Origin of the sequence: Sodalis sp. (in: enterobacteria), assembly GCF_036327475.1 — a bacterium.
Taxonomy (GTDB): domain Bacteria; phylum Pseudomonadota; class Gammaproteobacteria; order Enterobacterales; family Enterobacteriaceae.
Genome location: NZ_CP132913.1, coordinates 1,211,101 through 1,268,362 on the forward strand (window position 1 = coordinate 1,211,101; position 57,262 = coordinate 1,268,362).

Below are 57,262 nucleotides of genomic sequence, written 5' to 3' on the forward strand. Positions count from 1 at the left end.
CGTTTGCCGAATAGTCCATGGCGGATGCTGCCGTAGCAAGTCTCTTCAGCAGCGAGCGTGCCGATGCTCAGCCACTGCTGCGGTGGATTACCCTGTCCAGCAGGCTGCTGCGTAGCATTATATTAATAAGCGTCTCCAGGCTTCGCCTAGGCGCGCTCGGTGCGCAAATCGCGATCGCCTTGCTGGTGCATGCCGTGAAAGCGGATCAACTGAAATTATATCCATCGTCGAAGAATTTGGCTTTCGGTTATTGTTCGCTCATCAATAGACATCCCGCTGATAACAGCGCTCAATGCGCAACTCACTTAAAATTCGTTCACTTGCTCAACATCCCATGCCGCCGTGTTTGGCCACTAGCGCCTGCTCAACATCACGGGCCATAATACGGTGCTGGATCCAGTGCTACACTTCGGCGTCATTTCTCGCACGCTCTATCCTGCACGTACTGCACGTAGATTTTTCGCCTGATCCTGCAACTAAGCAAGACTGATTTTGGTCAGCAGCCCTTCTTTGGCATAGCATTGCCATTCCAGCGGGTGAAGAAAGTCATCGATGAAATGGGGATTGCCGAAGAACAGCCAACTTTACCACGGCGCGCCCGTCGGCCTCGCGCTGCCGCAAACGCCCGGAACAGCGCATCTCGGCGCCTGGACCTATCATAATCACCGGCGTGTTAGGATCGCTCGGCAGATGGAAACTATTGTTGTGCGCGATAAATACTCACAGCTCATCGTCTTTCACCAGTCTGTCAGCCAAAAGCCGCTGGCGCGGCCGGCCACCGATTTTATAGCGCACCACGCCCATGGTAATATGTACTTCTTCGCCACCTCCGCCTGCAACGACGCGGTAGAATACAGACGCGGCTTCAGCGAGCGAAGCAACCCAAAAACTGGCTTGGCACTCATTCAATGGGCGCGCGGCGTACCATATCGACGATAAACGTCGCAAGCGAAAATTGTTGCAACAGCGCCTCCGCCACAACCGCCAACAGCGCCTCATCCCGTATCAAAACTGCATAGCTCTCTACAATGGCCTGCGTGTTTTGTGTTAGATCGTAATGTTTTTACAGCACCTCGCCAAGGGACAGCGTCTGCCCAACCACCTCGACCCGATTGTCGCCATTAAGTCACAGCAGCGCCAACAATTCGCCAACCAGCGCCGGACTTTCATACCTATCCCAAGCGCATCGTCGCGGTGCGTCTTTGGTGTGGGGCTGGAGTCTACTTCGTTGACATTGCCGCTGACCGCCAATTACTGCTGCGCCGGACCTGACGATCGCCATCCGCGCCTTCGGCCGTTCCACCATCGCGGCACGCCAGGCTTTGGCCTGCAACTGATAGGTCACAGCGTCCATCCGATCCCGTCGCCTTTTTAGAAAAAAGATATTTATACAGCGAGATCACTTCTTCAGGCGGATCCCCTTGCCTCGAGTGAAGGTCACTACTACACTACTAGCATTTTTCCTGCGCGATCTGTTTGAATTTATAGTCGGTCGCGTTAATTAGTACCACATCAGCTGCGCAGCGATCAAATGATCACTCAGTGTTCCGCCAGCCGCCGCGCGTTTAAATAGCCCCAGAATTTCCTGACATTTACGCGGGCGGTGGGGGTTACACCGTTAGCCGCGCGGGCAGCGCACCAAACCACCTTACCGTTGGGAAGATTTCCGGAGGCGCGATCCATGGAATCATAGTGCGCTAACCGTTATGTGATCAATGTGGTAGAAGAGAAGCGACAGTGATTACCACGTTACATAAAATTTTAGAATCTGCCGCGCCTACCCTATGTCGTCGCGGGACATAAGCGCGGGACCGCCTGAAGCATCCTACCAGCGAAATGTTGGCGCAGTGGTCTGGCAGCGGCTCAAACAGCTATTATCGCTGTTAAGGCGCCGTGACCACCAAAGAAACCTGTACTGCGGACTGCGTCTGCCGCGAAAGGACCCGCTCTGTCCGTCAAGACAAAGTCCCATTACACTCACTGGGTTTGAAAATCACAACTTTCCTCGACCAATTTATGTCAATTTTTAGGGGGAAAGCGCTCCCTTGCGTGTATCCGTCAGGAAAACCTAAAGTAACCGGCCTACCGCATTTATCGCTCCAATAGTGACTTTATCCTACAGAAATGAAAACATCAATACGGTGGCGGCGGTCCACCTCTGAGCGATGTTGAGGTACTTGTGAGTTTGCATCGATAACCGCCAGTCACGGGCGATGCATGTCGCAAGCGGGCGGACGCCTCCTTATATCGCGCTGACGTGCCATCGGATACTTGATTCATCGCTGCGTCCCAGCGCCTGCGCCAGCCCCGCAAGGCCACCGCGCGATTGATTTTCGGTGACACCGTCACCTAAGTTTGTGGCGTGCAGTGAACGTCCTGGGCACTGCTGGTCTCAATCTTGCAGCTGAAACCCCACTGTTCCAGGGCATGGGGCACGAGGCAAATCATACGAACAGGGCTCGCCGCCGGTTACCGCAACGTACTGGAGGTTCAGCCCTGCTGGGCAATCATCGAGACACCTCTTCTGCTGTGAAGCTGACTAAACGGCGGCTGTCGACAGTCTTCAGCGATATTTCCAAACCAGCACTCGTCCTGTTGCCAAGTACGTTTGGTAGGCACGCCGGTAAAATGGCCTTCGTCTTTGAGGGGCTGGAAAATTTCGTTAAGCAGGTACTGCATACATTTTTCGTGATGACGGTTGCGGATAAGACTGATAAGACTGAGTATTGCACCTGTCTGATGTCACTAGTGGGGCCACAGCTCTGAATAAAACTCCGGGACGTTTTGACCCAGAGTGGAGTCGACAACCAGCCTTACGCTTGGCCTTTCACTTCACGCAGACCGTTGAACGGCGCGCGGTCACCTAGGGTATCTTCGATACGAATCAGCTGGTTGTATTTTGCCACGCGGTCGGAACGGCTCATCGAGCCAGTTTTAATCTGGCCAGCCGCGGTTCCTACCGCCAGGTCGGCAATGGTCGCGTCTTCGGTTTCGCCGGAACGGTGAGAAATGATGGTGGTATAACCGGCATCCTTAGCCATCTTGATCGCTGCCAGCGTTTCAGTCAGCGAACCAATCTGGTTGAATTTGATAAGGATGGAATTGGCGATACCTTTGTCGATACCTTCTTTCAGGATTTTTGTATTGGTCACGAACAGATCGTCGCCCACAAGCTGGATCTTGTCACCCAGCACTTTAGTCTGGTAAGCAAAACCCTCCCAATCGGACTCGTTCAGGCCATCTTCAATGGAAACGATCGGGTACTGTTTGGTCAGATCTTTTAGATAATGAGTAAACTCCTGAGAGGTAAAGGTTTTGCCTTCGCCTTTCAAGTTGTAGTTACCGCTTGATTCTTCAAAGAACTCAGAGGCCGCGCAGTCCATCGCCAAGGTGATGTCTTTACCCAGTACATAACCGGCTTTCTCAACCGCTTCCTTGATAGCGTCCAGCGCCGCGGCGTTGGATTCCAGGTTCGGCGCATAGCCGCCCTCGTCACCCACGGCGGTACTCATGCCCTTGCCCTTCAGTACATCGGACAGATTGTGGAACACTTCTGAACCCATACGTACCGCTTCTTTGATGGTTTTCGCGCCGACTGGCTGGATCATGAATTCCTGAATATCGACGTTGTTATCGGCGTGTTCACCGCCGTTGATGATGTTCATCATCGGCAGCGGCATCGAAAATTTTCCAGGGGTGCCGTTCAGCTCCGCGATATGCTCATACAAAGGTATGCCTTTAGAGGCAGCGGCGGCTTTGGCAGCGGCGAGCGACACGGCCAGAATAGCGTTGGCGCCAAATTTGGATTTATTTTCGGTGCCGTCCATGTCGATCATGGTTTTATCCAGCGTAGCCTGATCTTTGGCGTCTTTACCGCTCAGGGTCTGAGCAATAGGACCGTTCACCACGTCAACCGCTTTAGTAACGCCTTTGCCTAGAAAACGGGATTTGTCGCCGTCACGCAGCTCTAGCGCCTCGCGCGAACCGGTGGAGGCGCCCGATGGCGAAGCAGCCAGACCAACAAAACCACCCTCCAGGTGTACTTCTGCTTCTACGGTCGGATTTCCGCGGGAGTCGATGATTTCACGGCCAATGACTTTTACAATTTTGGACATTCGTATTTCCTCAAAACATAATTCCTGACTGACTGCCGGCGCCGCTAGCGCTCTGGCCGCCCCTATTTTTATTTATGCGCGTGTTTTGATAGTCGCCCGCCGCTTTGACGAAGCCCGCGAATAACGGATGACCATCACGAGGCGTCGAGGTGAACTCCGGGTGAAACTGGCTGGCGACAAACCACGGATGATCCGGGTATTCGATAATCTCCACCAGCTTATTATCTCCAGACCAGCCGGCGACGCGTAGCCCGGCGGCCTCAATGTGTTTCAACAGTATATTATTAACTTCATAGCGATGGCGGTGGCGTTCCATAATAGTGGCCTCGCCGTATAATGCTCGCGCCAGGCTGCCGTCCGCCAAGTGGCAGGGCTGGCTGCCGAGGCGCATGGTGCCGCCCAAGTCGCTTTGCTCGCTGCGCATTTCCACATTGCCGTCCCCATCGCGCCATTCTGTAATAAGCGCTACCACTGGATACTTACAGTCTGGTACAAATTCGGTAGAGTTGGCATCCCGCATTCCCGCCACATGGCGAGCAAATTCGATTAACGCTACCTGCATACCCAAGCAGATGCCTAGGTAGGGAATCTTTTGCTCACGCGCGTATTGCGCGGTCAGGATTTTCCCCTCCACGCCGCGATAGCCGAAGCCGCCAGGAATGAGGATAGCGTCTAAATCTTTCAATATTTCGACGCCGCGGGTTTCAATATCATGAGAATCAATCAGGCGGATATTTACCGTCAGGCGATTTTTCAGTCCGGCATGTTTCAGAGCCTCAATAACCGATTTATAGGCGTCTGGTAACTCGATATATTTACCGACCACGCCAATGGTCACCTCACCGACCGGATTTGCCTGCTGGTAAATCACACTCTCCCATTCTGACAGATCCGCCTCGGGACAGTTCAAGCTGAATCGTTTACAAATATAATCGTCTAGCCCTTGCGATTTCAATAGCGCCGGGATTTTATAAATCGAATCAACATCTTTAAGCGAAATCACCGCCTTTTCCGGCACATTACAGAATAAAGCAATTTTCGCTCGTTCGTTGTTTGGCACTGACCGATCGGAACGGCATATCAGCACATCAGGCTGGATGCCGATGGACAGCAGATCTTTCACCGAATGCTGGGTCGGTTTGGTTTTCACCTCCCCCGACGCCGCCATATAGGGCACAAGGGTCAAGTGCATGTAGAGGGTGTGCTCGCGTCCGACTTCCGCCGCCATTTGGCGAATGGCTTCCAGAAATGGCAGCGAGTCAATATCCCCAACCGTACCGCCAATCTCCACGAGCACTACATCATGACCTTCGCCGCCTTCGATAATGCGTTCTTTAATAGCGTTAGTGATGTGGGGAATCACTTGAATGGTGGCGCCCAAATAGTCGCCGCGGCGCTCTTTGTACAGCACGTCAGAATAGATGCGGCCGGTGGTGAAGTTGTTGCGGCGCGACATTTTGGTACGGATGAAGCGCTCATAGTGCCCTAGGTCTAAATCTGTTTCGGCACCGTCTTCGGTGACGAATACCTCGCCGTGTTGAATAGGGCTCATGGTGCCTGAATCCACATTGATGTAGGGGTCCAGCTTCATGATGGTAACGTTAAGGCCCCGGGCTTCGAGAATGGCCGCCAGGAAAGCTGCGGCAATGCCTTTACCCAAGGAAGAGACGACTCCGCCAGTCACAAAAATATAGTTTGTTGTCATGCTGAACCTGATAAATTAGGTGTAAAGACGGAATAACGAAGACGGGAAAATAGTATACCTGAAGCCGCATTGCGCCACAAATACCCGCTTGCTCATCCGCCCGAGCTCCATTGCCGGTTGCGCGTCGCACCGCCCAGCGAATGATGACAAACTAATTAAATAACAATCCTATGTGGGCCATATCCCATGTCGCAACGCGTCCACCATCGCGGTGCATCAGCGGCGCCTGGGAGCCTGCCCGTGTCGAAAAGTCGCGAGCTGACTCGGCAGTGAATGCTCACACCTCTTTTCCGCCATTTGCGTTAGGCTTGTCTGCGCAAGCGTTAGCTCCTGTGCATCAATAATGGCTTCTATCTAGCGAAAGCGGCGCTCGAATTTTAGGTTAACCTGTTGTAGAGCTACTTCTGCCGTCTGGCCAAAATGCTACGACAGGTTTACCGTGGCGAACAGCAAATCGCCTACCTCTTTACAAGCTTGGCTGAGTCCACCTCCGGCTTACGCGCCTCATGCATGACTTCATCGTTCTCTTCATGTACTTTCGTCACCACCGGCCCGAAAGTGGACAAGTCAAAACCCACTACCGAGCACGCTGCTAGATTTTCCGCCCACTCCTGCGCCTTCAGCCGCTTCCACTGCACAATGTCCACCGAGACGACCGGTTCTGCGCTGAACAGGTGCAGATGCCGACACTCAGCTTATCGCTGATGACCTCACAGATAACGGTGAAATCGAATCGCCCTGCTTGCGCGCCAGGCCAGCGTAAAACACACCCGGAACAGCAGATCGACCGGCTCGGCGCACAGGTCGCCAAAGTCGCTCCGTGCGATAGCGTCGAGTATTTCATAGATCTCCTCCAGTGTGCATGGCGATGGAATCAAAAGTCTGGCTTTCATCCCGGGATAGCTCCACCTGTGGGTCGCGCAGACAGATCATGATGGCAACAGTCTGTGCAGGCCGTTGCGGCATGCGGTTTTAGATACAGAGCATCCTGTGACGAGTCAGTTACCGCGCAGCCAACGCGCGTCAATGATATCCGGCAGTTGGTTGAGTTTCGACAGTACCCACTCAAGCACCTGCTGGTTATAGATCTCAATATCCATATCAATTGTGGCCAGTTGTTTTTTCACATCGCTGCGGCTAGCAACGCCGAGCACGTTGACCTTCTCGTTGGCTAGAATGGTGGTGATGTCACGCAATAGGCCGCTGCGGCCGCTGGCTGTCACTCTAACCACCAGCGAGTATCCGCTGGAGTAGCTTTCGCCCCACACCGCGTCCACAATGCGTTCCGGCGCATTTATCTGCAGATCAGCCAGCTGCTCGCAATCAGCGCGATGGATGGAAATGCCGCGTCCCTGAGTGATAAAACCGCTGATATCCTCCCCAAGGATCGGCTGGCAGCAGCGGGCAATATGGTGCATCAGATTGCCTACTCCTTCCACCACCACCCCGCCGTTACCGCGGTTGCGCGGCACCGGTAGGGTTTTCTGCGTCAGTTGACGCAGTGACTGCTTGTCTTCCTCTTCGGCGCTGGGTTTGTTCAGCTTGCTTTGCAGGTAATTAGCCATCTGGTTAATGCGTACGTCGCCGCCGCCGATGGATGCCAGCAGTTCATCGAGCGTATTGACGTTGTAGCGCGGCAGAAGCAGTTTTTCCGCCTCGCGCATGCTGATATCCAGATGTTCTAGCTCCTCTTCCAACAGCTGGCGGCCGGCGGCAATGTTTTTATCCCGGTCCTGCTTGCGAAACCAGTGATGGATTTTTGAACGCCCGCGGCTGGTGGTAACATAACCCAAATTGGGATTCAGCCAGTTGCGGCTCGGATTTGGGTGTTTCTGGGTAATGATTTCGACCTGATCGCCCATACGTAACTGATAGGTGAAAGGTACGATACGGCCGCTGATTTTAGCGCCGATACAGCGGTGGCCCACATCGCTATGAATATGGTAGGCGAAATCCAACGGCGTGGAACCAGCCGGCAAATCCATCACGTTTCCTTTAGGCGTAAACACATAGACGCGATCGTTAAACACCTGGCTGCGCACTTCGTCGAGCATCTCGCCGGAGTCCGTCATTTCTTCTTGCCAGGCAAGCAGCTTGCGCAGCCAGGCAATGCGCTGCCCATAGTCGGATCGGCCGCCGGTCAGGGCGGCGCCGCCCTCTTTATACTTCCAATGCGCGGCCACCCCCAGCTCGGCATCCTCATGCATCTGACGTGTACGGATCTGGATTTCCAGCGTTTTGCCGCGCGGGCCCAACACCACGGTATGGATCGATTGATAGCCGTTGGGTTTCGGGTTGGCGACGTAGTCGTCGAACTCATCTGGCAAATGGCGAAAATGGGTATGCACAATGCCGAGGGCGGCATAGCAATCCTGAAGGCGCTCCACCACCACGCGCACCGCGCGCACGTCGAACAGCGCGTCGAATGCCAGCGTCTTTTTCTGCATTTTGCGCCAGATACTATAGATATGTTTCGGCCGGCCGTAGATATCGGCCTTCAGCCCTTCCTCCTGCATGGCCTTGCGCAAGGAGGCGACAAAATCTTCGATATACTGTTCACGGTCGATACGCCGCTCATGCAACAACTTGGCGATGCGTTTGTATTCTTCGGGATGCAGGTAGCGGAAGCAGAAATCTTCCAGCTCCCACTTAAGCTGGCCGATACCGAGACGGTTGGCGAGCGGGGCGTAAATATTGTAGCTCTCTTTCGCTGCCAGCACCCGTTCGTCTTCTGGCGCATCCTTCAGCTCGCGCAAATGGGCGATACGCTCGGCGAGCTTTATCACCACGCAGCGGAAATCTTCGACAATCGCCAGCAACATGCGGCGCACGTTGTCTACCTGCTCCGGCGCCATAGAATCATTGTGGGTTGCCTTCAACTGGCGGATGGCGTCCATATCGCGCACGCCGTGAACCAGTTCGATGATACTTTTGCCGAATTCCGCCCCCAGCACCGTCTCTTCTACCACGCCGGCATCGGCCAGCGGGAACAATAACGCCGCGCACAGGCTGTCGTTGTCCATACTGAGCATGGACAAAATTTCCACCATTTCAATGCCGCGCCACAGCAACAGAGGGGCATCAGGATGGTCCTTGCACTGCTGCTCGCAGTAACGCCATGTGTCGGCCAGCCGTTCACTCGATTGCGGATTGGCGAGGCCAAGACTCGCAACCCAGTCGTCCACGGCAAACTCGTCCGCCTGGTTTAAATGTGCACTTCTTACCGCAACCATACCCACTCCCTATCTTGCAGAGATGCCGGAACGCTTGATAAAAACGCCATCGACTTAAAATGGCCGCCATGTGGAAACATATCCAGCATCACCAAGCGTGCCAAGGTGTAGCCTGCCGCCAAAAAAATTTGCTATTCCGCACAAGGGTTGCCGGATTGCATCGCCTACGCCGCCAGCAGGGCAACACGCCGGCCGCACCCGCTCTGTCCGGGTTAAGTAATATCTTATCAAGTCCACCTATGGCTCTACGGTTGATGCATCACATCTTTCTCAAGATTTTGTGAAAAAGTCACCCTGCTTAGTGAATTACTCTGCGCATTATATTGCCCATTTGCTACCAGCGTCGCAACCCCTCAACGCCGATGACCTGCCCGCTCAAACGTGCCAACGGCAGAGTAACATTGCCATGCTACAAAATAGATCCAGCACCCATTCGCTTGGCGCCAGCGCCCAGCGAATCCAGCGCCTGGGACACCATTTGCCGGTTGACTTTGTCGTTGATCTGGAGAAGTCACGCAGACCGAAACGCAGCGTCAACGCCGCTACCCGATAATGGGGTGGCTCGCCGCTGAGGCATTCAGGCGTTCGCTATCTGGCACGCGCCGAGGCTGGTCTGATAGGCGGCAGCGAAATCCAGCAACCGGCGACGATCCCTCACCAGCGGTTGCAGGCGCCAGCACTATCAACAGACCGTTATCCACCGCCGCCAGTTCCACATGCTCCAACTGCGCCACGGCCAGCAACCCCTGTAGACATGCGCATGAGGGCACGATAAGCCGCTCGAGCTTCGGTCAAAAAATCGGGCAGAATATCGACTAAATCGCTCGACTTTGCCTGCTGATAACCCATGCTAAGTTGGCTGGATTTCGGGCGATAGATCAACCTCAGGCACACGCGATGCCGGTGATCATGGACACTGGATACGATTTGCGCCACCTCGGGCACCGCGTCTGGCTGTTCGCGCGCCAACAGCCTGAGATGAGCATGGCCTTTCTCGGTGGCGCGCTAGCCCCTGGCCGAACGCATCCAGTTGGTCACGCAGAACCGTAACTCCTTCCCGGGTCGCCACGCGACGGTTTGCAGAGTAGAATTGTGCCATAGATTACCGGAAACGCCCTTGCAACATGAGTCTGAGGCCATGCTCCCATATTGACCGCTATGACCAAACACAGCTTGCGCGCGGATGATGATACTGATCCTGACTTCGACTCTTTCACTGGCTTGCTGCTTAGCGTTTTTGTTGTGACGCTTTCAACATCAATTGGCGGACGCTGGCACCAGCATTATCGAGCCGCTGGCGCTGTTCAGCGAATACGGTATGAGGTTTCACAATCGCGAATCGGTACACCATCTGGTTAATCCGCTTCATTGCCACCATTCGTATATCGTGCGGTCCATCTTGCTGTTCAACGTTAACAATACCCTATTCGCACCTCCAATTATCAACAGAATAGGCGCGGTTAAAGCTGCCGGATGGCGCGCCGCTCCCCAAGGGGCCGACGTTGTTGCACTTGTGGTCGTCGCTCATCTATGCGCATGCCCATCGTGCACGAGGAAGTCTGTCGGACGACGAGCGCGCGTACAGTGTGGCCAGCGACGCGATAAAACGCTTAGTTATATCGCTATCGAACTGGATGTGGACGTGGTGCAGCTACAGCGGTACAAAGAGGCGTTTATTTCCACACTGCTGTTGCTGTGTGCCTTTGTTGCGCTTAGCTGTTTGCCTATAGGCTGATGCGCGATGTCACGGACCCTATCCGCATATGGTCAGCGCTGTCGATCGTATCCGCCGCAGCCAGTTGGACAGCCGGGTTGAGGGCTACATGCTCGACGAACTGGATATGTTGAAAAACGGGATGAACGCCATGGCGATGTCACTTAGCGCCTACCATGAAGAGCTGCAGCAGAATATCGATTAGGCGACTTCGGATCTGCGTGAAACCCTCGAGCAAATGAAAATCCAGAGCGTCGAACTGGATGTGACGAAAACGCGCCCAGGAGGTAGTGCGTATCAAGTCGGAATTTCTGGCGTACCCGCCAGGCGCTGAAAACGCCGCTCTCCCCACCCGGCGTGACCATTTGCTTGCAACCAATTGAGCGATCTGGTAATCATCTACTCAGTATTATTAACGACGTGCTGAACTTCTCTAAATTGAAAGCCGGCAAACTGATGCTGCAAACAATTCCCTTCGCACTGCATACCACACACTGGATGAGGTGGTAATCCTGTTGGCCCATACCATCCATGAAAGGGTCTGGAGCTAACTTTACAGGTACAGCGCGAAGTTTCGGAATATGTCATCGGCGATCCGCTGCGGCTCCAGCAGGTGATGACAAACCTTATCGGTAACGCTATTAAATTCACCAAGCAAGGGCATATTATCATTTGCGTCAACCGCCAGAGCCACGAGCGGGAACGGGTGAAGATTAACGCACAGATCCTCGATACTGGTATCGGCATCGTCGAACGCCAGAAATAACAGCTATTCCAGGCTTTCCGCCAGGCCGATGCCAACATTAACCCGTCGTCACGGCGGTACCGGTCTTGGGCTGGTGATTACGCAAAATTGGTGCGCAGCCACATCGGCCTGAGCTCAACCTTTTAGTTCCATATTCCGCCTCAGATCAACTGCCACGCCTGAGCGGATCCGCATCGCCACAATGCCATGATGCATCAGCGTCTTGTGTTGATCGAGACCAGCAGCGCGTCGGCGCAAGCCACCTTCGAGCTTTTGCTGACACGCTGCTAGAGGTCAGTCACTATCCCGATATGGATGCGCTGGGCGATGCGCAGGTGAATATTGTACCCATCGGTAACCCGGTGACCGCAACATTGTCGCTGACTGAAATGTGCTACGAGCTGCTGCGGGCCAGCGGCTATGCCTGCTGTATCATTCTGGCGCCGCCAGGCGCATGAACGGTGGAAGTGGAGCTACCAAAACAAATGGGCACGGACGCTTGTCTAACCAAGTCGGTGTCCAGCCAGTGTCTACTGCCGCTGCTGCAATCGCCGCCGGCCCTGCGATCGGGTGACGAGCTCAAAGTCGTCGCACCCTGCCTGCCGCTAATCGTGATGGCGGTAGATGATAATTCCGTCAATCCTGATCGGCGCCCTGTTACAAGAACAGAGAGCACACCATTTTGTAACAGTGCCGCTATCCGTCTGCGTCAGCAAAAGCCGCTGGATATTATTCTAATGGGTATTCAGATGCCGAAATCGATGGTCTTCGCGCCGCGGAACTGATTCGCCAACTGCCGCTTTACGCTAATACGCCGATCGTGGCGGTCACTGCCTACACCATTTTCGATCTTAGGCGCTAATCGCCTTTCTGCCAGATCCAGTGGGTGTCAATAGCGGTGGGTTTGCCAGGAGTAGCCGCACCAACATTGGTAAACATCGCCAGCGAAATACCGAAATGTTATTGAAGCAGGACCCAAGTTAGGCCCCAATCGTCACACAATTGCGCGACCCGCACCGCGCCGTGCATTTCATTGTCCAGAAATGCAGGTCAGCAAGCGGAATATCCACCGCCTGCAACATGACCGCATAGTCATTTCCTCCAGTTAGTGGCAATCATGTGTCGCTATCAGTAAGCCTGTTGTACGGCAGAATTGGCCATTAGCCATCGCCGTTTGACCGTGATACGGGCATCGGGGAAATGATTCGCCAGCGCCATTATCGCATTCAATCATAAGATCAATATCCGCCTGAACATTAATTCTTAATGCTGCTGCTGAATCGCTATTTAGATTAAAAATGTTCACTCCTATTTCCCTACTGTTCAGAACACCACTACGAAGCTATTCAGCCAATGGATCGTTATGTGCACCGTCCGTTGCGGACGCCGGGTTTTGACTCGCCGCGCGACACCCCCTGCGGGCTCACTACCGGGAGGCCGCTCTACCATGAATAACACGATGATGGGCACAAGCGCGCATAAAACACGCTCGCATTTTTGGATCCTGGTGGTGTTATTCATCATCAGCACCGTCAGCTATGCCGACCGGTCTACACTGTCCATCGTCGGCCCGCATGTGCGCGGGATTTGGGTTTAGATCCGCTGTAGAATGAGCTGTATCTTCATCGCCCTTCGACTGGGTGTATACCCTCACTCAGCTGCCGGGCGGCTGGTTACTGAACCAGTGCGGATCTAAAAGTCTATCGTTGCGCCATCTTGATCTGGTCGGTATTTGCCTTTTGCAGGGCTTTATCCATTTCTTCGCCAATGCCGACATGATGCTGTTTGCACTTCATGTGTGGGTTTTACCGAAACGCCAGTCATGCCGGCCAACAGCCGTATCGTTTCCACGTTGGTTTTCGGTGCGGGAACACGGCACCGCCTAGCAATATGCTATGCTTGTGGTGTTCAACCCGCGGATCACCCATGGGTGTGGTGGGGATTGTGCTGTCGGCGGTGTGAGTGAAAACCATGTACAGTCCACTGACCATCCGCTGGTGAGCCAAAGCGAACGGGAGTATCTGCGCGCCGCAGTTAGGCTATATCAAACAGTGGCTGTCCAGCCGTATGCTGTTGGATATTTATCTGGCCCATTATTGTGTTAATACGATTACCTGGTTCTTCTTGTCCGGTTTTCCCATTTACTTGGTTAAAGGACGCGGCATGTCGATTCTGGAGGCGGGTTTTGTCGCGGCACTGTCGGCGGTTTGCGGCTGTATCAGCGGCGTGCCGGGCGGTGTGTTTCCCGCCTATCTGCTCAACCTCGCTTATTCGCTGTCGGTGGTGCGCAAAACGTCCATCATCGTCGGCATGCCGGTCGGCACGCTGTTAGTATGATTACCTACAATTACACAACCTCCGATGTAGCGGTGGTGGCGGCCATGAGCCTGACGTTCTTCGGCAAGAGCATCGTCGCACTCGGCTGAACGGTGAACGACGACACCGCACCTACAAATTGTCAGCCTCAGCGGCGGAGTTTTAATTTAGTGACACAAACCGGTGCCATCACCACGCCCATAGCGATTAGCTACATTCTACAGCGCACCGACTCCTTTGACGGCGCGCTAACTTATGTCGCCGCGAACCGCTTGATGGTTATCGTTATCTATTTGTTTATCATCGGCGAAATCCAGTGCCTGGAGCTAAAACCTCTTGCGGCCTGGGCGCCTCCCAGCCCGCGTGACTGTATACCCGTACGTTTAGTCTATACCCACTGCATTTACCTTGACGCCGGTATCCGCCCGCGCTTCTGCCTCTTAATACTTGATATGAAACCTGCGCTGGCCTTTACCGTTGTTCGTCTTACTATTTATCTGCCTTGGTATCTGTGATTACATCATTATCAGCATTGGCATCGCACAAATATCCGCATCTCAGACATTATTATCCAGCTGTAGCGTTACATACAACAGCAGCCGATCGTTAAAGTTGACTAGATCAGGTCGAAAATGCGGTTCAAATGGTATTTCACGAGGTTGGCGTCGGCTGAACGTTATAGCGAAACCAGGCGATAAAGATTCGCCGCAATAAACCGTTGCCTATATGGCTTTTGTTGCCCAACGGCCGCACAAGCTCATTGGCCTGACGGCGGTGCGCCTGAAGCAGACGAGCCCACGGTTCGGTGAAAAGTTACCCAGCGCGCGATACGCGCCCATAGGCGGCTGGCTTTTGGTCATGCGGGAATAGGCTATCCACGCGGCGTCAGCATTCTGGCGCCCGTAGCTGTTCAGCGCCAGATTCAAAACCACCATTTCGGTCTGGGCGATAGTGATAAGGTTATCCCGCTCAGGGGTAATCAACAGGGTTTGTGACTGTTGCATGCAGTTCGGGCATGGAGTTATCGACGTCGAACTGCCCGCTGTCCACTTCCACCGCCGCCGCTACACGCAGCTGAAATATCGATCCACAGGCGCTGCGCCAATTCGGACAGCGCCGGCGTCACTTCTTCGGCGCGGATAAGTTCATCACCAATTCTTCGCGCAGCCGGCCGTCCTCTGCCAGCATATGCCAGCATATATAGCAACTGTGCCTGCTCCAGCGCCATCTCGGCAATCTGCACACCAATTCGCCATATTGGCGCAGCTGGCCAGGGTTACCGGTTAACCCGATGACGCCGACGATATTATCGTCGATTTTCAGAAGCAGATTAATCCCAGGACGCACGCCATGTAAATGCTTGTCCCGTCGTCGATATTCACCACCTGTGTTTGAGACAGCACTAGCAGCGCGCTTTCATGCAGCTCACCGACGCTCCATCGCCACTGCCGATTATCCGGCCACGGGCGTCCATCACGTTACTGTTGCTGTCAATTATCCGCATGGTTCTTGCCACGATTTTTGCGCTAGCTTGCTATCAAGATGATAAGTCGTCATCGCTGTCCTCAGCGCTGATTGCTCAATCTTTGCAGCATTCTCACAGCAGCATCCCTGGCATTGTGCAAACACACAAAGTCAGAGACTACTGGTGAGTGTAATCAGTTATTGCGCCAGTAGATATAGCGAAGTATCACCGCGGCGAATATTCAGCGCTAGCACATTGGGTCTAGTGTCGAGAATTTTGCGCAGCTCGCCGATATTTGCCACCGGCTGCTGATTCACATCGAGAATAACATCGCCCTTTTTCAGCCCGACCCGCTCGGCGGTACTACCGACTTTGACGTTATCTACCCGCACTCCTTTCTGGCCGTCAAACTCGGTATTACTGAGCTCCGCGCCTTCGATGCCGGTAAAGACCATCCCGGAATCCACTTGGGATTGCGTACTTTGCTCCAGGGTAACGGTGACCGTGACCAGTTTACCGTCGCGCAACAGGCCGAGGGTCATTTTAGTACCCACCAGCTGCGAGCTGATATTGGCCCGGAACGAGGCGAAGCTGTTCAGCGCCTTGCCGTTCATAGTGACGATCACATCCCCCGCTTTTACGCCGGCTTTCTCCGCGGCGGATTTCGGCATTACCTGGCTGACGAATACGCCGCGCTGGGCATCGATCTTCATGGCTTTCGCTAGTTCCGGCGTTAACTCGCTGCCGAGGATGCCAATTTTTCCGCGTTTTACCTGACCGAATTCAACAATTTGCTTGGTCAGGTTTTTAACCATATTGCTCGGTATGGCAAAACCGATGCCGATATTACCGCCATCCGGCGCCAAGATGGCGGTATTAATACCGATAAGCTCGCCGTTCAGATTCACCAGCGCGCCGCCGGAATTACCGCGGTTGATGGCCGCGTCGGTCTGGATAAAGTTCTCATAATTTTCGATATTTAACCCGCTGCGTTCGAGCGCCGAGATAATACCCAAGGTCGCCGTTTCCCCCAACCCGTAGGGATTGCCGATAGCCACGGTATAATCCCCGACCCGCAATTGATCGGAGTTGGCCATTTTGATGGCGGTCAGGTTTTTGAAGTCAATTAGCTGCACCAGCGCAATATCGGATCGCGGATCCTTACCGATAAGCTTGGCGTCGAATTTACGTCCGTCGTTAAGCTGTACCTGTATTTTAGACGCATCATTCACTACATGATTGTTGGTCACTACATAGCCCTTATCGGCATCGATAATGACCCCGGCTCCCAGTGCCTGAAATTTTTCCTGGGCCGGTGCGCCATCTTGGTCGCCACCGTCATCGCTCCACTCATCGTCGCCCTGACATAACGGTGACGCTTGGAAAGGCGAGCCGTCCTGGCACAGTGGCGACTTTTGACCGAAAAATTGCTTTAGTTGATCTGGTATTTGCAGTGACGTAACCGGTTTACTGCCCTCGACATTGATACTCACTACTGAGGGAACAACTTTTTCCAGCATCGGCGCCAGGCTGGGCAACTGCTGATGGATCGCGGCGGTTTCTGCCGCAAAGACAGAGACGGAAATGAGCACCATGTCCAGACTGAGAGCAAGCGCCATCAGGACCAATGTGGATTTTTTCATCTATGATTATCTCGACTTAATAGCAAAGGGAGCACTATACAGAACGTACCGCGTTTCTCCATAAGAGTTATGACCCGTAGTTCAGCACAAAGAAAGCAGCAAAGGTAATATATTGATTTTCTTTACAAATGTATCCATCAGCCGATGATATTCATCCCAAGCATAAAAATCGGTCATACCGCTCATATAATCCTGGATTAAACGCGCGCGATAATGAATTCCATCATGGGTTGTTGGCCGGCGGGATAGCGGTTGACCGTTTCCATCGCTTCGCCATAGACCAGACGATGTTTGGCGGACAGTTCATGATATAGGCGGCTGGCGATAGGATGAGTGGGATATAATCCCCTCTGCCGCCAGCCGTTGAGAATCCTGCTGCGACATGTCAAGCAAGGGGTTATAAATTTCCAGCAACCCACTTATCATCCGATAGCCAGCAGTTCCAACTGCTCGACTTCAGGATGATTAAACATATGCTTGAAAGCAACACTTTTAAATATCTTTAACAGCCGAAACGCCGGACTAGAGTCCTCCGGCAGCGCCTGATTGAAACTGCCGTCGTAAATGGGCGACAGATTATCCAGAAAACGCTGCGCCACATTATCCAGAAAACGCTGCGCCACATAATACGATACTAACCGCGCCACGGTATTGACTGTCACTTTATCGAACAGATCGCCTTTAACGACGCTGCCCACTCTTTTGCAGGAAAAGACACGGTTGTTTCACGTTAAAGATTTTTTCCACCGCATCTTCTTCGGTTGGCAATGCAATCAGAAATGTCGTCGACGGCTTCCATAATATACGTCAGCGAAAACGGTGAAATTCCCCAATTCGCGCCGCAGCGTTTGGACATACTTTTCTTCCGCGAGATAAGGCCCTGGTTTCTGCATGAGATGGCTGAACGCCGCCGGCGCTGGCTCCTGCCAGTAGGCCGAGCGGGTGTACTCAAGAATACAGCCGATACGCACAGGTCAACTTAAGCTTCGGAAGACTACAAATGCGGCCGCTCAGCGCATTGTTGTCTTCGTCGCCGGCGCGCAGGAGCAGGCTGGCCCCTGGCACTGATCGTTACCGATGATATTCTGCTCCGGGCTAACGATATCCAGCTGGCGACGAAAGCAGTCGTTGAACGATATAGCGGCCCGCCTGTTATACCTCCAGCGAGCGGGTCAGGCGCGAGCGTACCGCCGCATTGCGCTCAAGGGGAAACCTGGGTTTGCTGTAGCCGGCGTATTGCAGCGAAATTGATGATGCGACCGCGGTCACTCTCAAATCGATGGATAGTAGCATAATCACCTTCAGAACTTATCGCCAGACTAAAAGGACGTTGGAAACTGATTTTATGACTGAAGTTGATGTCAGACATGTTTCCACGCGTGAGACCCGCACTCTATTGTAACACTAATGCCCGCCGGCAAACGCACCCTACCGGCCGTTATTTCCCCTCAGCAGGCGTGCTAGAATGCGCACTATAAACAACCCGCTATCATTTAAAACTCGCTATTTTCTTAATAGGAGTGCTTTGTATGAAAATTGGTATTATCGGTGCAATGGAACAGGAAGTCGCTCTGCTGCGCGACAGCTTGAATCACTCTATCCTTCATCAGAAGGCGGGATGTGAAATTTATACCGGTCAGCTACACGGCGTTGAGGTAGTGCTGGTGAAATCCGGTATCGGGAAGGTTTCCGCCACGCTTGGGACCACGCTGCTGTTGGATCATTTCAAGCCTGAGCTGGTCATCAATACCGGTTCCGCCGGCAGTCTGGAGCCATCACTGAAAGTCGGCGATATCGTGATATCTCATGAAGTACGCTATCACGATGTCAACGTCACTGCCTTCGGTTATGAGCCAGGACAGATGGCACAGTGTCCGGCGTCGTTTAATGCCGACCCGTCGCTAGTGGCGCTGGCGGAGAAAATCATCGATCGCCTCGGCATGCACGCGGTACGTGGTCTGGTGGTTAGCGGCGACGCTTTTATCAATGACGCGGAAGGGCTAGCCCGTATCCGCCAGACCTTCCCGCAGGCAATCGCCGTAGAAATGGAGGCTACCGCCATCGCCCATGTGTGTCACCAATTTGCCGTACCTTTCGTAGTAGTGCGCGCCATCTCTGATGTCGTAGATCAAGAGTCTCATCTGAGCTTTGAAGAATTCCTCACTGTGGCGTCGCAAAGCGCCTCCCGCCTGGTCGAGGAAATGGTGCATGCGCTGGCTGGTCAGCGGTAAATTCGACTACGAACGCGCGACACTGGCCGCCTTACTTTGTCTGCTGCTAGTCTAGCCGGCGCTGGGAGCGCGGTGTGTGATAAGCCTGGCGCCTCACACGATGGAGTTGGCTTGCGCCGCCGGCATGAGCGAAGTGCCGGCGGCCACCGGCAACTGGTCGGATTACCCTCCCTCGGCGCGTCGCCACAAGCGGGTCGACTCGTGGCGGGACGTAAACATCGAGCGAACCTGGCGCTGAAATCGGATCTAGTTCTAGGCTAGCGCGACTGCAATCCGCAGCGCCGCGATACAGACGCTGGCGAGCTTTAACATCCCGGTCATGCAGTTGGTTAGACCAGCAAAACATCGACGAGATAGCGCTGTCACTTGAGGCATTGGCCGCCGGTCGCTGTTTATCGCCACCGAGCAACGCCGCAAAACCAGACTTCGCCCTATGCGGCTGGTGCAACGTCTTCACCGCAAGGCCAGTCCACTGGCCATAGGTAAGCCGCGAGCAGGTGCTGATACAGCATCAAGTCATTGTCGTGCCAGGCGCCGCCACCGTCGCCAGCCAGGTAAGCGATTTTGGCGGCCGCAGTTAACGGTGCCGCTGATTGCCATTGGCGAAGACAGCTTTACCCGTCCGAGACCACGTACCCTATTGGCTACGTGGCAGTTCTGCGCGCAGCTGGTGCAACCCGTCCGTTCCGCCCTTCCGGTTGAGGCACCTTGATGCTCTTTGTCAACGTCAGTGCGCTGTCGCCAGTGGTACCACTGGGTGGGCACGGCTGATCATTTTGCTGTTGACAGCCGTTAGACCGCCAGCGCTACGCTGACCGTCGGGCCGCTGAGCTTTGTTAGACTGATGGCCTCGGCGATTAGCGGCCTGCTGATGATGTTCGCCGACCGGTGTGGCACATTGTAACGTTCCTCAATCAAATTTCCACCGGATTGCTGGGACCTTTATTGGTGCGCCGTATATTGTGGTGCGCCGTATTTTACTGGCTTCTGCGCCGCCAGGGGCGGTAACGGAACGATAACTAGCGCGGTGTCGACAGAGAGAGTCGCGTCGGGAAAGAAGCGCCCCGCGTTTGGGCGGTGTCGCTTCCGGTCACGGCCGCAGAGGAGGGCGGAGGAAAACCGAGCAGGCCTAGTCCGCGCGGCGAACCAATCACAGCCAGATGAAACTCTGTGCGGCGGCCTTCAGAGTGAGGCGAATCTCGGCGTCACCGTGCACCAGTGAGATAAAGCCTGCTTCATACGCTGACGGCACCAGATAAATCCCTGCCGATAGCATGTGGAAGAACCGTTTAAAGCGTTCCACGTCGCATATCTGTACGTCCTGGAAGTCAGTAACGCGTGGCAAATCGGTGAAAATAGACCGAACATGTCGCCAATGCGGTTAACCACCAGCGGCACGCCAGCCGATTCCGCCGCCGACAGAGTAACCCATGCGCCAGACACTCTGTCTGTTGCGTTAACTGTTTTGATGTACGCCTGGCCGGGCGACCTCACGCAGGCAGGTATAACCGACCGCGATAGCGACCAGATTGCCCGGCAGGGCGCCGGCCTGATAGACCGGTCCCGTCGGTGCCAGCGCCACCATCACCTCTCGACAGCCGCCAAAGGCGCCGACCGGCATGCCGCCGCCGATGATTTTGCCCAGACAGGTCAATCTGGTTTTCGTAATAGGCCTGCACCACAGCACCACGAGAAAACCGGTCATCATCTCATGGATAATCAACAGCGCGCCAAGCTCGTTGCGCAGCGCGCGTAGACCCGGACAAAAACACGAGTAGCGGTGGAACACAGTTTATATTCCCGCCACCAGTTCGACGATGATACAGGCGATATTACGGGGGTAAGGCGTGAATGCCTCGTGCACCGACTGCAAATCGTGATAGCTGCAGGTGAGGGTGTATTGGCGAAATCAGCCGATGTGCCGGGAGAACTGGGTTGCCAAACTGATGGCGCTCATAGTGGCTTCCGTGTCGGAATTGGCCATGCGCACGCTCTCGATAAACGGCACAAGCTCGGTCACCAGCTGTGCCATTTTCACTTCGATTCGATAGGCGCGCTGAAATGATAAGGCCGCGCTGTACGGCGTCCAGCACCGACTGGCGGACCGCTGTAGAGTTATAGCTCAGTACCAATAGCTCAGCACCATTGGGTCTCAGCTGACATAGTCGATATAGCTGTTACCGTCGGCGTCGGTGATGCGGGCGTCGTCGGCGCTGGCGATAAACAGCAGCGTACTACCAACGCCTGAATGAAGGCGCCGGTGAATTGACCCCGATGTGGATCAACTGTTGCGCCTCGGCTTACAAACTTGCGGAATAACTCATCAATCAGCTCCTGAATGGCAAAATAAACCTGACCCCTATAGTGTAATCAGCTGGTGGCATTGTTAAGGGGGTACTTAAGCGACGCCGGCGACAGGTCGTTCGTGTAACTCAAACTGACGTGGTAGTAATTTATCTTTATAGCAAAAGCAACTTCTGACTACATATCGGTACCGCAGGAACGGCAGGCGCGCCGGCATAATGTTTCGCAAACTCTTCTATCGCGAGCAAGACGCCGATGCTGATCCTGTTCATGGCCGATTTGGTGGCGTGCCGTCGAGAAAGCGGTCAATAGCGTACAGGCTTTACGTATGCGGCGCTGTCGGAACGGGAGTAGCAGAGCTGGCAACACTGGCAACGCTGGCAACCGGTGCTGGCGGTATTTGTCCCCTCTGCGTTGCTTGTAGTGATGAGATACTTTCTGGTATGCCTCGGAGGCTAGCGGGCGCTCTGGAAGACATGTTGCTGATGCGCTGGTGGTGGGTTATTCTGGTGAAGCGTATCGTCGGCATAGGCATTCTTGGCGCTGGCATGGTGCTAGGGCGGGAGGGGTCTACGGTGGAATTAGGAGCAATCTTGGCAGTATGGTAGTGGATGTTTTGCATAGCTGTGCGGAAGCGCGTCACACGATCCTGGCCCCTGGCAGTAGCCGGATTGACAGAGGCGTTCAATGCGCTGTTGATTTTATTCATCATTGAAGAGATGCGGCCGTAGTTCCGTTACAATATTGATCTCGATTAAAGCGGTGTTATCGGCGTCATTATGGCCAGCATTGTGTTTCGGCTGTTCAACGGCGAACCGTTATCGCGATCGCAGTAGGCAAATTGGCCTTCATGCCATCAACGCATTGTAGTTCTATCTGCTACTGGTTATTTCTGCATGGTAGGCATGCTGTTCATGCATGGCGGGGAAAAACATCGTCGTAATATGGCAGTCTACTGGGGCCAGTTGCTAGCATACTGACGCTGATGGTCAGTTTATTTATGGCCGGCGGCGACTTTAATCTGATCCTGCTGGCCACTGCTGGGCATTATACGTTCACCCTGCTGCTCTTCATCTTTTGGTGTGCATGCTTGCCACGCTTGGGGGGCGCTGTTCGCTGCCTCGGTGTACGCGCCCTTGACCAGCATCGTGCTGGTGCTGGAAATGAAGGATAACTATCAACTGATTTTGCCGATGATGATCACCTATCTGGGCGCAACACTGGTGGCGAAACTTCTGGACGGTAAGGCGCTGCACTCCTTCCTGTTTGGTCCGCACGTTACAGCGCCAGGAGCAGGAAAATCATATCCAGCAAACGCACACGGGAACAAGCGCGATTTCACCGATGCGCGATACTTGAACGTAAACGGTGCTTAACGGTTAATAGCTTTAACGAAATGATCGGGTTGACATGCCTTCAGCCAACGATAGCCAAGGAATAGAATTATGAGTGGGACGGCAGCATTGCCATTACAATTTTCCGATTTAGCAGCAAATAAGGTTAAAAACCTTATCGCGGACGAAGATAATCCAAATCTGAAATTGCGGGTTTATATCACCGGCGGTGGCTGTAGTGGCTTCCAATACGGTTTCGCCTTTGACGATACAGTGAACGAAGACGACTTCACTATCGAGAAACAAGGTGTAGCGCTGGTGGTCGACCCTATGAGCCTGCAATACCTGGTGGGTGGGTCGGTAGATTACAGCGAAGGGTTGGAGGGGTCGCGTTTTATCGTCACCAATCCCAACGCCAAAACCACTTGCGGCTGCGGGTCGTCATTCAGCATCTAGCGCGCCGTGCGTTTAGCCGGCAAGACACAAGACCGGGATGCTACACATGCCAGTTTGTGCCCGCGGCGGTTCGCGCTAGTTGCTGTCATGAAATTCAAATACCAGCAGCTTCAGATGCCGGCGGGTAGCTGTCAGCTGAATAAGCAACGTCACTGCCGTTTCCAGTATGGCAATGTGTTTGAAGGGAAATGCCACTCTCTCTGTAGGCCATGGTGTGCACGCAGGACAAGCGGGATCTCCCGCGCCAGCATGCCCCACAGCATATCGCCGCCCACAGGTTCTATTTTGATAATCGCTACCACAAAATCGCTGGGATCGCTTACCAAAATACCAGTCCGTTGGCTAGTGCCATATCGCGGTCACCACGCCGATCACCAGCACACCAAACGGATCCATCCGAAGTTTGCCGGCCAACAGGACGCCGGAAATGGCTGAAGATGGCTTGCCGAGCCGCCACTTATTAGCAACAGTGTAATGAGCGTGGTAAACGTGGTGCCGATAGCGATGCCCGCCAGCAGCATACGCTGCGGCGAAAATAGCGGCGACCGGATACCAATATTATCGCACCCAACGTTAGTGCGGAGCCAAGGCTGCCTGCCGGCAGTTGCCAGACAAACGCATCGCCGGGGATAAGTAATATAAGCAAAATCACCGCGCAGGTAGTGCCGGCGTCGATGCCCAGCACTTCTGGTCCGTCCATAGGATTTGTGGTCATCTTTGAATAAGAGTGCCGGCGGTCACCGACATCACCCTGGCGCGCACCGCTAACGCTAGAGCAGTAGACGCAGTATCTCTTCGCCGTGAGCTCAATTCCAGCCTTTGGCGTTGCGCCAAAACGTTAGCGACAGCCAGTCCCCACCAGCACCAGCGAGACCGCTCCAGCCACAACGGGAGTGGCTACTCGTGGTCTGCTGCTGCAACGTATGAGCATCTGTGGTCGGTTGCGTGGCATGGCGCAGTGTCCTCGCCGGTAGGGACCTCGTGCCAGACGCGGGCTAACCGTACCACCGCTTGAACGGTCAACAACAGCAGTAACGCACCGATAAGCAGCGCCAGGAAAAGGCGACGCAGTAACTGGCGGGCACCTAAAGCCGCACCAACAGCAGTGCGAACAGCCAGACAAAACCGACGATACCCACTGCGTTGACCAGCACTGCGCTTAATACGATAGTCAATAATAGCGTCGCCAGTTGTGCCAACGACAAACCGAGGCCAAGATTGCGCACCACGCCGTCGTCAACCTCCAGCAGGATCATCGGTCTTAGTAATAACAGCGCCAGCAACCAGGCTAGGATCGCCCGCGGCAGTAACCCGGCGGCGACCTGCCAGTCCTGCTGATTCAGTGAGCCGCTGCTCCACAAAAACAGGTTTTGCAAATACTGGAACGGTGCCAAGAAACCGTTGGCGGAGCTACTGTATGAACTAACCACCAGGCCGGTCATAATCAGGGTCACCGGCAACATACGTTTGCCCTAGACAATGCCGAACACCACACCCTACCAGTGACGCACCCAATAGCGCCCCAACTGTCGTGTGGTTTCGCCACGGGGTTGGCAGCCACAGCGTTACTACCATGATGTTTAGTTGCGCAATGCTGGTCACCTCAGCGTCGACTGCTCCGCTAGCGGATTGCGTAATACTTACTGAAACAGGACGCTAGCCAACCTTAATCCGCTCCCACCAATAGTGCCACCGCTACCTCAAGCTGTAGTAAAAAATCAATTGCGTCACATCTGCTGCATCCAGAGACCAAAGCGCGCCGCCACACCAGCGCGAAAAGCGCCAGCAGCACATAAACCGTTCCCCGTTTACCACACTACGGCACACTACGGAGGGAAAGTGCGACGATATTCACCTCGATTTTCATGATCACCCCCCTTTCAATTATTCAAGCAGCCGGAAAACGTCGTGCCACTAAGGTGGCGCTGTAATACCAAATCGCCGCCGCCCGACCGCCAGCTCTTGTGCCGCACAGAGGGGATGGCCTAGCACAACGATGCCAACGTTGGCATCGCTTGCGCCAGTTGTCGGTCAAGCTAGGCTAAATACTCCTTACCGACGGCCTCGCAATCGAGACTTCGCGCCAACGCCATAAATGGAGATGCTTGCCATATCCAGCGGTTTTCCCGCGACATCATTGGCATATAGGCGCCGATATTATTAATTTTCCTGCGCACTTTGCAGGGTTTCGGCGCCGGTGTCGAACTAGTGGGCACCATTACTTTTATCGAGGAATGCATGCCGGTTAAACGACGCGGTTTTTCCGCCATCCCCAATACCGTCACTAATTTCAGCCTTTTGATCGCGACACTGACATTCCTGTTTTTCTCCTGACTGCCGTTAAGGAACGTTATTAATCTGGGTATGGCGCGTGCCTTTCTTGTTTTCGGTGCTGTTGTTTATGATAGCGCTTTATATTCGCGCCAAGTTGGACGAAACGCCGGAATGTCATGGATAAAGCGCAGCGCCAGCATCAGCAGCAAAAGACAAAGATATGCAAATTGGTTAGGGAGAGTCCACACGAGTTGCTCTGTGGTTTCTTTGCTATGGTGGCATCAGGCGCTGACCTATGTCCTTAGCACCTTCGCACTCAGTTATATAATAAATATCCTCGGCATGTAAAACGAATGACCTGATGGTATTAATCATCGCGCTAACGTTATATGGTTGGTCTACCACTATGGCATCGCCAAAATATTTATTTGCGGCGACCTGTTTGCATAGTGCTTTGTTTATCCGCTATTTTATCAAATACCTTGCTAGCGATGCTTGGCGTCAGTGCGATTTATGGCATCAGTTAGGGTGCGCCAGCGGCGAACAGTTGTTTTTCTCTTAAATTTACTTCCCACTCGTTATCTATTTTCCGGTATTGTCATGTGCCGAGAACTGTCACTGTGCTTGGTAGCATTGGGGCGGTAGACCCACATGGGTCATGGTCTATTTGGGCGCGTTTGTCTGTTTACGGTTATTGTCGTGGTACTGGGTAATATTTATCGCGCCATGATGAAAATAACGCGTCATTGCTTAAGCATAGAAATAACGCTGAGCCCGCATCTTTACTTTAAATCGCGGTAGCGCTGTCACGGCGGAAATAATGTAATCCGTTGCAGGAAAAGTATCTGTTTTAACTCTAGCATGGCTGGTATATCCGAGCTTTCGGATCGACACAATGGATTATTTAATAGTGGAGAATAATGATGCAGATCGCTTCTACCGATGATTCGGTTTCATTACTGCGCGATGGCGATACCGTCATGATCGGAGGATCGAATGGAGGACATGCAGTACCAGAAACGCTACTTGAAGCCCTCGAACGCCGTTTTCAGCGGCAGAATTTTCCTCAGCAGCTGCTGACCGCGCTCTATTCCCGTGGGGCTTGGGAATCGCGGCAAATGCGGCGCCTCGTGGTTGGCGAATCCGGGCTGCTGAAACATGTGGTCTGCGGAGCGTTGGTGGACTTCGCAGGGAATTCAGCCTGCATAACTTCGTGAATCCGCTGCAGATGAAGATAGCCCATCCGGTGACACAGGCAACAAAACTCTGCGACAGGCTGGTCATAGTGCAGGTGAAACGTCTTGCCCACCGCGGCACTCTGCCAGCGAAAATGTCAAAATCCCGGCGATGCTGGTCGATCTGGTGGTAGAAGCTCAACAGGCCGTGGCCTATCAAAACCTGAACGATCCTGCCTTATACTGGCGCTTACACATTCTGCTCAACAATTTTCCAGCTCTACCCCTAGGTAAGCGCAAAATCATGGCGCGTCGCTGCGCCATGGAACTGCCTCCCAGTGCCGTTTGCAACGTCGGCTCCGGCATATGCACCGGTATCGGGCTGGTCAGCGCGGAAGAGGACGTATTGGAAATATCGTTCTCACTAAAGAGCAGGAATTTGTCGGCGGCACGCTCGTCGCCGGGCTGGACGCCAGTGCCGTACGCAATTATAGCGCGTGGGTGGATCAGTCCCATCAGTTCAACTTTTACGATGGCAGCGGAATTGATATCGCCTTTCTGTCAGCGGCGGAAATCGACGCCCGAAAACTTATCGGCATCGGCGAATTTTTATCAATATCAGTCAAAACGCAAATAGTATTCGGCGACACCTTTACCGCCGGCGGTATGCATGTGGCCTGCGATGAAGCTCGGTTGCGCATTGTACAAGAAGGCGCCCACCAGAAGTTTGTCGCCGCGTTGCAACAGATCTCCTACAGAGGTTCCTACCAGCCAACGAAAACAGGACAGTACTTGTTTGTCACCGAGCACGCTGTTTACGGGTGGTCGACGGTGCACTGGAATTAACGGAAATCACGCTGAATATCAACATGTTGCAGTAGATTAGTTTTCGCCTTCGTATTGTTGCTGAGCTTAAAACGGTGGTTGATACCCGACTGTTCTCACCGCACACCATGGGCCTGCACCGCGAGATGGCGGCGAAACGCGCTAGCGGCTTCGCGCCTTGCGCAACTTCCGCTGCAAGCCGCGCCATGCGTGCGTCAACTATCGACGGCAGCACGCGACTGTATGGTAGGTATATTGTGGGTGATCTGATTGCCTAGGTGAAACGCATTAGTTAACGAACACTTGTTTTCAACAGCAAAGCATCAACACGATCTGCATGCCGCAGATTACGTTCGAGGCCAGTCTGCGTGACATCATGGCGCTGGGCAATATCGCGGTCCTGGTTATCGCCCAATAAATACGTGCCCGCACTTTGGCGGATGCGCTTTCAGCACAGGCGCGGGAAATTAGTGCCATGAACGTGCTTCGGCGCGACGCGTGAGAGGCCTGATTTGGCGATATGTTCGACGGCACCGGACTGGTCGCCGGCTTACGCGATAACGGCTTCATACTAGTGGACGGCACGTACAACTCGGTTTGGAAGCACGCACAACGCACTATATTCTCAGCATGGAGCCGAATGATGGACTTCCCGCGCCGTTTGCCGACTTCTATCCCGCGTTGCAGGTGGTGAATATTTATTCATCATGCATCCGCCAGAAACGCTCCCCTTATTGCCCACGTGCGCCGGGCGGGCTGTCGGGCACCAACGGTAGGTCGATGATTGGAGGACAGCTGACGGCCTTCTTTTGATTTTCGATCCGTACGACGTGGCATCACTATGCCACTATTAACTCTAACACCAAAACAGTTATCGTTGAATACCGCCACCCTCGGCCCCAATGTCTCATTAGAGGATTCCGTGTAAATATGGCTTTCTGGCGGGACAAAGTCGCCGCAGTGGGTTGTCGCAGGCCCGCCATCTGATAAAAGAGGCCGATCTTGCCGTCAGCGGGCTGTGCCGCTGCGGTCTGTTTCCAACCGGGGACAGATCATCGAGGAAGTCGCAGAGTTAGAAGCGGCGTGTCTGGTGCTGGTGGTCGATGGACTGCCTGTGGGAGATACAGATCTGGATGGCACGCGCGGCCGGGATGTCCCTACCGTTGAGCCGCTACATCCGATGTATGCCGTAGACCGCGCCTGTGTCAAACGCTCGCCAGGCGTTAGCGCTTGGCGAGCGTCTGTGTCCGGAAGTGGAAATTGCCGCCGACGTTTATCATATTTGGTAGGATCCCGACGTCCTACATTAACTATAGCTGGTCACCAAGACGCGGCGCCTACTGGCGTTCCATCTCAGCGATTGGTTTGTGCCGACCCATTATTTGCTGACCGATCGCGACATAATGGGCGACGGCGTTATCGATTTGCCACCGTTGTACCAACAGTAGTCGACGATGGCTGGCAGCAGCCGGTGGATGTGACTTAAGCACCATCATTCAACGATTGCCTGTACTAGGCAGTAAAGAGGATCGGAACATCGACAACACCCCGACCTCGGCCCCTTTTCTGCCGGCGATAAACCGTACATTGGCGATATCGGACAATAAAATCAACGCCATAGATGCCGATTTCGCTCAGCGCCGGTAAAGATTATATCCACTCCTTTAATAGGGCACACTCGCTGTCTATCGACACACTGCGTACCATGCGGGCGTTGCTGTTGGCACACGATCTGGGGCAAAGTTGAGGGCGATGAGGCCATCTTACCGTTGTGATCTCGCCCTGGCCCATGCCTTCACCAGCGCGTGATTTGCGTATTCTAGGGCGAAAGTCGGGATATTTATGATGTCCTCGGCCGGACGACGCATAAATCAATCTTCAACCCGCGCAACAACGCCTTTCGCTGCGTTAGCACCCAGCAAAAGGCTACTCCGGCTTCTCTACCTGGACGCGTGGTTTGAGCTGGGCGATATGCGGTTTCACGGAGCTGCTGGAGTATTTGCAGATGCTGCCCGCCAAGACAGTTCGCGATTTTATCTGGCGTTTACCACCACCTTCAACGGCATTCCCTATTGGAATACCGGCGCGCCTGACCTGGTCAGGCTCGAGGCGCCCTACGCAAGACTCGGATCCAGCCAACGTCGTCGAGCGCGTTGACAGCTCCACCGTGGCGATTGCGGCGCAGGGCCTGTTGCGTTCAGCACCCATCTCGACGGCCAACACCGCCACGGCGCGAACCGCTGCCGCCAGGTCGGATTGACCGCGCCACAAACGCTGCTGGACGACCACTATCTCAGTCTGTCGCCGCAGCATCAATGCCTCTTGCTGCACAAGCCAATGCTATCGCTTCAACAGCTGGGATTGTGTGCCGGAAGGCTACCGCAACCCGTTCGGCGAAGCCACCAATGTGGGGGATTATCATCTGCGCGAGCCAGCACTTTATTGTGCAGCGAATGGCGGAAAATGGCGGAAAATAGCCCCTATCTGACGTTTTTCAGACTCCGCTGGAAAAGTACGGCGTACCTAGTCAGCTATTTTACATTGTCGCGACGGCGGGCCATGCCCGCCGTGCTTGATAGTATTAAGCGATAGTTGGGACTGATTGCGGTGCTGGTTTCTAATGCCGGTATTGCGCCCCTGAGAGCGATTGGATGCGCTCGACACTATGACGGCGGTTTTGCGCGGTACTAAACGCAAATTGCGCGAGGCGTTTTTTCCAGGCGGTCACCAAACGCATACTGGCCCGGCCAGCCCCGGAAGGTTCGCGCAGCATCGTTTTTATTTCTTCCTGTTCCGCAAATGGTGTCTGTGAATCGGCTAGAATATTGCGTCGCCAAAGCGGGACTCGCCATGGTGGCGCAGGAAATGGCAGCGCGTCTGGCTTGCTGACGGTATCGAAGTTTTGAGGTTCGTCCCGACATCATCCGTATCGATATGCGCTGTATCGCCGAAGCTGTCGCCATACTTATCAAACCCGAGGCGTTTTTCGCCACTGGCTTGGTTTATCCACGCCGACGGCAGATTAACCCTGCAACGTCTATAGATCCGCGCCAGCCACAAACTGGCGCGGCGTAAATAGAAGGAAATGGTGTCACCATTCGTTACCGTCCACGACATGGGACAGTGGTTACCGGCCGGCGAATATGGTTATGGCAATTTTCAGCCCCCTGAGATCATTATGATCCCAGGAGATAACCCTTACAGCGCCGAAGCGACGTGGTCATTGCCGACACCACCTTCCGCACTGCCAGGACCAGAGGTGCTTTGCCGGGCAAAAACAGAATAGCACTAGCCCGCATGGCTTATTTGCTGAACATTCCCCGAATCCAGTTCGTCACGCCGTTGCTATCTTTCTACTCATCCTGCGGCAGGGCGCTTTACTGTGGTTGCCTGTTCGGCGCGGCATTAAGCTGTGGTTGTATCTGCGTATGGGCCGGCTGGCATAGCGACTGCGGATCATCTGTCCACACCGGCAACGTACGCATCGCGCTGCTGTCGTTACAGACAAAATTGCCGGCATAGTCGATGGACATCTGGCTGATGCTCTCCGGCAGCGTCAAGTTCAGCGCCAACGGCGCTTGGTTATCTAAATAACGGCGATACAACGTCAGCGCGCCGTTGGCGCCGGTCAGCTTGGCCGGACCATTGTTATCGCGACCAACCCAGGCGATGGACACCTCTTTGCCGTCGATACCGGCGAACCAGCTATCGCGCAAATCGTTAGTAGTCCCGGTTTTCGCCGCCAAATGCGAAGACGGAAATTTCACCGACAGCGAATGCGATGTCCCGCGCACCACCACCTGTTGCATCGCGTACAGCGTCAAGTAAGCGGCCTGGGCCGGTACCACCCTCTCCGCCTGCGGAAGGCTTTGATACAGCACGGTACCGTCCTCCCCTACCACCGAGCGCACCGCCGACAGCGTGGCATGGTTACCGCCGCTGGCGATAGTCTGAAACTCCTGCGCTACTTCCATCGGCGTGAGACCGATAGCACCAAGCAGCATAGAAGGGACCGGGTTCAGTGCTGAAGACGGCACGCCAAGCTTCACTAGGGTAGCGGCAATACGATCAAGCCCAACCGATAGGCCGAGATTGACAGTCGGCACGTTAAGTGAATTGGTCAACGCATCTACCAGCATCACTTTACCGCGGAACTGCCGATCGTAGTTTTTAGGCGACCATAGGCTGCCGTTCGGCTGCTTGAGGGTAATCGGTTTATCGGCAATCCAGGTATTGAGCCGATATTTATCCGGCTCGCTCAGCGCGGTCAGATAGGTGGCCGGTTTTATCAGTGATCCGACCGAGCGCCGCGCCTGCATTGCACGGTTAAAGCCGGCGAATTGCGGCTCCGCTCCGCCGACCATTGCGCGCACTTCGCCGCTGAAGCGATCGACTATCACCATCGCGGCCTCCAGATCCTTAACGCCGCGCCAGGCACGCAACGCGAGCACACCCGCCTCCACCGCTTTTTCCGCCGCATCCTGCGACAGAGGATCCAAGGTGGTGAAGATCTTGACGCCGGACAGATCGTTGATTTTGTCGCCTAGCTTGCTTTGCAGCTCTTCGCGCACCATCTGTATGAAAGCCGGCTGTGGCATCAATACCCCTCCATGCGGCTGCACACCAAGCGAGCGGGCACTGAGCATGTTATACAGCTCGCCATCGATAATTTGCTGGTTCTCCAGTAATTTCAGCACAATATTGCGGCGCTCCAGCGCCAGCTTGGGGTTGCGCCAAGGATTATACAGCGACGCGCCTTTTACCATCCCCACTAGCATTGCCTGCTGATCAAGACTGAGTTCATCCACCGGACGGCCGAAATAGTACATGCTGGCTAGCGGGAAACCGCGAATCTGATTGCCGCCGCTCTGGCCAAGATACACCTCGTTCAGATACAGCTCCAGGATACGATCCTTGCTGTAACGGTAATCGACGATCAATGCCATATAGACTTCATTGGCCTTGCGCCATAGCGAGCGTTCGTTGGTCAAAAATAGGTTTTTCACCAGCTGCTGCGTTAGCGTACTCCCCCCCTGCACCGCGCGACCGGCGATAATATTGGCCAGAAAGGCGCGGCCTATGGAGAAGAAGCTGATACCGTCATGCTCGTAGAAATGCCGATCTTCGGTGGCTATCAGGGTATCCACAAGCAAGTCTGGGAAACCGGCGCGCGGTACGAACAACCGCTGTTCGCCCTTTGGCGATTGTAACATGGTGATCAGACGCGGATCGAGGCGGAAAAAGCCAAAATTACGCTGGGTGCCCTGGTTTTTGGTCTCCAGTAGCTGATTCTTGGCGAATGTCATACGGGCATGAATTTGCCCCTCTTTGCCGTCCGGAAAATCGAACGGCCGGCGCAGCAGCTCAATGCTGTTGCCGCGCACGGTGAATTCGCCAGGCCGGGTAATTCGCGACACCTCGCGGTACTGCATGCTTTCAAGCAACGTCGCCATATCGCTGCGGCTGTAGGACATTCCCGGCTCCAAACTCACCATGCGGCCATAAACCGCTGCCGGGAGTTGCCAGACTTTGCCATCGATGCGTTGACGGACCTGCGTATCCAAATACACGCCATAGGTAGCGATAACGACGACAAACAGCAGCACGAGACGGATAATCCAGCCCAGAAGTCGGCTTTTCTTGCGCGGCGCGCCTCCCCCTCCCTTTCGCGACGGCATCACGTACTCCTCTTCATCATTATCCTGCCAGCGGTCATCATCATCGTAATCATCATCCCGCCGGCAGCGCGGCGCAACTCTGTGCGGATCCTTGCGGTCTGACGGTCGTCCATGACGCCCGATAGGTTCACGGCCATCCTCAGACATCGTTAATTACTCTCTCCACTGCCGACGACTAAACTGTCTGCTCTGTTCCCACCCCAGCCTGCGAAAGCTTCGGATAACACCCTCTCATCTCTTTTACATCTCGCGATAGGCGGCGCGACAAAACGCCGCTAAATCACGGGTGATTTGCAGTGGCCGGCGGCAGGCGACAACATCTCCAAGCACTACCGCTATTATACGTCCTTCCGCCACCCGCGGCGTCTGTTGTGCGCCGAACATCTCCTGCATGCAGACCGCCAACACCGACGGATCGTCCTGCTGATAACGCAGCGGCAGACAGCTGCCGGTGGGCACAGTGTAGCGGCTGGGTAGCTAGACTACCCAGCCGTTGTTGCAACAACCAGTCCAGCAGACACAGCAGCGCCAGATCCGCCAGCAGGCTGCGCTCGTGACATTTGACATTCATCCAGGATCATCAACGCAACGAGACGCTGTCGAGCGCCGGATCCTGCTGCAATTGCCGCGTCAAATGCCATTGGTCACCACCCCAGCCGGGTTGCCGGACCGCAGCAGCTCTCGTTGTACATCCGGTAGCCGGCCGTCTGGCCCTGGCGTTGCCCAACTGTTCCGCCAGCCGCAGCGCCACGTTCTTGTCCGCTAGGCGCCGAGGCTCGAGCATCATCACCTGCCCAGCAGACCATCGCTGCGCAGAATTTCCAGCGGCAGCCAGGTCGATTGCCGGCGCCGGCGGTGCGTGTAGTATCACCTACGCGGCGCTCTACGGGGCGGCGAGCAGTTCACAACTGGCACTGGCCGGCAATAACACCACAACGTCTCCGCGAAAAGGTTAACATTCTAAGAGTAGGCATTGTAGCATCGCTGTATCCTGGAACAATGATTGATTCCGCCCGCCGCGCTTAGTGGACGCTGTCGCCCTTGCCGCGCCGTCAATTCTGGGCAACGTCGGCGCTGCGCAGGAGCAGGTACTGCGCGCGAGGCCGCCGGTCGTTTGCGGCTACTGGTTTTCGATCTGCGGCTGGATGACCACGGCCACTGGCCGAGTGCGGGATGGTGTGGCTCGGATGCCACCGCGCGAACTGCTGCAGTTGGCGGTATGGCTACGCGAACGGGTGGCTCACAACCATTGTTACCAAAGTTTGCCGCTGTTTTATCCACATATTTCACTCTGGCGACAGGCAACCCAACCAGTTGCATCACCGCCTGACACACCAGGCTGGATGACTAGCGTAAGCCGATTTGGACTCTGGCTATCAGTGTTTAATATAGACTGGTGCAGGATTGGTCCTTGCGCCGCGACGATCCACAATAAAGCCTATACAATTCGATCTCACCCTCCAGCCTGCCTGACTCATACAACGCTATAAGCGTTTTCTTGCCGATATGGTGACGCCAGATGGGAAGCCTTAATGGTTCACTACGCCAACACTGGCGCTATGACCGGTTGCGCCATCCCTGGTGATGCGGTTTGGTTCTCCACCTCGGATAATCGTAAACGTTATTATCCGCACGGTTCGGAATTAACTGAAATCGCCAGCTGTCAATGAATAGGAATCAATACGCTGCGCGACAACGTCTTAGTTGGCATTATTATGCGTGGTCAAAACATTTACGAGAATTACAGGCAATGGCGGAAATGGGGTATCGTGCGGCGCTGTTTTTCACCGTGCTGTATTCGGGTATCGACCGGGTGTCGCCGGCCCATCACATACCCCTACTATGCCGATCTGGTATTACAGGCTCAGCAGTCAAATGTAGAAGTCCTGTGCTATGGTTGTTAGCTATCCCGGTACGGCATGCGAAATCCACGCGCCGCTGCCGATAATTATTTCATAGGACTGTGAACGTGACATAACGTAAAATGCGTCCGTTTGCCATTGTGCCAAGCACGCCTTCCTGACACCGTTGTCAAGTAGGAGTTAAGAATAATTGCCAACCTTAACGTCATCTGCTATTTATAGCGGCCTGTTTCCCCACGTTGGGGATCGCTAGTGCGTGTTAGAAGGAGAAGCAACATGCAAGAAGGGCAAAACCGTAAGACATCCTCCTTGAGCATTCTCGCCATTGCCGGGGTAGAACCGTACCAGCAAAAGCCTGGTGAAGAGTACATGAATGAAGCCCAGCATCTACATTTCAAGCGCATTCTTGAAGCGTGGCGTAATCAACTCAGAGATGAAGTGGGGCGTACCGTCTCACATATGCAGGATGAGGCCACCAACTTCCCCGATCCGGTAGACCGTGCCGCGCAGGAAGAAGAGTTCAGTCTTGAGCTGCGTAATCGTGACCGGGAACGTAAACTCATCAAGAAAATCGAGAAAACTCTCAAGAAAGTGGAAGACAACGATTTTGGCTTCTGTGAATCCTGCGGGGTGGAAATCGGTATTCGTCGCCTGGAAGCGCGTCCGACTGCCGATTTGTGCATCGATTGCAAGACTCTCGCCGAAATTCGCGAAAAACAGATGGCAGGGTAAGTGTGAACCAGGTTTACTGCGCGGTGTCGTTTAGGGAAAATCATGCCATCGCGGTGGCTGCGTGGTTACGCCTTTTCACCATCATGTCAATCTCTACTCCCTACGTCGGGCGTTGCACCCCCTCACCATCCGTCGCGCTTCATTTCTGTTCTCTTGTGTCGCCACCCTTTGCAACGAGAGCTTGCAGGCGCGCGCATGTGGTGGCCAATGACGGATACGCATTGAGGATATTGACCCGCCATGGACAGTGCCGGCACCGCCGATAACCTTTACGCCAGTTCAAGCATTACGGCCTACCTTGGGACGGGCTGGTCATATATTAGTCGCAGCGGCACGAGGCCTATCTCAGAGTGCTGGTGACGCTGCTCCAAGGCGGCCTGAGCTACTATTTATTGCGACTGTACGCGCAACCGCATCCAAAGCTTTGGCGATCATTACGACAGTCACTGCCGTGATAGGCGAATCCCCGCCGATGGCGCAGCCATTCGCTTGCGTCAAACCGCGTTAGTGATCCAGTTCCACGACCGGCTGTATGGCCGAATCCAGGCCGACCCTGCGTTCGGGAGGATTGTATCATCCACCGCCGCGATGGGCTGTTCGCTTATAATCTAACGGTGGTTGTGGAGATATCGCTATAGGCGTGACGAAGGGTGGTGCGCGGCGCCGATCTCATCGCGCCGACAGGGCGCCAATTGGCGCTATATCATCAATTAGGTTATTAAAGAACCTGATTATGTCCATCTGCCGCTGGCGCTGCCGATGAGCAATCCTCGGTCGCTGCTGACGCTGGCGCTAAGGCTATTAAACAGCTTCTGCCGCCGCAATGGCGCGCTATGCACCTTGAGAGTGTGTTAAATGGACGGTGGATCACTGGCAGCTTGACGCCATGCCGACCGCCCCGTCCCGTAAGGGACAATACACCCGCCCATTCTCAAACTTAGCGGGGTGAGCTATCATTAGCCACTGTTTTACGTTGTTCCTGTTTATTTGTTACTAGAGGTGTACTATTTTTACCCGAGTAGCCAACTTCTGCCGAAAGGTGCTCAATCGTGAAAACGTGGAAACGGTGCCAGAGGATAGACGCCCTTTGACGATTATCCCGCGCGACCAGCACTCCATCTCTCGTAAAGAGATCAGTGAAAATGCTTTAAAGGTGCTTTATCGCTTGAACAAAGCGGGATACGAAGCCTATTTGGTTGGCGGCAGCGTTCGCGATCTGCTGCTGGGTAAAAAACCCAAGGACTTCGACATCACGACCAGCGCCACGCCGGAGCAAATGCGTAAACTGTTTCGCAACTGCCGATTGGTTGGCCGCCGCTTTCGGCTAGCCCACGTCATGTTCGGGCCTGAGATTATCGAAGTTGCCACGTTCCGCGGCCATCATCAGGTACTGGAGCCCGGTGAGGGCGGCCCCCGTGGCGCCCTCACCGGCCACAACGGCATGCTGCTGCGCGACAATATTTTCGGCTCCATCGAAGAAGACGCCCAACGCCGCGACTTTTCGGTGAACAGCCTGTATTACAGCGTGGCCGATTTTACACTGCGCGACTATACTGGCGGACTGAAAGATTTACGCGAAGGGACGATTCGCCTGATTGGCGATCCGGAAACCCGCTATCGGGAAGACCCGGTTCGCATGCTTCGCGCGGTGCGCTTTGCCGCCAAGCTGGATATGACCATCAGCCGCGAAACCGCCGAACCTATCCCACGACTAGCGGCGCTGCTGCACGGTATTCCCCCGGCGCGGCTGTTTGAAGAAGCCCTCAAGCTGCTACAGGCAGGCTACGGTGAAATCACCTACCGCCTGCTGTGCGAATACCAACTGTCCCAACCGCTATTTCCGTTGATAAGTCGTAACCTTACCGAGCACGGTGACAGTTATATGGAACAGATGGTGATCCGCGTATTAGCAAACACCGATCGGCGTTTGCGCAATGATATGAGAGCCAATCCAGCTTTTTTATTCGCTGCCATGCTATGGTATCCACTGTTAGAACATGCGCAGAAACTGACACAGGAAAGCGACCTGTCTTATTTTGACGCTTTCTCACTGGCGATGAACGACGTTCTCGACGAACAGTGTCGCACGCTGGCGATACCCAAACGCTTAACCGCCCTGATGCGCGATATGTGGCAACTTCAGCTGCGGCTGTCTCGCCGCCAAGGCAAACGCGCCAACAAACTGATGGAACATCCTAAATTCCGTGCCGCCTATGATTTGCTGACGCTGCGCGCCGATGTGGAAAACAACGCTGAACTGCAGCGGCTCAGCCACTGGTGGGGGCGAGTGGCCGCACCGCTGCAGCAAAAGAACACGCTGATCACGCTCGGCAATGACGCGCCGGCACGTGCCCATCTGCGCCGTCGACTACCCAACCGCGACAACGCCTGATGGAACGTGTCTGGTTGGCTGTGGGCAGCAACCTGTCCGAGCCGTTGCAGCAGGTAAGCGCCGCTCTCGAGGCGCTGGCGAGCCTGCCGCGCACTCATCTAGTTGCCTGTTCATCCTACTACCGCAGCCGCCCGCTTGGCCCGCAGGATCAGCCCGATTTCCTGAACACCGTGGTGGCGTTGGACACCGCCCTCACGCCGGAAATGCTGCTTAATCATACACAATCGATCGAACTACGTCAGGGACGCACCCGCAAGGCGCATCGCTTCGGACCCCGCACGCTGGATCTGGATATTCTGCTCTTCGGAGATCGCATTATCGACACCAACCGCCTAACGGTGCCGCATTACGACATGCGCAACCGCGAATTCATGTTGTATCCCCTCGCCGAGCTGGCGCCTGAGCTGCACTTTCCAGACGGCAGCGCGCTGGCCGAGCGACTACCTCATGTGCCGCGTAATGGTCTCGTCTATTGGGATGAGGAGCACCGCTACCGCAGGGAGTAAACGCTTTCTGCCCGTCTGGCGCCGACGTGACGCATTAACATGCACCAGCGCGACGTAAGGTTTTAGCCCCCTTTAATCTGGTCACCGCGACCCTTGCACAAGCCTAGTCAAATGGCCAAATGTTTTGTGCGATAAACGCTATACCCTCGGCAAAGGTTCCATTAGAATAGGCCGCTGCTCCTTAAGATGACAGCGGGCGCGCCCGCTGCACAGAGGTTGTATACCATGACCACCATTTCTCATTTGCGCAAATGGAAGCAACAACGGCGTAAATTCGCCTCCATTACCGCCTACGACGCCGCCTTTGCCCGCCTGTTCGTTGAGCAGGGGATCAGGGTGATGTTGGTGGGCGACTCCTTAGGTATGACGATACAGGGCCACGACTCTACGCTGCCGGTTACCGTAGAGGATATGGTTTATCATACTCGCTGCGTGCGGCGCGGCGCCCCCTCCTGCTTACTGTTGGCCGATCTGCCGTTCATGAGCTACGCGACGCCGTCTGAGACCTATGACAATGCGGCGACACTGATGCGCGCGGGCGCCAACATGGTGAAACTGGAGGGCGGCGCGTGGCTAGCCGATACTGTTAGCGGCCTGACCGCGCGGGCGGTCCCCGTCTGCGGACACCTGGGCCTGACGCCGCAGTCAGTGAATATTTTCGGCGGCCATAAAATTCAGGGTCGCGATCCGGCCGGCGCCGAGCAGCTGCTGTCCGATGCGCTAGCGCTGGAACAAGCCGGCGCCCAATTGCTGGTGTTGGAATGCGTGCCGGTGGCGCTAGCGGAACGCATCACCCAGGCGTTGGGCATCCCAGTTATCGGCATCGGCGCCGGCGCCGTTACAGACGGTCAGATTATGGTTATGCAGGACGCGCTCGGCATCACCAGCGGTAGCACGCCCTCCTTCGCCAAAAATTTTCTCGCGGCTGGCGGCGATATTACCGCCGCAGTGCGCTGCTATGTGCAAGAGGTTGAGGCCGGCCACTTTCCCGCCGCCGAACACAGCTTTCACTCATGAAGGAGATCCGCGTGCTGATTATCGAAACGCCGCCACCGCTGCATCAAATGGTTAAACAGTGGCATCAGGAACATAAACATATCGCCCTTATTCCGACAATGGGTAATTTGCATGAAGGGCATATGACGTTAATTGACGTCGGGCGCGCCCGCGCGGATAAAGTCGTTGTGAGCGTTTTCGTCAATCCGATGCAGTTCGACCGCCAGGAAGATCTGGCAGCTTACCCGCGCACGCTGCAAGAAGACTGCGAACGGTTGACCCGGCGCGGCGTGGATATGGTATTCGCTCCGGCGACCGCGGTGATGTATCCAGACGGTCTGGGCAGTCAGACCTTTGTTGATGTGCCGCGCTTCGCCAATATCCTGGAAGGCGAAAGCCGCCCTGGGCATTTCCGTGGCGTGGCCACGATTGTCAGCAAACTGTTCAATTTGGTGCAACCGGACGTGGCCTGCTTTGGCGAAAAAGACTTTCAACAATTGGCGCTTATTCGTCAGCTGGTGCGGGACATGAGCTACGATATCGACATTATCGGCGTACCGACAGTGCGCGCCGCCGATGGTCTGGCGCTCAGTTCGCGCAACGGTTATCTGAGCGCCGAAGAGCGCCGTCTGGCGCCGCAGCTCAACAAGGTGCTCACGCGGCTGGTGGCACAGCTCGGCGCCGGAGAGCGCCATACCGACAGTCTGTTGGCGGAAGCGACTGAGCAACTGCTCCAGGCCGGGCTCACGCCGGATACGCTGGCTATTCGCGACGCCGAAACCCTGCTGCCATTGACGGTCAACAGCCGGCGGGCAGTGGTGTTGTTCACCGCCTGGATAGGTAAGGTTCGGTTAATTGATAATGCGCAAGTGGATCTCATTTCTGGTAAGCAGGCCTAAGCTCATGCAGCGCATGATGTTACGAGGCAAGCCGCGCCAGGTACATGTCACCCAGGTAGATCTCCATTACGCACAGGACTTTCTGAATGCGACAGGGATCTTGGAGTATGAAGCGATTGATATTTATAACATCGATAAATGGCCAATGTTTCTCCACCTATGCGATTGCCCGCGCTGCGCCTATGTGCAAATGCCGGATGAAGAGGCGCGGCGCCATGCCCAGAAGCTCGCCCATTTGACGAGCACGATCAGCTACAATGCATCGCAAAGCACTACAGGTGAAATGGCCTGACGCGCGACGGTAGAGTCAACACCGGCGCAGGATTAAGTTCGCAGGCCGCGTCCGCGCTGAATGAGTGTCCAGCACAGAAAATAAAACATCACGATAAACGCCGCCAACACCGCAAGCGTCAGCGTCAGCGGCACGTCTCTGATGCCCAAAAAGCCGTAGCGGAAACCGCTAATCATGTAGACCACCGGGTTTAGTTGCGACACCACTTGCCAAAACGGAGGCAGCAGCGACAGCGAGTAAAATACTCCGCCCAAATAGGTTAGCGGCGTGAGGACGAAAGTAGGGATGATACTAATGTCGTCGAAACTTTTGGCGAACACGGCGCTGAGCAATCCCGCCAGCGAAAACAGCACCGCGGTCAATAAAAGCGTCACGACCACCATCCACCAGGCATGGACCTGAAGCGGCACAAAGAACAGCGACACCGCGGTCACCAGAATACCGACACAAATCGCGCGCGCCACCCCGCCGCCGACATAGCCCGCAATAATTACATGGGTGGGGACTGGCGCTACCAGCAACTCTTCTATATTGCACTGGAATTTGGCGCTGAAAAACGACGACGCGACGTTGGTGTAAGCGTTGGTAATCACCGCCATCATAATCAGTCCCGGCACGATAAATTGCATATACGAGAAACCGTGCATAGTACCGATTTGCGATCCGATAAGATTGCCGAAAATGATAAAGTACAACGTCATAGTAATCACAGGCGGCACTAGAGTTTGTATCCAGATTCGAGTGAAACGATTGATCTCTTTAAGCCAAATGCTTTTTAAAGCCACCCAATACAGCTGCATCATGTCCGTTAACTCCTTTCTTTGCCGTCAGAGACCAGGTTTACAAATAGCTCCTCTAGGCGGTTGGCTTTATTGCGCATACTCAGCACCTGCACCCCTTGGGTGCTCAGCTGGTTAAACAGACTATTAAGGCCCTGTTCGCGCATTACCTCCACCTCCAGTGTTCTGGTGTCGAGCAATTGGCTGCGATAACCGTCCAGCTTGGGCAGCGCACTTTTTGCCGCTAAATCCAGGATGAAGGTTTCAGATTTCAGCTTTGACAGCAGTTCCCGCATAGAGGTGTTTTCCACCAGCCTGCCGTACTGGATGATGCCGATATGCCGACACAGCATTTCCGCCTCTTCCAGGTAGTGGGTCGTTAAGATAATCGTGGTGCCGCCATTGTTTAGATCGCGTAAAAACCCCCACATGGAGCGCCGTAGCTCGATATCGACACCCGCGGTGGGTTCGTCGAGAATAAGGAGCTTCGGCTCATGCATCAGCGCACGGGCTATCATTAAACGGCGCTTCATACCGCCTGAGAGCATGTGGGCGCGCTCGTCACGCTTATCCCACAAATCCAGCTGGCGCAGACGCTTCTCCGCGCTTGCCGCGGCCTGCTTGCGCCCCACGCCGTAGTAGCCGGCCTGATTCACCACGATTTGATAGACGGTTTCAAACGGATTGAAATTGAACTCCTGCGGTACCACACCTAACTGGCGTTTCGCATTGACGATATCCTTATCGGTATCGTAGCCAAACACCCGCACTTTGCCGGCGGTCTTGTTCACAAGAGCGCTAATAATACCGATGGTGGTGGATTTTCCCGCCCCGTTGGGGCCAAGCAGCGCATAGAAATCGCCGGCATCCACGTTCAGATCAATCCCTTTTAGGGCCTGTACGCCTCCCGCGTAAGTCTTGGTCAACTGCTCTAACTCCAATGCATATGTCATTTGTAACGGGTTACCTTATTCTAACGATTTGCAGAAATTGATTTTAAAATGCCAGCGCTTGAACCTATCGCATTACGACAGTTACGGGCAATTAACATCAATGAGAGACATTTCAACCATTCTCAGTAACAACCAGGATTGTCCAAGCTTCCGCATGAAGAGAACCCAGGCCTCTTTTAAAAGCGTCGCTGGCGCAAAGCCGCGCTTTTGTGGATTGGCTGTTCCAACAGCCGCGTCCCGGCGGAAAGATTGACCTGACTGGAGATAGGCGAGCTGTTTCACAATGTCGCCAACCTGGTTATCAATACCGATCTCAACAGACTGCCGGTCGTGCGATATGCAGTCGACGTGCTGGAAATTGAGCATATCATCATTTACGGTACACAGGCGGCCATCGACAACCCCAAACTGAGGCTCATCGACAACTGACTCTGCATATCCACGATTTGTGATACAAAGTATAGCTCACTGCTTGGCGAGCTTCATCCCGAGAACCGCGCCAATATTCTCAGCAAAATTAATGTGATTGAGCGGGTGTATAACCTGGGACGCTCGACCATTATGCGCTATGCCCAGAAACGGTGCACAGCGGTTTACTCCGTGACCTGGAGATACCCGCCACCAAGCTGAGAGACGCTGGAATAGCGTTATCGTTAGGACATGGCCATCCCGCTGCAACGCTACGGCAGTTAATTCGGCTGACGTCCGTTCAATAGACGGATGGTTCACTTAACCTACGGCTTGCCTTTAATCAACCTGCATCCGCCTGAAGTTAGCTTATCCGATAGGTGTTCGCTGAACCCATTGACGTCAACTAACCCCACCGGTGTTCGTGTTAGCGCCTGGGATCCGGTTATCGCTCCGGCCAATAGTCTCTGCCAATAGTCTCTGCCAACCCACATCAACACCATTCAATCAATATAGTACTATCTCCATCTGTAGCCTTAGCCTTTAATCACACAAGCCCTGTCGTAAGTGCTGTGTGACCGATCTTAGATCAAGCTCGGCGACGCGGCCGAGATTTCTCGTCCTCTATCCAGCAGTAAGCACTACTGAAAAGCGTTTCGATTAATCCCTTTGTCGCTTCTGCATTAAGTGCTAGTGCAGCTTGGTGTGTCGTTCACCGGATATTCATTGTTATTTGGCATAGCGGAAATGGTTAATTAGCGCTGAAGTTTATACCTATGTGTTTTAAAATTAAAACGGTCTTTTACTAAAAGATGGGTCAATTCATGAATGTAAATTTAACGCCGACTATTGCAAACACGACAAGCCCGTAGATTATCCAATATAAAACCTGGTATTCCTAAACCTATAAACGTCGACAACATGGTTTTGTAAAACTATGCTTAGAAACACCAAAGAAAATATAAACGCGCGCTTAACCTGCCATACATTCAACGAATAGTTGATAAAATGCTTATGAAGATGAATTATTCGCACATAGGGAACGCCTGCGTGAATCAGGACTTAATGCAAATTAATTAATGAGCTTATGACATAAAGAAAACTTTGCTTTCAAAAACTACAAAACTCCGCATAAAGCAGGATTTGATATGGGTAAAATCTTCACGCTCGCACAAAGCATGAAACTAAGTTAGTTATATTAAATAACTTTAAAGTCCTATAAGGTGGTGGTTGACATGGAGTATATTTATTACCTTGCCAGCCAAGTTCTAGACACACAAAGGTTTAAAATGGAATTCAGCCTGTTTCTCGCACTGACTTTGTCACAAAAAGCATTGAAGTTCATAATTTCAACACCTTGACGGACGTAGCGTAGCTGAGCAGAATTTTGTATTAAAACACGTTAAATTTCGCATAACTCAGGCGTCATGCATAGACCTGATCTTTTATCTATCTAGTCAAGAAAAACAATATAGAGTTTTATAGCAAAAATCTCCATTATCCATGGAGAAGAGTTAGGCACGGCATTTATCACCTTGGCAAGAGGGGAGCGGGCCTTTTATTAGCGAAACAGAGTAAAATACTGGCGCTGGGTAGAGACTTTAGCAAACTAAATCTTAACCCCTAAACCACTACTACCCATATTGTTCCATGAGCATCATCGCGGCAATTGCTCCAACAATGACAGTAATCGTCCTCTGATTGCTTACCTGCATAATGTTTTAATTGCGATTGAATGTTTACGCTTAATAGACTTTGATTTACCATCGAACGTCTTAGTATTCTCAAGGTCTGTTTAGCATCAGATTCTACTGTCAAACGGATCTGTGGTTTAGGTTAACATTGTGGCAACAGCACATTTTATAACATAGCAGTATAAATTCTATTTATACCACTCAGCCGCAGTGATGGTGGTCATTGACCCGCCCGCACATGCGGTTAGAGCGAACGGTTTGCTATATTGATGACCCAATAATGGAACGCAAGTTTTCTTTTCGCCCGTTTATTTGTGGCAAATACCTTGACCATTTCTCAGGGGTGTGCCGCGCTCATCTGCGCCCTGTAGCCTGCTTGCCCGGTCGCCTATCTTCCTGCAGACCTATCGGCTCAGACGGATTCTACAGCCGTCAACTACTTTGCCGACATAAGGTAAATGGCGGTAACGTTGGGCATAATCGATACCGTAACCGACGACAAACTCATCGGGAATGATAAAGCCCACCCACTCTACCGTTACTTTGACTTCACGGCGATCCGGTTTATCCAGCAATGTGCAAATGGTGAGGGATTTTGGGTGGCGCAAAGCGAGGATCTCGCTCACCCGGCTCAAGGTGTTGCCGGAATCGATGATATCTTCGACAATCAATACATCCTTACCGCGAATATCCTCATCAAGATCTTTCAGAATTTTTACATCGCGGCTCGAGCCCATGCCGCTGCCGTAGCTGGAAGCAGTCATAAAATCCACTTCATGCGACACAGTGACCGCACGGCAGAGATCAGCCATAAACATGAACGACCCCCGTAATAAACCGACCAGCACCATTTCGCTGCTGCTATCGTGATAATGTTCACTGATGGACTGCCCCAGTTCGGCGATGCGCTTGGCGATTTCTTGTTCGGAGATCATAACTTCAACATGATGTTTCATAAATTACCTATCACACTGATATTATTTAGGTAAAACGCTAGCAGGCAAATATCCGTTATTGCTCGATCGCTCCATGGAATTTTGCACAATCAGGCATAACGCAGCCTGCATAAGAGCCTCTTTGGGCAAGAGATTATATCAGGGAAAAGGTGGTCGGATGGGGATTAAAGCATAGCAATAAACTGTTGCTTTTTGCTGCCGTTTGGCCACCCGAAGCGCCACTAATTAAGCTTAACAGCGGAGGTAATGGCGGTAATGCAGCCTTAATCAATCATGTCCGCCACCTTTTCGCCTATCACCGCGTACGGTGACATGGTATTGCCGCTAGGGACATTAGGCAAAATAGATTCATCAGATAGGTAAGCCTATCAATATATAGACTTTTAAACGGCTATTTACCACCAACATCGTATCCAGCCCCATTTGGCCGCGCAACATTGCTGCCAGTAGGTCACCGCCGAATTAAGCACATAGGCCTTCATCGCCTGGGGACTGAGATTGCCAGGTAGTGACTCGCCATTGACCGATCGGTGAAAGACCGATGAATTGCCTAGCTCCCGGCAAAGCGCGATGTTGGCAACGCCATCTTGAGATCGTCGGGATGAGATGGCATGTTGGCCTCTATGCGTATTGGATCGTCAACATAAAGGCCAAAAGCAGCAGTAGCCCTCGGCCTTTGGATGGGCAAGGCCCACGACATCGTTCATCCATGCTCTAGCACCCCAATGGCTGCCGTTTTCGCGCTCGGCACAGGGAACTCGACCTGACAATGGAGCACTATAGAGTGGATTCAGATCCGCCATGCCTGATCGGCCGCGGTGTGCGATACTCGAAGATACGACAACAAGGAAACATGGTCCTGATGGTTCTGACTCACACCCGGTAAATACTGCACCGCCAGGATGCCGTGACACTGCAACTCGTCCGCCGGACTAATACCGGACTGCACCAAAACTTTAGGCGTACGGATGGCGCTCAGTGAAAATATGGCTTCTTGCTTTGCCCGGCAGCGACGCGTCGCCGGCACCTCTATCACCTCAGGGTACGCGTTAAAACCGTCAGATTAGGCTGCCACAGAGCGGATACACATAAGAAGGGAAGATTGAGGAACGTCACCTGTTTTTAATGATCACATCGTTTATCGCTATGTCGCACTGCCATTTCATCGTTTTCCCATTGTGGCTGTCGAACGTCGGCATGCCAAAAGAGCGAGCGACGTCGACCATTGCCCTGGCAATCGGCTTCGAGTTGTCGGCGGATTGTGCATGCGCCGGTCACTCCAAGCCGCGGCGTAGCGGATCGGTTGCGCCATGCCAGTCCTCAATAATACAGTGTGAATGTACTGAGGACCGATTCATAGCACCAGCTTTTATCCCCGCGTCGGTGGCATAGTTTTCCCAATCGTTTTAATGACCGCGCGCCCAGACGCAGACATTGATGTTCGATCCACCGCTGAGCGCCCTACCCATATAAGCGGAATGGCCCGACCGTTTAAATGTGAGCTGGACTGTGTGACAAAAGCCAGGCCGCTATCCGAACACAGATTCAGTGGCCATTGGGTCGGATCCATCACTTCAGGCTCATCGCCACCACCCTGCCTTCAACGAGCCGCACGCACACGTGTGGGTTTTCACTAGGCGTGCCGCGATGACCGAACTGGAAGATCCTGCACCGCACACGATAAAGTCGAATTCGTCCATGCACCTCGTTGCCGCCAACATCCATCGTCATGGCCGCATAGGATTTTCAGCGAAAATCACTCGTCAGGTCACTCCGTCTGTAAGTCTTTTAGGAACCGTGAGAAATGAAGAGACGACAACTCTGGCGCCCGCTGCCAGCGAACTGTATCGTCATGCCCAAGGTCGCTCGGAGATCATTGAGAAAATGTATCAAGCTTCAGAGGAGAGCCTATTCCAGTCGAAATTATGGCTAACGATTCTTGACAACGACCCAGGCCGCGTAGTTGCTCAGTATTTCCAAAGGCGAGCCTTGGCTTCGTGGAAAACCCGTGGCCATCACCGCGTTCACTGCGCTGATGTCCCGGCCTTTATGGCGCAGAAAAACGATCGGGCACCGAAGCTTTCATCAACATCATCCCGCTTATCTCGCCAGCGAACCGCCAGCTAAGGCGCCGTAAACACCGTTGACAACGTTTACGTAACCGCTTTCGCTATCAACCATCGGCTGCCGGCGGCGGTGGTCGATCTGCCGGACGCGCGCGAAGCGACTTTCTCTGCTGCCACATCTGGCGGCCCATCCCGCTCTGTGGCAGACGTGGCCAATTGGCTGTGAACGATACCGACCTATGGTAACGACGCCAATGCAGCCCTGCCATCGGTCCAGGCAACCTCCGCCGAGCAGCTTCCTCTGGTCGTTCACGATGCCTTAAGCGATATCATGCCCTCGATTAAACGTATGGCATTCCGGTGTCCTTCCCCTGGCCACTCATGAAAGCCAACGGCTGGAAACGTTTGACCGCTCCCTCCGGTTGAGTGGACACCACCAACGAGGTAGCTTTTAACCTAGCTTACCAACAAGAATTTGCACACTGTCGCGCTGATGACACTATTGACTCCTAACACCAGTGTTTAAGTTACGACAGAGTCTGAAACTGACGCAAACATCGCGCAGTTGGGCTTTTGCAATCACACTGTCTTGCAAAGACGTGTTCGCTATCAATGACCTGTCACACGAGACGCTTTTACCAACAACCCAGCGGTGGCCAACCAGACAAACTTTCGCTTCTATGCGGGCGCGCCGACAGTCGATCCTGATGGCTTTTCGTTGGGGTCATCGCGCGCTATTGACTATCAACCCCGCGCATGGCCGCCACGCAAGCTCAAACGCTGCTCGTGCTGTCGGAGCTGGCTCCCAATGAGGTTAGTCTACGCGCCGTCAACCGCCAATGGCACTGGACTTGTGATGGACTAGAACGTCAAGCTTAACCAGCAAGCGAGGCATGACACCCATTGGTATTGCCCAATGGAACCTTGTTAGCACGCCGGAGGATAGGTGTCGGCATGAGCAGAACCGAGAAGAGAGTGACCGCTATGCTATAGTGCAAGTTCCTTTCCTATTCCATAATGAGGAATGACCACCCTACGATTTAAATAATAGAAGGCGTCTATATTGCAATATGATAGCGTCAAAGTATAACGATTGGATTGAGTTTCGCTATGAAAAACACCTTATTGGTGATGCTATTACTGAGCCTGTTTGGAATATCCAGTGCCGCGCCGGCGCTGACTGAGAATGAAGCGAAAGATATGGCCGACCTAACGGCGCTGTTCATCTATCTCAAGAATGATTGCGGCTATGCGGATATGCCCAATGAGCAAATCCGCCGCGCTATCTTGATGTTCGCCCAGCAAAACCGCTGGGATCCCCTTACCGTCGTCGAAAAAATGCGAATCGCTGGCGACCAACTCTCTCGGTTTACTCGCCTATGCCAAATAATATGCTCTCAAAACTCCTTTGCACGAAATTTAACCGTGCAACTGCAGGAAGAGTTAGCTATCATGTTGCGCTGTTTTTCATGGCGGACTTGCCAAGGAGCAGCCAGACATGTCCAACCAAGAAATCTGGCACGAAACGTTATACGATCATTTCGGCCAATATTTTACCGTAGATAACATCCTGTACCGAGAAACTACTGGCCAGCAGGATTTTATGGTATTTGAAAACGCCGCATTAGGCCGGGTCATGGCGCTGGACGGCGTGATACAGACCACCGAGCGCGATGAATTTATCTATCATGAGATGATGGCCCATGTGCCGCTCATCGCCCATGGCAACGCCCAAAAAGTGCTCATCATCGGCGGCGGCGACGGTGGGGTGCTACGTGAAGTCAGCCTTCATTCCGACGTAAAGCAAATAACTATGGTTGAGATCGATGCCGGCGTGGTGACCTTCTGTCAAAAATATTTGCCAAGCCATAACGCGGGCGCGTTTGATGACCCGCGTTTTACGCTAGTAATTGCTGACGGTGTGGATTTTGTTTCCCAAAGCAGCGAGAAATTCGATGTCATAATTTCCGACTGCACCGACCCTATCGGGCCGGGAGAAAGCCTGTTTACCTCTGATTTCTATCATAACTGCGCACGCTGTCTTAACCAAGACGGCATTTTCGTCACGCAGAACGGCGTGTGTTTTTTACAACAGGAGGAAGCGGTCAATAGTTACCGGAAACTTCGTTACTATTTTAGCGACGTCAGTTTTTATCAGACTGCGGTGCCAACCTATTACGGTGGTATTATAGTCTTTGCCTGGGCCAGTCAAAATCCGACGCTACGCCAGCTCGACACCGCGCCACTGGCGGCGCGTATCGACAAGACCGGCCTGACCTGCCGCTACTATAATGCGGCAATCCATAACGGCAGCTTTGCCCTGCCGCAATATTTTCTGAATGTCTTATTAGCTTCCCGCTGAAACAGTATTTAAAGGGGGTGAACCAAATTGCAGAAGCTAAAACTACACGGCTTTAATAATCTGACCAAGAGCCTGAGTCTTTGTATTTACGACATTTGTTATGCTAAAACGGCGGACGACTGTGACAGCTATATCGCCTACATTGACGAACAATATAACGCCAATCGTCTGACGGAAATTCTCAGTGAAACCTGCTCGATGATAGGTGCCAATATCCTGAATATTGCCCGCCAGGACTACGAGCCGCAGGGCGCGAGCGTGGCCATCTTGGTCAGCGAGGAGCCGGTCGACCCAGGCAGTATCGACACGTCTGAACATCCCGGACCGCTACCAGAATCGGTGGTGGCGCATCTGGATAAAAGCCATATTTGCGTGCATACCTACCCGGAAAGCCATCCCGGGGGCGGCATGTGCACTTTTCGCGCCGATATAGAAGTCTCGACCTGCGGCGCCATTTCCCCGTTAAAAGCGCTTAATTACCTGATCCATCAGTTGGAGTCAGATGTTGTCACCATGGATTACCGCGTGCGTGGCTTTACCCGCGATATTAACGGGGTAAAACATTATATCGACCACGAGATCAATTCGATTCAGAATTTTATGATCAGAGATATGAAAGCGCTCTATCACATGATGGACGTCAATGTGTATCAGGAGAATATTTTCCACACTAAGATGATGCTGAAAGATTTCGATCTAAAACACTATCTTTTCAATGCCAGGCCTGACAATCTCAGCGTGGACGAGCGAAAAGCAATTACCGATCTCCTTTACAAGGAGATGCAGGAAATTTATTACGGCCGCAACTTGTCTGTAATATAATCCCGACCTTGCCGGCAAGGTTAGTCGCGCAACTCGAAGCAAGCCGCGAAGAACTCAGGCTGGCCGGAGTAAGCTTCCTCAGCCCGCGCTTCATCCGTCAGAATGAACTGGCGATACCGCTTCAGTATCAGCAGAACATCGTCGCTGTCGCACAGGGCGACAGTAGTAACTGAACTCCTTTTCAGCATCCCACCGATATGCCGTTAGCGTGCACCATGAACTCTTCAGCGTCAATAAGCAAGATTATTTCATGACCGATGTGCCGCCACTGCGCCAGGGGGCCTGATAGGCTCAGTAAACTACTCCGCATCAGCTAGTAGCGCCTATCGCCCTTTACTTCGTCATTTAGCCAATGCCAGATGGCCTCATGGCCCACTGAGAATTTGACGATAATCTGACCGGTGGCGTCGCGTAAAATTCGTGGTTCATTGTTGCCGTCCACCACCCCGTTTGAGTCTATGCTGTATCTTTGTGGAAAATGTTGGTGAAAGATAATCGGATTATGCGCGTTTTCACCGTGCCCGCTACAAGCTTGCACTACGATTATCGCCGCCGGGACGGCGGTTACCCAGGCCGCGCGCCGTACAGGCAAAAACGCCCGCCAACAACGGGCGGTAATGGACTTGCCGGGCGGACGCCGCTACACACTGGAGGAGTTAAACCGCGGTTTGGAAATGACCTGATCGGCTTTGTCAGTGTATTACTGAGGCGATCAAAATTCAGATAGCGGTAGATATCCACTGCCGTTTGATCCACCAGCATCATCATCTGCAAATATTCCTCAAGTTATGGGTAGATGTAGATATTACTGTAGATATTACTGTCGCGCCATCTCTTATCTTACCCGCGCCTGGTTACCCATGCACAGCGAGCAATCACGGGATTTCCATATGCACGCTACTTTTGCCGAAGACGCTATAGCAGCCCTCTCTTGTGGTTGTCCAGCAGCTTACCGGTGGCGCGGAAGTGGTCGATTTAGTCATGCAGGAGCCGATAAAGACTTCATCAATTTTACTGTCGGCCGCGTCAGACAGCAGACGGGCGTCATCCGGATTGTTCGGCACGCACAGGATTAGTGCGCCAGCCAGATCATCTCAATCATCGCTGCATACTCGGCATCGGCATCCGCCAACAGCTAGCTCTCCATGCCTTTGATACGCCATTCTAGCGCGCAGCGCTCGCGAAATTATCCATTTCAGAAACATATATTGAAATTTAAATATTCGCTAATCGGCGCCCGGTCAAACTTGATGGTGCAACCGGCGGCGGAGCGTTCCGCCAAGGCCTCCCAGCAGTTTAAAGCCTGTTCCACCTTTTGTTCTGGTAGCCACTCGATTTCCAAAATGCGGCCGGAAAAATGTTTTTCTTGCCCCCTTCCTTCACCGTCAGCAGCCCTTGCTTGATAGCATAATACGGGATCGCATGCACCAGATCGCGAAGGGTAATGCCTGGTTGTATGGTGACTTTAAAACGAACCAGCGCCGACTTCGGTATATCCAATGACATGACACCGGTCACGGCGCGAAGGCCGCCAGCCCGGTCCCCGCCGGGAACGAGATGCCAATCGGGAAACGGGTGTTGGAATCGCCGCCGGTGCCGATGTTGTTGGGCCATAACATGCGATTCAGCCAGGAGTAGAGATACCGTCGCCTGGATACAAAGAGATGCCGCCACGGTTCATGATGAAGTCCGGCAGCGTATAGTAGGTCTGCAATGTCCACCGGCTTGGGATAGGTGACGGTGTGGCAAAATGATTGATTACCAGGTCGGCGAAGAAACCCTGGCACGTCAGATCCTTCAACTCATCGCGCCTCATATGGCCTGTCGTATTCTGCGACCACACCGAGGTCTTTTCGACTCGTAATGGTGGCCTGGACGTACTCCGGAACGCCGCGCGCGGCCAACCATTCCTGACAAGCGAATACCCTTTGTCGCTTGTCGCTGGCGGCGACATCGCGAGAGTGGCAGGAGATGATGCCGGACGACTGCGCCGCATGCTACCTGTCAAATCACTTTAACAGAAAAAGTATACTGAAGCAAGGCATCAGCGCGCCAGATGTTTTCGCCCTATAGCGCCTGCCTGCGGTTCTCTCTGCCGCTGCACTTTGTTCAAGAGTTAATGTCTTGCGCCCCTTTTCGCAATACTCCTCAATTCCTACTGGTCACTAAATCGTAACGCCCCTCCGATTTTGATTAGGTCGACAACGGGAGTGGCGGCAAATCCCGCGCAGCATACGTCAATATACCCTTAACTTCCTGGCTGGCGCGCTAAGCACGTCCGTGCCTACGTTGCCGAATACAGTTAAAGTGGTGGACGCGCAAATGAAACGCCACCGGTCGAGGTGACCTCATCGCCGCAATGCTACGTGCAAGAGATTGAAGCCGCTGGCGACAGCGTCTCAATGCTCTCCGTGCTAGCCTGGAAATGGTAGTTGGCAGTATCGCTGCGGACTCGGCTGAAGCCGCCGACGTGTTAATGTTTGCGGTGGCGCAGACGCGGCCGATATTACTAACGCCATCGCTGTGCAAGGCGATACCTTTGCTGGCACCGTAGATGAAGCTGAGGGCAAAACTGAAGCCGTAATGCATGCCAAGACTGAGGCCAAAACCGACGCTCTGGTTAATGGCATCGATAAAACCGAAGCCGCAGCCGTAGCTTAAAAGCCAAGCGTATGCCGTAGTTGAACGGAGGCGAGCGCTTATGCTGTGGCATGCGCTAATGTCTCTCCTCTGGTGAGGCCACGCACGCAACCGATTTCCAACGGCGTGCCGGTGGCCATAGGGGAAGCGTTTTTGGCAAGCCTTGTGTAAGCCCTAACCACGCCTGGCGCTGACCAGCAGTCGCATTACGCGTACTATTCAGGCCAGAATGCTGGATGACCGCCAGTCAATTTGGCTTATCGGCCGACTGTACGACAGATTTTTCCTCCAAGGTAGTAAGAGCACGCCGCTATCACTTGACTCTACCGGTAACTGAGCCAGCCTGGGGCCGGTAGGGTCGGACGATCTCACGCCGACAACAATGGTTGCTTGTTTTATGGCGTGCTGATACCAACAGCGAGTGCCGTAAGGTTTTTCAGCTATCTGGTTCTATTTGATGTAAATTGGTGATTATCAAATCTATCAATCGCCGCCGCCGGACGACGCTTGGACAATCACTTTGTGGAAATGTGCACGATAAAAGTCTGCCAGTCGCTGGACGATATTTTGGCGAAAATCCGTTAACAGCTGACGCAAAATACACACCGTACTAGACGATCCTGCCTATGGCCATAAGAATTGCTGGATACTACCAAGGGCGATGATAGCGCCTGTATTCTGGCGCATTATCGCCATAACAGTCTTGTCTTTGCCAATCGCTGCGCCACCCAAATTTCGCAGCAGCCGGTTAAAAACGACGCTGCTAATTACCGATTACCCTAATTTTCGAGCGCTTTGCCTGATTGGCTACCAAAGAGGATACGCCGCTGCAATATCTTGGCCAGCCCCATTTCTTGCAATTGGTCGATTAGATCGGTGATGCGACTCATCGCTAGGAGGTAAGGTGGCTATTGGCGTATTTCCAAATGAAAAGGCGCCTAACACGACGCTTTGCTACAGGGCAAAGAAAAGTTATTTCTTTTTCTTGGCGTTGGGCAGGTCGGTAATAGTGCCTTCGTAAACTTCCGCCGCCAGACCCACCGATTCATGCAGCGTGGGATGTGCATGAATGGTCAGCGCAATATCTTCCGCATCACAGCCCATCTCAATGGCCAGCCCGATTTCGCCCAGCAGCTCGCCGCCGTTAACACCGACCACTGCGCCGCCAATCACCCGATGGCTTTCTTTATCGAAAATCAGCTTAGTCATACCATCCTGGCGGTCGGAAGCGATGGCGCGGCCGGATACCGCCCACGGGAAGGTGGCGACATCGTAGCTAATACCTTTCTCTTTCGCTTCTTTTTCCGTCAAACCGACCCAAGCTACTTCCGGCTCGGTATAAGCGATAGATGGGATGACTTTCGGGTCGAAATAATGTTTCTTGCCGACGATCACTTCCGCCGCCACGTGGCCCTCATGGATGCCTTTGTGCGCCAACATCGGCTGGCCGACGATATCGCCGATAGCGTAGATGTGCGGCACATTGGTGCGCATTTGTGTATCGACACGGATGAAACCACGGTCGTCGACCTCTACCCCGGCCTGGCCAGCATCTAGCAATTTACCGTTCGGCACGCGTCCGATGGCGACCAGAACGGCGTCATAGCGCTGAGCTTCCGACGGCGCTTTTTCCCCTTCCATGCTAACATACTCACCGTCTTCTTTAGCTTCCACTGCGATGACTTTAGTTTCCTGCATCAGATTGAAATGAGAGCTGATGTGTTTGGTGAAGACTCTCACAACATCTTTATCAGCCGCGGGGATAACTTGATCGAACATTTCCACCACGTCAATTTCCGATCCAAGCGCGTGGTAAACAGTGGCCATTTCCAGGCCGATGATGCCGCCGCCCATCACCAGCAGGCGCTTCGGTACGGTGGTCAGGGCGAGCGCATCGGTGGAATCCCATACACGGGGATCACTATGGGGGATAAACGGCAGTTGGATCGGGCGGGAGCCTGCAGCAATAATGGCGTTGTCGAAGGTAATGGTTGTCTTGCCGTTTTCGCCTTCCACTTGCAAAGTGTTGGCGCCGGTGAATTTACCGTAGCCGTTTGTCACCTTGACCTTACGCGCTTTAGCCATATCGCTCAGGCCGCCGGTCAGCTGATTGACCACCTTTTCCTTCCAGGTGCGCACTTTGTCGATGTCAGTTTGCGGCTCACCAAAGACGATGCCGTTTTTGCTCAGCGCCTTGGCCTCTTCGATGACTTTAGCGACGTGCAATAAGGCTTTCGAGGGGATGCAGCCCACATTCAGGCAGACCCCGCCGAGCGTGGAATAACGCTCCACCAATACGGTCTCCAGACCCAAATCCGCACAGCGAAATGCCGCAGAATAGCCGCCCGGACCTGCCCCAAGTACCACGACCTGAGTTTTTATTTCTGTACTCATCATGACCTCTTAGTTGATTGCCCGACGGGTCAAACGTCTATTTTATCGCGTGTATTTGCATAATGCGCTGTATCCACCGGAACGTCTCCATCGCCCATAGTCTACAGAAATGTTAATAGACTGCAAAGTATATGACGACGGCGCATGTTTAGTTGGTGTCCCGCCGACCGCCCTTCACCGCCGGCGGTGACGCAGAAACAAGCAGGCCGGCCAGGGAGCAGGCCTAAAAATTACATTACCAGGCGACGGATATCGGACATCACATTATTGATGAAGCTGATAAAACGCGCACCGTCGACGCCGTCGATGACTCGGTGGTCATAGGACAGTGACAGCGGCAACATCAATCGTGGCGCGAACTCTTTACCGTTCCACACCGGCTTCATCGACGATTTAGACACTCCGAGTATCGCCACTTCCGGCGCATTGACGATAGGCGTGAACGCCGTACCGCCGATGCCGCCCAGGCTAGAGATGGTGAAACAGCCGCCCTTCATATCCGACGAAGTCAGCTTACCGGCGCGGGCCTTTTTCGAGATCTCCGTCAGCTCGCGTGACAATTCCAGGATGCTTTTTTTATTCACATCGCGGAACACCGGTACCACCAGACCATTCGAGGTATCTACCGCCACGCCAATATTGATGTATTTCTTCAGCGTCAGTTTCTGGGTGTCTTCGGACAGCGAACTGTTAAAACGCGGTAGCTTTTCCAGCCCCTTGGCAACCGCCTTCATGATAAACACCAGCGGGGTGATTTTCACATCTAGCTTCTTCTTCTCGGCCTCGGCGTTCTGCTGCTTGCGGAAGACTTCCATTTCAGTGATATCGGTTTCGTCGAACTGGGTCACATGAGGGACCATCACCCAGTTGCGGTGCAGGTTGGCGCCGGAGATTTTCTGGATCCGCCCCAGCTCCACCTCTTCGGTGTCGCCAAACTTGCTGAAGTCTACTTTTGGCCACGGCAGTAAGCCAGGCAGCGTACCGCCATCGACAGCGGCTTGAGCGGTCTCGGCGCATTTGACCGCCTCCTTGACGTACGCCTGGATATCTTCGCGTAGAATACGGCCTTTGCGCCCGGTACCGTTCACCTTCGCCAAGTTGATGCCGAATTCGCGCGCCAGCCGGCGGATCACTGGGGTCGCGTGCACATAGGTGTCGTTATCGGAAAATTCGCCTTTGCCTTGCGCCGGCGCCGAGGCCACAGCTGCGGCGCTTTCCTTGGCTGCAGTCAGCGCGGGGGCGGCGCCTTTCACATCGAATACCATGATCTGAGAACCGGTGCTGACCTTATCGCCG

At 53.7% G+C, this 57,262-nt stretch carries 50 protein-coding genes and 19 pseudogenes (2 of these 69 running past the window's edge); 39 read left to right on the forward strand and 30 right to left on the reverse strand.

Features of this window, described 5'->3' with window-relative positions; translation table 11 throughout:
- Positions 1–215, reverse strand: a pseudogene (locus tag GPOALKHO_RS06580) (sulfite reductase subunit beta); its annotated part reaches 875 nt to the left of the window's first position; the annotation flags it as partial.
- Between the two features lie 337 nt (positions 216–552).
- On the opposite strand from GPOALKHO_RS06580, the gene GPOALKHO_RS06585 reads away from it, so the two are divergent.
- Complete coding sequence (locus GPOALKHO_RS06585) at positions 553–939, forward strand: hypothetical protein (RefSeq protein WP_406701794.1); 387 nt, start codon at positions 553–555, stop codon at positions 937–939.
- 118 nt (positions 940–1,057) lie between these two features.
- Positions 1,058–1,375, forward strand: coding sequence for a hypothetical protein (locus tag GPOALKHO_RS06590; RefSeq protein WP_406701796.1), 318 nt, complete (start codon positions 1,058–1,060; stop codon positions 1,373–1,375).
- 741 nt (positions 1,376–2,116) lie between these two features.
- Here the strand turns inward: GPOALKHO_RS06590 and GPOALKHO_RS06595 are convergent.
- Positions 2,117–2,619: pseudogene (locus GPOALKHO_RS06595) on the reverse strand (hypothetical protein).
- Here GPOALKHO_RS06595 and GPOALKHO_RS06600 point away from each other — a divergent pair.
- On the forward strand, positions 2,530–2,766 hold the full coding sequence (locus GPOALKHO_RS06600; protein WP_406703502.1) for a hypothetical protein: 237 nt from the start codon (positions 2,530–2,532) through the stop codon (positions 2,764–2,766). The pseudogene GPOALKHO_RS06595 and the gene GPOALKHO_RS06600 sit on opposite strands and share 90 nt — an antisense overlap.
- A gap of 47 nt (positions 2,767–2,813) precedes the next feature.
- Here GPOALKHO_RS06600 and eno read toward each other — a convergent pair whose 3' ends face one another.
- From eno to relA, 4 genes and pseudogenes are all read right to left on the reverse strand, one after another.
- A complete protein-coding gene (gene eno / locus GPOALKHO_RS06605; RefSeq protein WP_406701797.1) occupies positions 2,814–4,115 on the reverse strand; it encodes a phosphopyruvate hydratase in 1,302 nt (433 codons plus the stop codon).
- A gap of 10 nt (positions 4,116–4,125) precedes the next feature.
- Positions 4,126–5,820 carry a glutamine hydrolyzing CTP synthase gene (pyrG, locus tag GPOALKHO_RS06610; protein WP_406701798.1) on the reverse strand — a complete coding sequence of 565 codons (1,695 nt, stop codon included), beginning with the start codon at positions 5,818–5,820 and terminating at the stop codon, positions 4,126–4,128.
- 216 nt (positions 5,821–6,036) lie between these two features.
- Positions 6,037–6,786: pseudogene (locus GPOALKHO_RS06615) on the reverse strand (MazG nucleotide pyrophosphohydrolase domain-containing protein).
- A gap of 32 nt (positions 6,787–6,818) precedes the next feature.
- Positions 6,819–9,053 (reverse strand): GTP diphosphokinase, encoded by a 2,235-nt coding sequence (relA, locus tag GPOALKHO_RS06620; RefSeq protein WP_406701800.1) that lies wholly within the window; start codon positions 9,051–9,053, stop codon positions 6,819–6,821.
- A 406-nt stretch (positions 9,054–9,459) separates the two neighbouring features.
- Here relA and GPOALKHO_RS06625 point away from each other — a divergent pair, with 406 nt between their 5' ends.
- Positions 9,460–9,606, forward strand: coding sequence for a hypothetical protein (locus GPOALKHO_RS06625; protein ID WP_406701801.1), 147 nt, complete (start codon positions 9,460–9,462; stop codon positions 9,604–9,606).
- Here the strand turns inward: GPOALKHO_RS06625 and GPOALKHO_RS06630 are convergent.
- Positions 9,596–9,823 carry a hypothetical protein gene (locus GPOALKHO_RS06630; RefSeq protein ID WP_406701802.1) on the reverse strand — a complete coding sequence of 76 codons (228 nt, stop codon included), beginning with the start codon at positions 9,821–9,823 and terminating at the stop codon, positions 9,596–9,598. The two genes, GPOALKHO_RS06625 and GPOALKHO_RS06630, sit on opposite strands and share 11 nt — an antisense overlap.
- A 491-nt stretch (positions 9,824–10,314) precedes the next feature.
- Between GPOALKHO_RS06630 and GPOALKHO_RS06635 the strand changes: the two genes are divergently transcribed.
- The 5 genes from GPOALKHO_RS06635 to GPOALKHO_RS06655 all read left to right on the forward strand — a co-directional run bounded on the left by GPOALKHO_RS06635 (position 10,315) and on the right by GPOALKHO_RS06655 (position 12,297).
- Positions 10,315–10,788, forward strand: a complete 474-nt coding sequence (locus GPOALKHO_RS06635) for a hypothetical protein (protein WP_406701804.1) — start codon at positions 10,315–10,317, stop codon at positions 10,786–10,788.
- Between the two features lie 28 nt (positions 10,789–10,816).
- Positions 10,817–10,972 (forward strand): HAMP domain-containing protein, encoded by a 156-nt coding sequence (locus GPOALKHO_RS06640; protein WP_406701805.1) that lies wholly within the window; start codon positions 10,817–10,819, stop codon positions 10,970–10,972.
- A gap of 411 nt (positions 10,973–11,383) precedes the next feature.
- Entirely contained in the window at positions 11,384–11,533 is a 150-nt protein-coding gene (locus GPOALKHO_RS06645) for a hypothetical protein (protein WP_406701806.1), read from the forward strand.
- Between the two features lie 290 nt (positions 11,534–11,823).
- A complete protein-coding gene (locus GPOALKHO_RS06650; RefSeq protein WP_406701808.1) occupies positions 11,824–11,970 on the forward strand; it encodes a hypothetical protein in 147 nt (48 codons plus the stop codon).
- A 27-nt stretch (positions 11,971–11,997) separates the two neighbouring features.
- The gene (locus GPOALKHO_RS06655; RefSeq protein ID WP_406701809.1) at positions 11,998–12,297 is read left to right on the forward strand and encodes a hypothetical protein; all 300 of its coding nucleotides are present in this window, start codon (positions 11,998–12,000) and stop codon (positions 12,295–12,297) included.
- A gap of 76 nt (positions 12,298–12,373) precedes the next feature.
- Here the strand turns inward: GPOALKHO_RS06655 and GPOALKHO_RS06660 are convergent.
- A pseudogene (locus tag GPOALKHO_RS06660) lies at positions 12,374–12,698 on the reverse strand (enolase C-terminal domain-like protein); the annotation flags it as partial.
- A 273-nt stretch (positions 12,699–12,971) separates the two neighbouring features.
- Here GPOALKHO_RS06660 and GPOALKHO_RS06665 point away from each other — a divergent pair.
- From GPOALKHO_RS06665 to GPOALKHO_RS06680, 4 genes are all read left to right on the forward strand, one after another.
- Entirely contained in the window at positions 12,972–13,109 is a 138-nt protein-coding gene (locus GPOALKHO_RS06665; RefSeq protein ID WP_406701811.1) for a hypothetical protein, read from the forward strand.
- A gap of 109 nt (positions 13,110–13,218) precedes the next feature.
- Entirely contained in the window at positions 13,219–13,398 is a 180-nt protein-coding gene (locus tag GPOALKHO_RS06670; protein WP_406701812.1) for a hypothetical protein, read from the forward strand.
- 181 nt (positions 13,399–13,579) lie between these two features.
- Positions 13,580–13,849 (forward strand): hypothetical protein, encoded by a 270-nt coding sequence (locus tag GPOALKHO_RS06675; protein WP_406701814.1) that lies wholly within the window; start codon positions 13,580–13,582, stop codon positions 13,847–13,849.
- A gap of 149 nt (positions 13,850–13,998) precedes the next feature.
- On the forward strand, positions 13,999–14,343 hold the full coding sequence (locus GPOALKHO_RS06680) for a hypothetical protein (protein WP_406701815.1): 345 nt from the start codon (positions 13,999–14,001) through the stop codon (positions 14,341–14,343).
- Positions 14,344–14,385: 42 nt separating this feature from the next.
- On the opposite strand, the pseudogene GPOALKHO_RS06685 reads toward GPOALKHO_RS06680, so the two are convergent.
- The 3 genes and pseudogenes from GPOALKHO_RS06685 to GPOALKHO_RS06695 all read right to left on the reverse strand — a co-directional run bounded on the left by GPOALKHO_RS06685 (position 14,386) and on the right by GPOALKHO_RS06695 (position 18,305).
- A pseudogene (locus GPOALKHO_RS06685) lies at positions 14,386–15,385 on the reverse strand (sugar diacid recognition domain-containing protein).
- A gap of 105 nt (positions 15,386–15,490) precedes the next feature.
- Positions 15,491–16,936, reverse strand: a complete 1,446-nt coding sequence (gene degP, locus GPOALKHO_RS06690; RefSeq protein WP_406701817.1) for a serine endoprotease DegP — start codon at positions 16,934–16,936, stop codon at positions 15,491–15,493.
- 81 nt (positions 16,937–17,017) lie between these two features.
- A pseudogene (locus GPOALKHO_RS06695) lies at positions 17,018–18,305 on the reverse strand (dGTPase).
- Positions 18,306–18,465: 160 nt separating this feature from the next.
- Between GPOALKHO_RS06695 and mtnN the strand changes: the two are divergent.
- Complete coding sequence (gene mtnN / locus GPOALKHO_RS06700; RefSeq protein ID WP_406701819.1) at positions 18,466–19,167, forward strand: 5'-methylthioadenosine/S-adenosylhomocysteine nucleosidase; 702 nt, start codon at positions 18,466–18,468, stop codon at positions 19,165–19,167.
- A 761-nt stretch (positions 19,168–19,928) separates the two neighbouring features.
- Positions 19,929–20,186, forward strand: a pseudogene (locus GPOALKHO_RS06705) (hypothetical protein); the annotation flags it as partial.
- Positions 20,187–20,317: 131 nt separating this feature from the next.
- Here GPOALKHO_RS06705 and GPOALKHO_RS06710 read toward each other — a convergent pair.
- Positions 20,318–21,452, reverse strand: a pseudogene (locus GPOALKHO_RS06710) (aminotransferase class III-fold pyridoxal phosphate-dependent enzyme).
- A gap of 456 nt (positions 21,453–21,908) precedes the next feature.
- Here GPOALKHO_RS06710 and GPOALKHO_RS06715 point away from each other — a divergent pair.
- Together GPOALKHO_RS06715 and erpA are read left to right on the forward strand one after the other, a co-directional pair.
- Positions 21,909–22,830, forward strand: a pseudogene (locus GPOALKHO_RS06715) (chloride channel protein); the annotation flags it as partial.
- An 86-nt stretch (positions 22,831–22,916) separates the two neighbouring features.
- A complete protein-coding gene (gene erpA, locus GPOALKHO_RS06720) occupies positions 22,917–23,261 on the forward strand; it encodes an iron-sulfur cluster insertion protein ErpA (protein ID WP_406701821.1) in 345 nt (114 codons plus the stop codon).
- A gap of 75 nt (positions 23,262–23,336) precedes the next feature.
- On the opposite strand, the pseudogene GPOALKHO_RS06725 reads toward erpA, so the two are convergent.
- From GPOALKHO_RS06725 to GPOALKHO_RS06740, 4 genes and pseudogenes are all read right to left on the reverse strand, one after another.
- Positions 23,337–23,690: pseudogene (locus GPOALKHO_RS06725) on the reverse strand (hypothetical protein).
- Positions 23,691–23,721: 31 nt separating this feature from the next.
- A complete protein-coding gene (locus GPOALKHO_RS06730; RefSeq protein ID WP_406701823.1) occupies positions 23,722–23,976 on the reverse strand; it encodes an iron chelate uptake ABC transporter family permease subunit in 255 nt (84 codons plus the stop codon).
- 370 nt (positions 23,977–24,346) lie between these two features.
- A complete protein-coding gene (locus GPOALKHO_RS06735; RefSeq protein WP_406701825.1) occupies positions 24,347–24,724 on the reverse strand; it encodes an iron chelate uptake ABC transporter family permease subunit in 378 nt (125 codons plus the stop codon).
- A gap of 573 nt (positions 24,725–25,297) precedes the next feature.
- Positions 25,298–25,438, reverse strand: coding sequence for a hypothetical protein (locus tag GPOALKHO_RS06740; RefSeq protein ID WP_406701827.1), 141 nt, complete (start codon positions 25,436–25,438; stop codon positions 25,298–25,300).
- A 1-nt stretch (position 25,439) separates the two neighbouring features.
- On the opposite strand from GPOALKHO_RS06740, the gene GPOALKHO_RS06745 reads away from it, so the two are divergent.
- The 5 genes from GPOALKHO_RS06745 (at position 25,440) to GPOALKHO_RS06765 (ending at position 28,348) form a co-directional block, all read left to right on the forward strand.
- Complete coding sequence (locus GPOALKHO_RS06745) at positions 25,440–25,595, forward strand: hypothetical protein (RefSeq protein WP_406701829.1); 156 nt, start codon at positions 25,440–25,442, stop codon at positions 25,593–25,595.
- 860 nt (positions 25,596–26,455) lie between these two features.
- Positions 26,456–26,752, forward strand: a complete 297-nt coding sequence (locus GPOALKHO_RS06750; RefSeq protein ID WP_406701830.1) for a hypothetical protein — start codon at positions 26,456–26,458, stop codon at positions 26,750–26,752.
- A gap of 303 nt (positions 26,753–27,055) precedes the next feature.
- The gene (locus tag GPOALKHO_RS06755; protein WP_406701832.1) at positions 27,056–27,556 is read left to right on the forward strand and encodes a hypothetical protein; all 501 of its coding nucleotides are present in this window, start codon (positions 27,056–27,058) and stop codon (positions 27,554–27,556) included.
- Between the two features lie 74 nt (positions 27,557–27,630).
- Entirely contained in the window at positions 27,631–27,813 is a 183-nt protein-coding gene (locus tag GPOALKHO_RS06760) for a hypothetical protein (RefSeq protein ID WP_406701834.1), read from the forward strand.
- 352 nt (positions 27,814–28,165) lie between these two features.
- On the forward strand, positions 28,166–28,348 hold the full coding sequence (locus tag GPOALKHO_RS06765) for a hypothetical protein (RefSeq protein ID WP_406701835.1): 183 nt from the start codon (positions 28,166–28,168) through the stop codon (positions 28,346–28,348).
- A gap of 683 nt (positions 28,349–29,031) precedes the next feature.
- On the opposite strand, the gene GPOALKHO_RS06770 is transcribed toward GPOALKHO_RS06765, so the two are convergent.
- Positions 29,032–29,154: a hypothetical protein gene (locus tag GPOALKHO_RS06770; RefSeq protein WP_406701836.1), complete on the reverse strand. Its 123-nt coding sequence runs from the start codon at positions 29,152–29,154 to the stop codon at positions 29,032–29,034.
- A 2-nt stretch (positions 29,155–29,156) separates the two neighbouring features.
- On the opposite strand from GPOALKHO_RS06770, the gene GPOALKHO_RS06775 reads away from it, so the two are divergent.
- The gene (locus tag GPOALKHO_RS06775) at positions 29,157–29,282 is read left to right on the forward strand and encodes a hypothetical protein (RefSeq protein ID WP_406701837.1); all 126 of its coding nucleotides are present in this window, start codon (positions 29,157–29,159) and stop codon (positions 29,280–29,282) included.
- Between the two features lie 179 nt (positions 29,283–29,461).
- Here the strand turns inward: GPOALKHO_RS06775 and GPOALKHO_RS06780 are convergent, their stop codons facing one another.
- Positions 29,462–29,866 (reverse strand): hypothetical protein, encoded by a 405-nt coding sequence (locus GPOALKHO_RS06780; protein ID WP_406701839.1) that lies wholly within the window; start codon positions 29,864–29,866, stop codon positions 29,462–29,464.
- Positions 29,867–29,900: 34 nt separating this feature from the next.
- Between GPOALKHO_RS06780 and GPOALKHO_RS06785 the strand changes: the two genes are divergently transcribed.
- Together GPOALKHO_RS06785 and GPOALKHO_RS06790 are read left to right on the forward strand one after the other, a co-directional pair.
- The gene (locus GPOALKHO_RS06785) at positions 29,901–30,023 is read left to right on the forward strand and encodes a hypothetical protein (RefSeq protein ID WP_406701840.1); all 123 of its coding nucleotides are present in this window, start codon (positions 29,901–29,903) and stop codon (positions 30,021–30,023) included.
- 446 nt (positions 30,024–30,469) lie between these two features.
- Positions 30,470–30,610, forward strand: coding sequence for a hypothetical protein (locus GPOALKHO_RS06790; RefSeq protein ID WP_406701841.1), 141 nt, complete (start codon positions 30,470–30,472; stop codon positions 30,608–30,610).
- A 302-nt stretch (positions 30,611–30,912) separates the two neighbouring features.
- Here GPOALKHO_RS06790 and mrcB read toward each other — a convergent pair whose 3' ends face one another.
- From mrcB to GPOALKHO_RS06805, 3 genes and pseudogenes are all read right to left on the reverse strand, one after another.
- Positions 30,913–33,360, reverse strand: a complete 2,448-nt coding sequence (gene mrcB / locus GPOALKHO_RS06795; protein WP_406701843.1) for a bifunctional glycosyl transferase/transpeptidase — start codon at positions 33,358–33,360, stop codon at positions 30,913–30,915.
- A gap of 28 nt (positions 33,361–33,388) precedes the next feature.
- A pseudogene (locus GPOALKHO_RS06800) lies at positions 33,389–33,742 on the reverse strand (ATP-dependent helicase C-terminal domain-containing protein); the annotation flags it as partial.
- Positions 33,722–34,084: pseudogene (locus tag GPOALKHO_RS06805) on the reverse strand (ATP-dependent RNA helicase HrpB); the annotation flags it as partial. The pseudogenes GPOALKHO_RS06800 and GPOALKHO_RS06805, both read right to left, overlap by 21 nt.
- A gap of 605 nt (positions 34,085–34,689) precedes the next feature.
- Here GPOALKHO_RS06805 and GPOALKHO_RS06810 point away from each other — a divergent pair.
- The 8 genes and pseudogenes from GPOALKHO_RS06810 to GPOALKHO_RS06845 form a co-directional block, all read left to right on the forward strand.
- Positions 34,690–35,117: pseudogene (locus tag GPOALKHO_RS06810) on the forward strand (DNA/RNA nuclease SfsA).
- Positions 35,118–35,351: 234 nt separating this feature from the next.
- A complete protein-coding gene (gene dksA / locus GPOALKHO_RS06815; RefSeq protein ID WP_406701845.1) occupies positions 35,352–35,807 on the forward strand; it encodes an RNA polymerase-binding protein DksA in 456 nt (151 codons plus the stop codon).
- 83 nt (positions 35,808–35,890) lie between these two features.
- Positions 35,891–36,756 (forward strand): annotated as a pseudogene (locus GPOALKHO_RS06820) (glutamate--tRNA ligase family protein).
- 57 nt (positions 36,757–36,813) lie between these two features.
- Entirely contained in the window at positions 36,814–38,199 is a 1,386-nt protein-coding gene (gene pcnB / locus GPOALKHO_RS06825) for a polynucleotide adenylyltransferase PcnB (RefSeq protein ID WP_406703424.1), read from the forward strand.
- On the forward strand, positions 38,199–38,705 hold the full coding sequence (gene folK, locus GPOALKHO_RS06830; RefSeq protein ID WP_406701847.1) for a 2-amino-4-hydroxy-6-hydroxymethyldihydropteridine diphosphokinase: 507 nt from the start codon (positions 38,199–38,201) through the stop codon (positions 38,703–38,705). Before pcnB ends, folK begins: the two co-directional genes overlap by 1 nt.
- A gap of 225 nt (positions 38,706–38,930) precedes the next feature.
- On the forward strand, positions 38,931–39,722 hold the full coding sequence (gene panB, locus GPOALKHO_RS06835) for a 3-methyl-2-oxobutanoate hydroxymethyltransferase (RefSeq protein WP_406701849.1): 792 nt from the start codon (positions 38,931–38,933) through the stop codon (positions 39,720–39,722).
- An 11-nt stretch (positions 39,723–39,733) separates the two neighbouring features.
- Positions 39,734–40,600, forward strand: a complete 867-nt coding sequence (panC, locus tag GPOALKHO_RS06840) for a pantoate--beta-alanine ligase (RefSeq protein WP_406703426.1) — start codon at positions 39,734–39,736, stop codon at positions 40,598–40,600.
- Positions 40,601–40,604: 4 nt separating this feature from the next.
- Positions 40,605–40,737: pseudogene (locus tag GPOALKHO_RS06845) on the forward strand (aspartate 1-decarboxylase); the annotation flags it as partial.
- Positions 40,738–40,924: 187 nt separating this feature from the next.
- Here GPOALKHO_RS06845 and GPOALKHO_RS06850 read toward each other — a convergent pair.
- Positions 40,925–41,692, reverse strand: coding sequence for an ABC transporter permease (locus tag GPOALKHO_RS06850; RefSeq protein ID WP_406703427.1), 768 nt, complete (start codon positions 41,690–41,692; stop codon positions 40,925–40,927).
- Between the two features lie 8 nt (positions 41,693–41,700).
- Entirely contained in the window at positions 41,701–42,624 is a 924-nt protein-coding gene (locus GPOALKHO_RS06855) for an ABC transporter ATP-binding protein (RefSeq protein WP_406701850.1), read from the reverse strand.
- Between the two features lie 100 nt (positions 42,625–42,724).
- Here GPOALKHO_RS06855 and GPOALKHO_RS06860 point away from each other — a divergent pair.
- Positions 42,725–43,239, forward strand: a pseudogene (locus GPOALKHO_RS06860) (carbonic anhydrase); the annotation flags it as partial.
- Between the two features lie 1,891 nt (positions 43,240–45,130).
- Here GPOALKHO_RS06860 and hpt read toward each other — a convergent pair.
- Together hpt and GPOALKHO_RS06870 are read right to left on the reverse strand one after the other, a co-directional pair.
- Positions 45,131–45,682, reverse strand: a complete 552-nt coding sequence (hpt, locus tag GPOALKHO_RS06865) for a hypoxanthine phosphoribosyltransferase (RefSeq protein WP_406701852.1) — start codon at positions 45,680–45,682, stop codon at positions 45,131–45,133.
- Positions 45,683–46,472: 790 nt separating this feature from the next.
- On the reverse strand, positions 46,473–46,718 hold the full coding sequence (locus tag GPOALKHO_RS06870; RefSeq protein ID WP_406701853.1) for a GMC family oxidoreductase N-terminal domain-containing protein: 246 nt from the start codon (positions 46,716–46,718) through the stop codon (positions 46,473–46,475).
- 611 nt (positions 46,719–47,329) lie between these two features.
- On the opposite strand from GPOALKHO_RS06870, the gene GPOALKHO_RS06875 reads away from it, so the two are divergent.
- The 4 genes and pseudogenes from GPOALKHO_RS06875 to speD all read left to right on the forward strand — a co-directional run bounded on the left by GPOALKHO_RS06875 (position 47,330) and on the right by speD (position 50,932).
- Positions 47,330–47,809 (forward strand): hypothetical protein, encoded by a 480-nt coding sequence (locus tag GPOALKHO_RS06875; RefSeq protein ID WP_406701854.1) that lies wholly within the window; start codon positions 47,330–47,332, stop codon positions 47,807–47,809.
- A gap of 1,049 nt (positions 47,810–48,858) precedes the next feature.
- Positions 48,859–49,138, forward strand: a pseudogene (locus GPOALKHO_RS06880) (YacC family pilotin-like protein).
- A 108-nt stretch (positions 49,139–49,246) separates the two neighbouring features.
- Complete coding sequence (speE, locus tag GPOALKHO_RS06885; protein ID WP_406701855.1) at positions 49,247–50,110, forward strand: polyamine aminopropyltransferase; 864 nt, start codon at positions 49,247–49,249, stop codon at positions 50,108–50,110.
- 27 nt (positions 50,111–50,137) lie between these two features.
- Positions 50,138–50,932: an adenosylmethionine decarboxylase gene (gene speD, locus GPOALKHO_RS06890; RefSeq protein ID WP_406701856.1), complete on the forward strand. Its 795-nt coding sequence runs from the start codon at positions 50,138–50,140 to the stop codon at positions 50,930–50,932.
- 20 nt (positions 50,933–50,952) lie between these two features.
- Here speD and GPOALKHO_RS06895 read toward each other — a convergent pair whose 3' ends face one another.
- The 3 genes and pseudogenes from GPOALKHO_RS06895 to GPOALKHO_RS06905 all read right to left on the reverse strand — a co-directional run.
- Positions 50,953–51,120, reverse strand: a complete 168-nt coding sequence (locus tag GPOALKHO_RS06895) for a hypothetical protein (RefSeq protein WP_406701858.1) — start codon at positions 51,118–51,120, stop codon at positions 50,953–50,955.
- 125 nt (positions 51,121–51,245) lie between these two features.
- Positions 51,246–51,470, reverse strand: a complete 225-nt coding sequence (locus GPOALKHO_RS06900) for a YacL family protein (protein ID WP_406701859.1) — start codon at positions 51,468–51,470, stop codon at positions 51,246–51,248.
- A 118-nt stretch (positions 51,471–51,588) separates the two neighbouring features.
- Positions 51,589–52,880 (reverse strand): annotated as a pseudogene (locus GPOALKHO_RS06905) (aconitate hydratase B); the annotation flags it as partial.
- A gap of 575 nt (positions 52,881–53,455) precedes the next feature.
- On the opposite strand from GPOALKHO_RS06905, the gene GPOALKHO_RS06910 reads away from it, so the two are divergent.
- Positions 53,456–53,593: a hypothetical protein gene (locus GPOALKHO_RS06910; RefSeq protein WP_406701860.1), complete on the forward strand. Its 138-nt coding sequence runs from the start codon at positions 53,456–53,458 to the stop codon at positions 53,591–53,593.
- A 951-nt stretch (positions 53,594–54,544) separates the two neighbouring features.
- Here GPOALKHO_RS06910 and lpdA read toward each other — a convergent pair.
- Positions 54,545–55,966 (reverse strand): dihydrolipoyl dehydrogenase, encoded by a 1,422-nt coding sequence (gene lpdA / locus GPOALKHO_RS06915; protein WP_406701861.1) that lies wholly within the window; start codon positions 55,964–55,966, stop codon positions 54,545–54,547.
- 230 nt (positions 55,967–56,196) lie between these two features.
- Positions 56,197–57,262, reverse strand: a pseudogene (gene aceF / locus GPOALKHO_RS06920) (dihydrolipoyllysine-residue acetyltransferase) (its annotated part continues 170 nt past the right edge of the window); the annotation flags it as partial.

Bases quoted from the DNA above. Each gene is read 5' to 3' on its own strand.
- GPOALKHO_RS06895 (WP_406701858.1), bottom strand. From the start codon at position 51,120: ATGCTGAAAAGGAGTTCAGTTACTACTGTCGCCCTGTGCGACAGCGAC.
- panB (WP_406701849.1), top strand. From the start codon at position 38,931: ATGACCACCATTTCTCATTTGCGCAAATGGAAGCAACAACGGCGTAAA.
- GPOALKHO_RS06850 (WP_406703427.1), bottom strand. From the start codon at position 41,692: ATGCAGCTGTATTGGGTGGCTTTAAAAAGCATTTGGCTTAAAGAGATC.
- GPOALKHO_RS06765 (WP_406701835.1), top strand. From the start codon at position 28,166: ATGGAGCCGAATGATGGACTTCCCGCGCCGTTTGCCGACTTCTATCCC.
- GPOALKHO_RS06665 (WP_406701811.1), top strand. From the start codon at position 12,972: ATGATGGGCACAAGCGCGCATAAAACACGCTCGCATTTTTGGATCCTG.
- GPOALKHO_RS06625 (WP_406701801.1), top strand. From the start codon at position 9,460: ATGCTACAAAATAGATCCAGCACCCATTCGCTTGGCGCCAGCGCCCAG.
- GPOALKHO_RS06675 (WP_406701814.1), top strand. From the start codon at position 13,580: ATGCTGTTGGATATTTATCTGGCCCATTATTGTGTTAATACGATTACC.
- relA (WP_406701800.1), bottom strand. From the start codon at position 9,053: ATGGTTGCGGTAAGAAGTGCACATTTAAACCAGGCGGACGAGTTTGCC.
- hpt (WP_406701852.1), bottom strand. From the start codon at position 45,682: ATGAAACATCATGTTGAAGTTATGATCTCCGAACAAGAAATCGCCAAG.
- mtnN (WP_406701819.1), top strand. From the start codon at position 18,466: ATGAAAATTGGTATTATCGGTGCAATGGAACAGGAAGTCGCTCTGCTG.
- erpA (WP_406701821.1), top strand. From the start codon at position 22,917: ATGAGTGGGACGGCAGCATTGCCATTACAATTTTCCGATTTAGCAGCA.
- speE (WP_406701855.1), top strand. From the start codon at position 49,247: ATGTCCAACCAAGAAATCTGGCACGAAACGTTATACGATCATTTCGGC.
- GPOALKHO_RS06650 (WP_406701808.1), top strand. From the start codon at position 11,824: ATGGATGCGCTGGGCGATGCGCAGGTGAATATTGTACCCATCGGTAAC.
- GPOALKHO_RS06735 (WP_406701825.1), bottom strand. From the start codon at position 24,724: ATGTTGCCGGTGACCCTGATTATGACCGGCCTGGTGGTTAGTTCATAC.
- GPOALKHO_RS06585 (WP_406701794.1), top strand. From the start codon at position 553: ATGAAATGGGGATTGCCGAAGAACAGCCAACTTTACCACGGCGCGCCC.
- eno (WP_406701797.1), bottom strand. From the start codon at position 4,115: ATGTCCAAAATTGTAAAAGTCATTGGCCGTGAAATCATCGACTCCCGC.
- GPOALKHO_RS06730 (WP_406701823.1), bottom strand. From the start codon at position 23,976: ATGACCACAAATCCTATGGACGGACCAGAAGTGCTGGGCATCGACGCC.
- GPOALKHO_RS06590 (WP_406701796.1), top strand. From the start codon at position 1,058: ATGTTTTTACAGCACCTCGCCAAGGGACAGCGTCTGCCCAACCACCTC.
- GPOALKHO_RS06645 (WP_406701806.1), top strand. From the start codon at position 11,384: ATGACAAACCTTATCGGTAACGCTATTAAATTCACCAAGCAAGGGCAT.
- GPOALKHO_RS06750 (WP_406701830.1), top strand. From the start codon at position 26,456: ATGATGCAGATCGCTTCTACCGATGATTCGGTTTCATTACTGCGCGAT.
- dksA (WP_406701845.1), top strand. From the start codon at position 35,352: ATGCAAGAAGGGCAAAACCGTAAGACATCCTCCTTGAGCATTCTCGCC.
- GPOALKHO_RS06875 (WP_406701854.1), top strand. From the start codon at position 47,330: ATGACCGAACTGGAAGATCCTGCACCGCACACGATAAAGTCGAATTCG.
- GPOALKHO_RS06640 (WP_406701805.1), top strand. From the start codon at position 10,817: ATGGTCAGCGCTGTCGATCGTATCCGCCGCAGCCAGTTGGACAGCCGG.
- GPOALKHO_RS06770 (WP_406701836.1), bottom strand. From the start codon at position 29,154: ATGGCGTTGATTTTATTGTCCGATATCGCCAATGTACGGTTTATCGCC.
- pyrG (WP_406701798.1), bottom strand. From the start codon at position 5,820: ATGACAACAAACTATATTTTTGTGACTGGCGGAGTCGTCTCTTCCTTG.
- lpdA (WP_406701861.1), bottom strand. From the start codon at position 55,966: ATGAGTACAGAAATAAAAACTCAGGTCGTGGTACTTGGGGCAGGTCCG.
- GPOALKHO_RS06790 (WP_406701841.1), top strand. From the start codon at position 30,470: ATGCGCTGTATCGCCGAAGCTGTCGCCATACTTATCAAACCCGAGGCG.
- degP (WP_406701817.1), bottom strand. From the start codon at position 16,936: ATGAAAAAATCCACATTGGTCCTGATGGCGCTTGCTCTCAGTCTGGAC.
- GPOALKHO_RS06655 (WP_406701809.1), top strand. From the start codon at position 11,998: ATGGGCACGGACGCTTGTCTAACCAAGTCGGTGTCCAGCCAGTGTCTA.
- mrcB (WP_406701843.1), bottom strand. From the start codon at position 33,360: ATGTCTGAGGATGGCCGTGAACCTATCGGGCGTCATGGACGACCGTCA.
- GPOALKHO_RS06855 (WP_406701850.1), bottom strand. From the start codon at position 42,624: ATGACATATGCATTGGAGTTAGAGCAGTTGACCAAGACTTACGCGGGA.
- GPOALKHO_RS06775 (WP_406701837.1), top strand. From the start codon at position 29,157: ATGCCGATTTCGCTCAGCGCCGGTAAAGATTATATCCACTCCTTTAAT.
- folK (WP_406701847.1), top strand. From the start codon at position 38,199: ATGGAACGTGTCTGGTTGGCTGTGGGCAGCAACCTGTCCGAGCCGTTG.